Genomic DNA, 57,671 nt, shown 5'->3' with positions numbered 1-57,671 from the left:
TTTTTGTAGTGATTGTCTTCATGTATTATGTGGGACATATGATAATGTTACGCCGAAAAGCCTCACAAAAAGTTGGTTGGGCGACCTTTATTACGGTTTTGATGCCCTTTGTCTTTAATTTTAGTTGGTCACTACATGTCAAAAATGTGATCGGAACAGCGGCGAGTACTAAGCACCAAGTGAGTGCCGGCTCGGTTACAGAAATATTAAATGGGCAATTAACACCTGAGATGACACAAGTCATTGACGTTTTTATGGAGACTGCCTTGAATATTCAAACACCTTCTACGATGCAATTCGCATTATTATTATGTGGGTTCTTAATTTTTACGCTATTTTATGGAATCAAATTTAAGAAATGGCATGTAAATTTTGGTACTTGGGTATTTCTAACGGTGATGACTTTAGTGTATTATATAGGTAACTTAATCATGTTTTTAACCGCAATGCCTCATGATGAAGCTATTCGGGTGGCAGGATATGAACGCTACCTTTCGACCATGGTTATATTCGTCTTAGGTGTTTTAACCATCACGCTCGTTCGACAATTGGATCGTGCTTTTTATGAACAACGTCATGAATATCGTAATAACCATTCATTTAAAAATATGTTTAATAAAAAGATGTATCAAACGAGTGTGATGTTGATGACTTTCTTTTTCGTAGGAAACTGTGTTTCGGAAGTAAATGGGATGCATTATATAGAGAATAGTCAAGGTAATAATGCACCAACAATGTTACAAGCCGCTATTAAAGGGCAAACCTTTGATATGAATGGACGCTACCTCATCGTATCTTCTAATCAAGAATGGGTCGATAATTATTTATTAATGTATCTAGGGAGATACCAAATGTGGGCTGATGATGTTGTCCAACGTTATGATTTTGTCATGGATGATCAACAATTTATTGAATTATTAAATGGTTTTGATGGTGTAGTCCTATTGGATGATCATTTTACTTTCAATGCTATGATTGAAAAATTAACTGGAAAGAAATTGACACCTGGTTATTATCCAATTGATTCCTTAGGGCTACCTAAAGAATAACAGTGTAAAAATACAATATTTCTTTCTTAAACGGAGAGAGAATAAGAAGGGAATGCAGCATGAGCACATTACACTCACAATTTTATATGATTTATCAGCCAATCAAAGAAGTAAATTGTTCAAAAAAGGCTGAAGGGAAATCGTCAGAGCGTCATTATGAAGCACTTTTAAGATTAGTTGAAACGAATCGCTTTCCATTGAAAGATTTTCCGAGTTTAATTCAAGATGAAGAGAGCAATGCATGCTTCTTAGATTGGGTGGTTCCACAGTTTATTGAACAATTAGAGCAACATCCAGATCTCGTTTTATCTGTTAATTTTGATGTAGACCAATGGGCCTATCCATCGACTTTTGAAGCCGTAGAAAAACTACTTCCTTATAAAGAACAAATAATCATTGAGGTAACGGAACATCAGCCTCGTTTTAATCATAGTATTATGAAAATATATGGTGAGATATTAAAAGAAGTGAGTCAGCGCGGATTTAAAATTGCGGTTGATGATATTGGTCAAGGAATTAATACTTTTCCATTTTTCTTAAAGTATTTGCGATATTTTAGCCGAGTGAAAGTGGCAGTATATGATAAACGCTGGTTCTTAAAACCACGGTTTTATCTTTTGACCAATAAAGTGTTGAAATGGTTTGGACGACCCCAAATGGAAATTGTTGTCGAACGGGTTGAAACTGAAGAAATGTCACGTCGGTTGAAAGCCGTTGGCATTTTTTGCAACAAGGAAGACTGTTTGGTATGGGAGAGCGACATGTTAAAGCAGAAGAAGCTTTAACCTAGTAATACATGATGTGGCCAATAGGAAAGCATTAAAGAGTAACGGCACCAGGGAGTAGGCTGACGTAGCGAAAATCATTTGATTTTTTAATTCTGTTTTACTTCTAACTTTGCGGGGCAGGCAGACGAAGCGAAAATTATTTAATTTTCAACTTCTGGTCCACCTCCAAAGAATTGTTACTTACCGTTACTAATGCTGACTATTGGCGCTTTTTTCAGCTCAAAATAAAAAAGAGGTTAGATATGCCTGTGAAATTTTTTAAAAAATTTCTGTTAATTCCCTTTCACTAGGGAAAGGTGCATTCTACCATCTTTTATTTATGTTGGGGTTTACAAATTAAGAGTCAGATTTAAAATAGCCAAAAGCTCGATGCATAATCTCGGTAACTATTTCATCATCTTGGTTATAAACTTTGGCTTCCATTAAGCAAATCCCTTGTTGCGGTTTCGTATTAGAGCGTTTAATTTCTTTCATGGTGAAGACGCTATAAATCTCTTCGCCAGGATAGACAGGGCGCACCCATTTAACATCTGCTCCGGCTCCCATCATGGCACCAGGTGTTAATGGCAATGTTTCGACTAACATTTTCATGTTAACTGCAAGAGTATGCCAACCCGAAGCTACTAAGCGTTTGAAGATTGTATCTTTAGCGGCAACTGGATCGGTGTGGAAAGGTTGTGGATCGAATTGTTTAGCGAATTCAATGATGCGCTCTTCGCTCATTAAATAAGCTTCGCTTTGAAATTGAGCGCCTTCCTTAATATCGTCTAAATAGGTAACTAATTGAGTCATGTTAAATCGTCCTTTCATCTATTAATGGTTGGCGGTTAACCAATTTATTTTGTCTGTTAATTTCATCATAGCACTAAAGGATAAAATTTTGTAAAGAAATGGTTCCGTTTTCAATTGAGAAATATTTATAGTTACTATCTCTTTTACTAATAGCATCAGTAAAAATAGTATTTTATATAAAAGTAATTGACTGATAGGTAAACGTTCTATGAGTAATTATGAGGCGACCACATTATCATTTTATGAGAGACTTCATCATCATTTAAAGAGAAGCTTTGTAAATTTCAATTTTACTAGCCTATAAAGCTTGATCACTACATTGTGTTATCCAAAAGCACTCTAAACTAAGACTGCATCAAAATTAAAGGCACATCAAAAATGCTACTTTAGCATAATATAAAAAGGCACACTAGAAAAATTATCTTCTGTGTGCCTTTAAGCTATAGGATTAATTATTGTTCGGTAGGGTTAGTAATCGAACCGGTCATTTCAATAAGGGTGAAAGGATCTGCATGAGAGACGGTGTAAACGACATTTCCTACTTGCCATGTAGCGACATTATCTTCATAAGTTAATGAGTCATTCATTCTTAATTTAATTTGACCGACTACTTCAGGAGCTGGCAAAGCAATTTCTTCTAAATATTCAACGATTTGTTTCGCTAAATCAGGAGAAGAAACACCTTCTTGATTGGGTGCTTGGATTGCTAAACTCCAGTTGCCTTCTTGCCAATTTAAATAAGTTGATCCCATACCTGCTGTTAGATAACCGGTTATGCCATAACCTAAGTCTATTTTTTCACCTTGATTATCAATCACTTGATTAACCGCTTTTTGAGCGGCTGCTTCATCTTCGTAAACGGCACGTTGAAAAGCAGCAATCGGCGTTTTATTATTGAGTTCTTGATTGTTGACCTCATATGGCTCATTTTCTGCATAATAAAAGATATTAAAGTTCTCGGTATCCGAAACTTTTGTGGTAGCGGCAGAAAAATAGACAGGGGATTCTGCGGTTAATACTTTTGTTGGCAGGGCTTCGTTTTCAAAATAACCTTGTAATTCTTCGACGACTTTCATTGCGTGTTCTTGGGGCGATGTTTCTTGCGCAGTTACTACTGATTGACTAAAAATTCCATTTGACAGCGGCAAAACGGGCGAAAATAAAACAATGCTAAGTGCTAAATACTTTTTAAAATTTCGCATTTTCATCATCTCCTTACTTTAAGCATATTAAAAATGACAAATAATTCAAATCATAACACTCAATTTAAGGAAATTTTTATAAAATAATAGGTGAGCAATTAAGACTAATTTTATTTGAAAGCAAATATTACTGAATAAGCGTAAAAAGCTACGGATTATTATCCAAGTCTTAATCCTAGATGGACATTAGACGGTTTTAGTTTACACCCCTAACGAACCGTGAACCCACTTTTTAAGGCTCGATGACACTCACAAGATTTTATCTTTCAAACTACACTAAATCATTCTCCATGTGTATTTCGCAAGTTAAAACTGAGCCACTTTCATCTTTGAATTAGCTTTTATCCGAGGTTGGGCAAAAACTTTTTAAATTTTGTTTAGGCATATCTATTTAATTCAAAGCGCAGTGGTTGAGTGGCCTCAACGTGTGTCTTAACGAGGTGAGGTATCACTTTGATAAATTCAATCAAGTGATTGCTATTAAATTAAAAGCGCAGTGGTTGAGTGGTCTCAAACTGCGTCTTAATGAGGTTAAAGATAAATTTGGTAAACTCAATCAAGTTATTGTTATTAAATTAAAAGCGCAGTGGTTGAGTGGTCTCAATCTGCGTCTTAATGACTTGCTTGAGACCTACTCAACTGTGCGGGGGTGGACAGACGAAGCGAAAATCATTTGATTTTCTACTTTTGGTCCACTCCCAACTGTGCGGGGGTGGACAGACGAAGCGAAAATCATTCGATTTTCTACTTTTGGTTCACTCCCAACTGTGCGGGGGTGGACGACGAAGCGAAAACTATTCAATTTCTACTTCTGGTTCACTCCCAATTGTGCGGGGGTGGACAGACGAAGCGAAAATCATTCCATTTTCTACTTCTGGTCTAACCCCCACTTACTCGCTTAGCGGTCATCTACAATGTATCAGCCTTTAACTTCATACTTAGGCTATAAAAAAAGAAGACCAAGCTTTTGGCTTGATCTTCGCTGCTTAGGATTTATTAAGCAAATTAGAATTGGTTGTGGATTACACGTTGTAAGATATCATTGATTTGATCTTGAGTTGCTTTGTTTAAGTATAAAGCATAACCTGATACACGTAATACAGCGTGTGGGTTTTCTTCAGGGTGTTGTAAGATATCAATTAATTTCTCACGGTTTAATACGTTAACGTTTAAGTGGTGTCCACCTTTCTTGAAGTAACCATCTAACATAGTTGCTAAGTTAGATTTACGGTCAGCATCGTCACGTCCTAATGCTTTTGGATGGATTGCAAATGTATATGAGCTTCCGTCACGAGCATCTTCGAATGGAATTTTAGCAACTGATGATAAAGCAGCTAAAGCTCCTGATTTAACAGAGTTATATTGTGGGTTAGCACCTGGCGCAATTGGTGTCCATGGTTCACGGTAACCAACTACTTCAGGGTTAGAACCTGTAAATACATTACCTAATGCTTTACCATACACGATGTTAGAAGTGATGGTTAAGATTGAAGTGGTAATTTCAGCATTACGGTAAGTAGGTAATTTACGTAAACGTTCCATAAAGTCATGTAAGAATCCAGTTACTAATGAGTCAACACGGTCGTCATTGTTACCGAATGTAGGGAATTGTTCACCTTCAACAACATAATCAACTGGGAATCCATCTTCGTCACGAACAATACGTACTTTAGAGTATTTAACAGCTGATAACATATCCCCAACTAATGCTAAACCAGCAATACCTGTTGCAAAGTAGCGGTGTGGATGTGAATCTAATAACGCCATTTGAGTTGATTCATAAGCATAACGGTCATGTTGACGGTGGATAATGTTTAATGCACGAACATAAACTTTAGTTGTCCAGTCCATAACTTTATCTAATTTTTCCATTAACTCGTCATATTCTAAGTAGTCACCTTTAATTGGTTCTAAACCTTTAATAACAGTCTTACGAGTTTTTTCGTCAACCCCACCTGATACAGCATATAATAAGGCTTTAGGTCCAGAGAAACGAGCTCCGAAGTATTGGTGTTCTTTACCCATAACTGAAGGGGACACACAACATGCGATAGCAGCATCTGTTGAATGCATTGTAGTTGCCATTACTTCATCGTTTTCATATTGGATAGCTGAAGTATCAATTGACACTTTCGCACAATATTCACGGTAAGCACGTGGTAATTTTTCGTTATAGAAGATCGTTAAGTTTGGTTCTGGTGATTCACCCATTGTATATAATGTGTGTAATGCACGGAATGATGTTTTGTTAACTAATGAACGGCCATCATTGTTCATACCAGCGATTGATAAAGTCACCCAAGTTGGCATACCTGAGAATACTTCGTTGAAGTCTGGTGTACGTGCGAAACGAATCATACGTAATTTCATTACGAAATGGTCAATTAATTCTTGAGCTTCTTGTTCAGTAATTAAGCCAGCTTGTAAGTCACGTTCGATATAAATATCGAAGAATGCGTCCATACGACCTAAAGAAGTAGCCGCACCGTTAGTTTGTTTTGCACCAGCTAAGAATGCTAAGTAAGTCCATTGGATGGCTTCTTGAGCTGTTTTTGCAGGTTGACGTAAGTCAAATCCGTACATATCACCTAATTGAGCAATTTCTTCTAAAGCACGATATTGTTTAGAGATTTCTTCACGTGTTTGCATTTCTTCTTCAGTATACATTTCACGTTCCATTGCATTCCAGTCATTGAATTTTTCTTTTTTCAAGAAATCAGTACCGTATAATGCAACACGACGGTAGTCACCGATGATACGTCCACGTCCATAAGCATCTGGAAGCCCTGTGATGATTTTGTTTGAACGAGCTGCACGAATGTCAGCATCATAAACGTCGAATACACCTTGGTTATGTGTTTGGATCCATTCTGTAAATTGCATTTCAACTTCTGGATCTAATGAATAGCCATAAGCTTCTAATGCTTGTTTCGCCATACGAACGCCACCGAATGGGTTTAAACCTTGTTTTAATGGTTTATCCGTTTGTAAACCAACGATTTTTTCTAAGTCTTTGTCGATGTATGAAGCAGGGTATGCTAATACAGTTGAAACAATTTTTTCTTCCATATCGACTACACCATGTTCAACTTCATAAGCTAATAAGTCTTCGAAAATCTTATTTAATTTTTGAGTTGCTTCTGTTGCTTCAGCTAAGAAAGAGTCGTCGCCAGTATATTCTGTGTAGTTATCTAAAATAAATTGACCAACGTCAGTATTCTCGCGCCAAGCAGTCCCTTTAAAACCTTCCCACGCTTTTGTCATTGTTTCTGTCATTTTTTGTTTCCTCCTGTTTTTGAAAATTGATTCACAATGTTTTTACACTTACATTGTATCGGAAAATAACACAGTCCGTCAAGGATAAAACCGTCTTTAAACACTGATAATACAATAATTCTGTTTCAAAACGATAGAACAGTTACTATAAAAAGTTTTTATCTGTACCACTTTGATAGGGGTTTACTAATAATTTTCATTTATAAGTTTGTGAAGTTGGTTTTCTTTTTCACAATATATAAACAGTTTTCCTTTATTAATATCATTCTTTTATGAAAATAATTTATACTAAATTTGAGTATTCTTTGATAATTTCATAGCGTCGTCGGTCTATCGTCTGGTTTTCATAACTGATACAGCGTACTTTTAGTTTTTTCGTGTAAAAAAAGAAAATAATTGTAATGGCAGAAATGGGTGACACCGCTTAAAAAAAGAAAATGCTAGTCTTTAACATTAAAGATGTGTAATAAAGGACAATTTGTTATAATGGAGAAGAGAAAATCAAGAAGGAGATTATTATGGCCCAACGAAAAATTGTCTTAATAGACGGAAGTAGTTTAGCATTTCGTGCATTCTATTCGATTTTAGATTTGGAACGCTTTAAAAATCGTTCAGGATTGCATACTAATGCTTTATATAGTTTTAATCGCATGTTAGATAATGTGTTACAACAATTTGAACCGACCCATGTATTAGTAGCGTTTGATAAAAGTGAGCGGACGTTCCGTACTGAAAAATATGCAGAATATAAAGGTGGGCGTCAAAAGACACCAAGTGAATTTAAAGAGCAAATGCCCTATTTTAGAGTCTTACTTGATGCTTATGGCATTAAACATTATGATGTCTTAGGTTATGAAGCAGATGATATTATTGGGACTTTATCCAATCAAGCAGATGAGGACGATCAAGTCGTGGTGATTTCAGGCGATAAAGACTTAATCCAATTAGCCAGTGAGAATACGACGGTTTATGTTACACGACGTGGGGTGAGTGATCTAGAACCGTATACCCCTGCCGTAATTCGTGAAAAATATGATATTACCCCTGAACAAATTATCGATATGAAAGGCTTAATGGGCGATTCATCCGATAATTACCCTGGTATTACCCGCATTGGTGAAAAGACGGCGCTGAAATTATTACATCAATTTGGTACCGTTGAAGCGATGTATGAACGTTTAGATGAGTTAAAACCGTCTAAAATGAAAGAAAATATTATTAACGATGAAGCAAATGCCCGGATGAGTAAAGACTTGGCTCGTATTTTATTAGAAGCCCCGATTGACATTTCAGTAGACGATATTACGATGAATGAGAAAAATATTGACGCTTTAACAGAGTTTTATCGTCAAATGGAATTTAATAGTTTCCTATCAGCTTTAGGCAGTGAAGAAGTAGTCAACGATGCGTCAGAAGTGATGGAATCGGATTATGAAGTGGTTTATTTAGAAGCGATTAAAGAAGAGCATTTACCTGATCGAACAGCGATTCACTTTGAAACAATTGAAGAAAACTATCATTTTGCAGATGTGGTCAAAGTGACTTGGTCAGATTTAGTATCTCATCAAGTCTTTGTCACAGAAGCAAAAACGGCTTTTGACTCACCTTTATTTAAAGAGTGGTTAGCCAAGGAATTAACCGAAAAAATTTCCTATGATACAAAAAAAGATATGGTGATTGCAGCTCGTTTTGGTGCTTCTTTACAACATGTGACCTTTGATGTCTCCATTGCGACTTATTTAGCGGAACAAAGCCAAGACCAACGTATCGAAGCTATTCAAAGCTTTTTAGCTTTACCGGTAACGGTGCAATCGGATGAAAGTATTTATGGCAAAGGCGCTAAATTAGCAGTCCCAGAAGACGTGGAAATTGTTAACCAACATGTAGCTAATAAAGTCGAAGCATATGAACAAGTGAAAGCCCCGCTTTTAGCAAAACTAGAGGCAGTAGCGGCTACCGAACTTTTCTTGACCATGGAACTGCCATTGGCTGTGGTCTTAGCTAAAATGGAAATTGAAGGGGTTAAAGTCGATGCGGCGGCCTTAGACGAGATGAATACATTAATATTAGAACGCCTTGCGGATATGGAAAAAGAAATCCATGAGCTAGCGGGACATGAATTTAACATCAATTCGCCAAAACAATTAGGCGAAATCTTATTTGATGAATTAGGCTTACCCGTGATTAAAAAGACTAAGACCGGTTACAGTACGGCAGCAGATGTGTTAGAAAAATTAAAATACCAGCATCCGATTGTCGAGAAGATTTTGGATTATCGCCAAATTGCAAAATTACAAGGCACTTATTTAGCGGGCTTACCACGCTTTATTAAAGAAGATGGTAAAATCCATACGCGTTTTGTTCAAACACTGACCCAAACCGGGCGTTTAAGTAGTACTGATCCTAACTTACAAAACATTCCGATACGCTTAGAAGAAGGGCGTAAAATCCGCAAAGCCTTCGTACCAAGTCATGAAGGATGGCAATTATTTGGAGCGGATTATTCACAAATTGAGTTACGCGTGTTAGCCCATATTTCAGAAGATGAGCACATGCGTCAAGCCTTTATCGATGATGAAGACATCCACTCAGCAACCGCCCGTCGTGTCTTTGGTTTACCAGAAGACGAACCGATTACTAGCAATCACCGTCGCCAAGCGAAAGCTGTCAACTTTGGAATTGTCTATGGTATTAGTGATTATGGTTTATCACAAAACTTAAACATCACACGTAAAGAAGCGAAAACATTTATCGACACCTACTTTGATAAATATCCTGGGGTAGCCGAATATATGAAAGAGATCGTTAAGCAAGCCAAAGAAGATGGCTATGTAACGACCTTGTTTAATCGTCGTCGTTATTTACCGGATATTCATTCTTCCAACTTTAATATCCGTTCATTTGCTGAAAGAACCGCGATGAACTCACCGATTCAAGGTTCGGCTGCTGATATAATAAAAATCGCCATGATTCGCCTAGATGAAGCAATTACGAAAGAAAACTTACAAGCCAAATTATTATTACAAGTGCACGATGAGTTAATTTTAGAAGCGCCAGCAGAAGAAATGGCACGACTAGCGGAGTTAGTGCCAGCAGTAATGGAAGGTGCGGTTGAATTAGCAGTGCCATTAAAAGTGGAAGCCAATCAAGGCGAAAACTGGTATGAATTAAAATAAAAGAGATGAAGGACAAGACTGATTATAGGTCTTGTCTTTCGTGGTTTATAGAAGAAAATGAGTCTCAAAATATTAATACAATCGACATGATGAATCAGTCTACTTGTATTTAAATTGGCTGCATCAATGGCGAAGTATATCTGGAAAATGTAAAGGATTTTGGCAGCCGTTAAGAAGTAGAAAAACGGATGATAGTTGCTTCGTTTGTTAATTATGACCAGTGGAGACGATTCACCGATGGCACTGAAAAAAGCAAAAGTCCCCAAGCGCTGTTTTTAAAGTTATTGTTAGCCTCAGCCTAAAAATGACCTACTATGTTTTGAAATCAGGGAACGTAGCAGGTTAAAGTAGATTCATTGTAAAAATTAGTCAACAATAATACAAGAGTATCAGCTATTATTATTAGTTATCGAAAATAGGCCCTCGTTCGTGTAGGTAGAAGTTAATATGAGTGGGAGTTTCTATCAGGTGAAGTAATTGAGAAAATTTCGCTATGTGTGCGAAGCATCATTTGTGCAAGGGTAAGAAGTGAATGCTACCAAATATTAAAATCAAATACACCGTAACACTATGGAAATGCAGCTGAAACATTGATAACAGTAGTAAGCTTTGATAAAATCAACTTAATATATGAAGGTACCGCTTTACCTAAATAAATACTTATATGAGCGGTTTTACTAAAGGAGTTTTAAGATGCCAGAATTACCAGAAGTCGAGAGTGTTCGTCAAGGGCTAATCCGCTTGGTGCAAGGAAGAGTCATCCAAGACATTGTGATTGAGTGGGAGCGAATTATCGTCACCGAACAACCTTTATCAGACTGGATTGAACAATTAAAAGGTCAACAAACCAATACGGTTGAAAGAAGAGCGAAGTTTTTAATTTTTCGCTTTGATGATTGGGCGCTGATTTCCCATTTGCGCATGGAAGGCAAATACCATTTTTACCCAGCTGATGAAGTGCCGGCTACTAAAGATAAGCATACTCATGTTCGTTTTCTTTATACTGATGGTAGCCAATTACATTATCACGATGTAAGAAAATTTGGACGCATGGAATTAGTCACACCTGAAGCCGTAAAAGATTATTTCTTAGCACGTAAATTAGGGCCAGAACCTAATGCGGAACAATTCCACTTGTCGACTTTTAAAAGACAATTAAGCCAATTGAAAAAGCCAATTAAACCATTACTATTGGATCAAAGAGTCGTGGCGGGGTTGGGTAATATTTATGCCGATGAAGTGCTCTTTGAAGCAAAAATTCATCCCACTAGACCAGCCAACAGCTTAACAGATCAAGAAGTGGCACAATTATATGATGCGATTTTAAACATTATGGCGGCAGCCATCAAAGCCGGTGGTTCAAGCGTGAGAACGTACTTAAACTCTTTAGGAGAAGCCGGTACCTATCAAGAACAATTAAAAGTCTATGGACGACCTGAAGAACCATGTCCACGCTGTGGTCAATTAATCAGTAAAATTCAATTTGCCGGTAGAGGGACACATTTTTGTAGCCATTGTCAGCCAGTAGCATGCGTTGAAGAGGCTTAGAATATATTCAGAGTCTTAACGAGAATATTCAATTAAAGGAGGGGTATTGAAGTGAGAAAAATTGGGATTACTGGTGGTATTGCGACCGGAAAATCAACCGTTTCAGATTACCTACGACAAAAAGGTTACACGGTAGTTGATGCGGACGAAGCGGCACGGGCCGTAGTCGCACCAATGAGCCTTGGGATTGATAAAGTGATTGACGCTTTCGGCCACCAAATGGTCAAAAGTGACGGTCAACTAGACCGGGAATTATTAGGCAGTGTTATTTTTAAGGATGAGGCAAAACGCGACCAACTCAATCACTTGTTACATCCTTTGATTATAGATTGGATGGACCAACAAATCGCCAAAGCAGAAGCGGAGATTGTCTTTGTTGATGTGCCATTGTTGTATGAAGTAGGTTATGATCAAAAAGTCGATCAAGTTTGGTTAGTTTATGTCAATCGTATGACCCAATTGCAACGCCTAATGGATCGCAATCACTTAACAGAGCAAGAAGCCAAACAACGGATTGACAGCCAATGGTCCTTAGAATCTAAAAAGGAAAAAGCCGACGTCGTCATTAATAATGAAGGTGATTTAGACGCTTTATACCGTCAAATAGATCAATTATTAGAAGAATTATAATCAGGTGATGGGTCAAAACATGATAGTAACGTGATGGCGAAACAGCGACTTTTATTCTGCGCTTATCACACCGTCTCAACTGAGGATAGTTAAGACTATTGTAATAGCCCCGCCACTAAAGTTTATTAAGACTACTGGCTTAATATCGCAATTGAGGTTTATTATTACTATTACCACAGTGTTGCACTTAAGGTTTAAGAGGATTACTATCATACCGTCGCAACATAGATTAAATACAACTAGCACAACATCGAAACTACAGGCTATAGGTATCAATAAGCTAAAATACGAACTCAATTTTATGAGTTTAGTTATACGAAAATTACAGGTTTAACAGCACAAAATTCAAACAAAGTGCAGTGCTTGTCATGACAAAAAGGAGAAAAAAGGCTTATTGAATTAGGGATTTTGTAAAAACTAATTAGAGAGTCTTTAGGTGGCAAGATAAAAGGGCTATGAGCACTTAAACTCATAGCCCTTTTGCTTTATCAAATTACTTTAACCCAGATTTATAAATCAACTCTTCTATTATTACTCTATAATCGAAAACAAGTGGTTCAATGTCCTTTTTTGTGGTGTTGTACCATATTTTATGTGCGGAATAATTACCTAAATTTTTAAATTTATACATATTGTTTTTTGTGTTAACCGACAATGATAGTTCAGAATTATTTTCAGCATTTTTTATGATTTTATCTAAAGTTAAGTGGCGACCGTTTTTATTTTTTATTTCAGATTCTATACCATTACTTTGGTACACCATTATTAATAAGCCTTCTAATAGTCTTCTCATCATAACAGCTGCACAATCATATAAGTTATGTTCATAGCTTGCATTTATTTGTTTGCAAATAGATTGAAAATTTTGTTGCAAACCATTAAATATAGCTAATGGCAAAATTGTTTCATTTTGTTCTATGGTAATATCATCTTCTACATCCCAACCATAAATATCATTAATCCATTTCTCCATATTAGATGACCATTCAGACCAATTACGTGAACTGTTGATAAGAGAAATAACTTCTGTTTTTAAATCTGAGTATATCTGTTCATCTGTCCACTTGGATGATTTCAAAGCCCTTATATAATTATTTAAAATAGAATTTGCAGATTGATAATTCCAATAGTTAAAGCTTGCTTTACCTTTATTATTAATTTTTTTATTTCTTGTTCAATAGGATTTAATGATTTGTTGTAAGCAATTCCTCCAAGCTTATCTATAAAATTAGCCACAGACTCTTGAGTCAAGTATCCTTCGTCATCATACCTAAAATATTGTGAGGCTCCAATATCAATGGATTCTACAAGAAGGTCATAAGGATAATTATTTACTAATTGAGATATGGTTGATTTACCTTTTTCATTTAATCTGAATGGTGAAATTTTTTCATTAATTATAGTTTCAATTTTCCTTTTTCCCATAACTATTCCTTAACTTGAAATCTAGAAACTAAGTTATTAAAAGATGAATTTTCTCTTACTTCTTTTGATGGTATAAAAATATATCTCCATTCTTTTTTATCATTAGCTTTTGCCCAACTGCTTGCTACATCACAAAATTGAACTGCTTTTTTACTTTTAGCTATAACATCGGCATCATTAATTTTATCTTCTCCCTTAACTTCAACAATGTAGAGATAATCTTCAGTTTCTACAACAAAATCAGGAACATAATGCCTTCCTCTATTATAAGTTATGTTAAATTCTTTTTGAGCAGGTCTAAGCCAGTTAACAACTGTATCATCTCTTTCTAGACCTCTTGCCAAAAGGAGTTCTGGTTTACTATCAAATTTAGCACTTGAAAATACTCCCTTTTTAATACCATCAAATAATATAGCCTTTATATTGCCTTCAAAATTGTCATATAGGTTGAGTTTATTTTTCCAGGTATAAGTTTGCTCAAGATTATAATCTCTTACATCCATAACTGAATATTTTATAAAGCCATTCTCACAGTAAAAATGTTCATCTAGCATCATCTGATTATAAATTTTATTAGCAATATCTTTTTTATTCATCATAACAATATTTTTCATTAAGCTATTATCATATTTCTCCTCATAATAGGCTATTACTTGAGAAATTAGCTTAAACAGAAGATTAGAACATTTTTCATAATCTATTTCAGGCTTTTCTCTTAATAATTCAAGAATAACCTTTTGTGGATTATATGCATCAAAATTTATTTCATCTGTGCCAATCTTCTTAATATCTGAAAAATCTTCTAGATTTTGAAGTATGAGATCATTTTTAATAGGAACATGATTAAAGTCTTTTAAATCTAAATCAAAATCAACAAATCCATACTCAACTACACCTTCATCAGTTATTTTTAACCTTGGAATAGGAATGAATTTTTTCTTCGTTTCTTTATGAACTTTCTCAACCGTCTCATTTAAAAAATCGTAAAATGGATTTTCATTTTGTTTATATACGTCAGCTAAGTTTTTGTCATCATTTATCTTTTCTCTGACTTTATTGACAACTTTTTCTTTCTGCTCCTCGGAAATATCCGTTTTATTATTTTTGTTAATTTCTCTTACTACTTCTTGTTTTATTAAATCAGTTGCAGTATCAATTAAATTATCCGTTTTTTCTCCTTTTTCTATCCCAAACGAATAAGCATCTTCTTTTACTTTATCTTGCTCTAAATCAATATCAATCTGAGCTGTTGAAATATTGTCTTCTATTTCTTCGACTTTAATTATATTTCCAGCTTTAAAAATAGAGTCTCCCTTTTTTGCTTCTTCAAGAATATCATTAAATTTATCATGAGCAGTGAGATATACACCGTCTATTATTTCATTTCCAGTTCTTTCTCCAAAGGGGAGTCTTAGTCCTCGCCCTATCATCTGCTCCCTTAAAACCTTGGAAGCAGCAGTTCTAAGTGGGACTATTGTATATAGATTGTTAACATCCCATCCTTCTTTTAACATGTTTACGTGTATGACGATTTCTATAGGATTATCATACTTTTCTACATCCAATAAAAGTTTTGTATTAGCCTCACTCTCGCTACCTGTTTGTTTAGAATGAACTGTGATAGTCTTATCTTTGTAGTAGCCATTTGAAAGTTCATCGGATTTAATGAACTTTTCCACCCAGTTGGCATGCTCAGTATTTTTGCATACGATCATAACGAAAGGCTTAACTTTTTTAATAGGCTTATTTTCAGTGTTATTATTTAGATAATAAGCTTCAAGTTCTCTTTTTGCTCTTTCATGAAGTTTAATTCCATCTACAATCATGAGCTTATCAAGCTCTTCATCTCCAAAATTATAAAAATTTACATCTGTTCTTGTGCCAGCAAAAGGTGTTCTAGTATAACCGTCCTCAATTGCCTTAGATAATGGATATTCATAAACTACATTCTTGAATGGAACTTGCTTTGAACCACTAGTAACCATAGGTGTCGCAGTAAGTTCTAATCCCAATAATGGATTTAATTCATTAATTGCTTGCATACCTTTTTCAGCACGATAGTGGTGTGATTCGTCCATTATGAGTACTAAATCTGATAAATTTGATAAATAATCATAAAATGAATTTCCTATCATCTCATTAATTTTTTTCATATTAGCACTTTCTTTATTAAACTTATCAATATTAAAAACAAAAATTCGTATGTCTGATTCAAATAAAGAAATCGGCTTTGTCATATATTCATCATCTGTTATGACTTCAGGTGGTTTATGAAAACAGCCCAGTCCCTTAAATACATATTTTTGATTAGATGGATCAGACAAGTCTTTTTTTAACTTATCGTAGACTGTAGTTCCTGGTGCAACAACAAAGAAATTTTTGATATTATGATTTGTATATAGGTAAGCAATAAACGCTCCCATAAGTCTGGTTTTACCAACTCCAGTTGCTAATGCAAAAGTAAGTGACATAAAATCACGTTCAAAATCTGAGCATATAGGAAACATTGCGTGAACACCACCAAGAGCAGCTTTTAAGTTCATATCTTTCTTTATATTTAATGATGTCATAATCTCTTCTAATATTTTTAGAGATTTCTCTTGTGGTTTTCTTAAAGACATGACTCCGCTTATATAGTCAGTCGTATATTGAGGATATAAATTATTCATCATCTTCCTCCTCATCTTCAAGAAATTGATCATAACTTGGTGGGCTTATGATATTTAAATTATAGTTATCCCTACCAAATTCACATTTTGAAAGAAGCATTTGAGGAATTTTTTTAATTGTGATATTGGCATAATTGCCTTCCAGCTCGCTATCAAAAGACTTACAAGCAACAATTAAATATTCATCATCTTCCATACTTGTTCTTATTGATTCAATATATGATTCATTCAAATGCCTTGTGGTAACAAATAAATAAGATTTCTCATTTGCCCTTGCTTGTTTCCAAAAGTACTCATCATCTGGCTTGTATTCAAAACCTTCGTGCAAGGCGACAGCAGCAGCGAGCATATCTGGATTATATTCTTTGTTTATAACATATTCTCCAAAAGAATCCTTATTTATTAGACTTTCAGCAAGTTCGTAAAATCTATATGCACCACCACCTTGCCATTTAAGTTCACTTTTTATCTTTTGGGTTCTTGTCTTCTTTTTAAGTTCTTTTAATACATCTTTAGGAATTAAATCAGTTTCTTTACCTATTTTATTGAGTATTTTATTAAAAGTTTTTACATCCTCAATATCAAAATCTAAATCTTTTAGATCATCTTCTTTTAAATCATAATAGTCCTTTGAAACTGAAATACCACCATTATCTTCTCCAGAAATGACCTTATCAAGTCTAACTTTGCAATGAGTATAAGCGTGATTTCCCATCTCTATTCCTATATATTTCCTATTCATCTTGTGAGCTACAGCCGCTGTAGTACCAGAGCCTAGAAATGAATCAAGAACTAAATCTCCTTCATTTGTAGCTAGAGTTAATACTCTTTCGATTAAGCGTTCAGGTTTTGGTGTTCCAAAAACAGATATAGGATCTATTTGTTTAACTTCTTTCTTTGCTTCTTGATTATCTCCTACCTCATCTCTAAACCATAAAGTTAATGGAACAAACCCTTGTTGAACATCGGTTAGAAATCTTTTATATCTTGGTACATTATCACCATTTTCACCAAACCAAATTCTATTATCTTTTATAAGGGAATCCATTTTATCTTTAGAAAATCTCCAAGAAGTTCCTGCTGGTGGCATAACTTTTCTACCTGATGGAGTTATTATTGGGTAAATATCTTTTTCATTTGGTGTCTTAACATGACAAGGACCTGAAGCCCATACACCTCTAGGGTCATTATCTGGATTAGTATATCCCTTTTTGCTTTCTTCAGATCTCGGTAATAGATTGGGTTTCCAAACCTCTTTATTCTTCGCATACACCAAAATGAAGTCGTGATTATCCGAAAACCATTTTGCATCATTTGATCTTGTATGTTTCTTTTGCCATATACATGTATTTACAAAATTATTTCTTCCGAATATTTCATCACAAAGAGTTTTTAAATAATGTCCTTCATCGTCATCAATACTTATCCATAAACTCCCATATTCATCATCAAGTAAATTTCTTAGTATCTCAATCCTTGGCTTCATAAGAGAAAGCCATGTTGAATGTTCTAGATTGTCATCATAGTGTTCAAAGGCACTACCAGTATTGTAGGGTGGATCGATATAGATGCATTTGACTTGTCCAGAGTATTTACTTTCAAGAGCCTTTAGGGCAAGTAAATTATCTCCATGAATCAGCATATTTTCTGTATTAGGGTCATTTTTAATATTTGACTTTTCTTTATCTTCTATAAGTACTCTTGGCTCAACTTTTATTTCTTTATCTTTGCCATACCAAGTAAGTTCTAACTTATTACTCATTATCTCCCTCCATTCTATATTCAAGTATCTCAGATATATCACACTTAAAATACCTACAAATTCTGCCAAGTATCTCCATACTCACATTCTCATCTCGTCCCATTTTTGCGATAGTTCGGGGTGTTGTTTTTATGGCTTTTTGTAGTTCTAATTTATTCATCTTTTCATCTATTAATTTTTTCCATAATTTATCATAAGAAAATCCCATATTTCACCTCTCAGCATATTTCACTTTATATAGTTTTTCTATAGTATTATACCACATATTTAAACTTAATATTTACAAATTTACTAAGACGGATTAATTTCCGTCTTTTTTTCTAATCAAAACCCATCATTTTGTCCTAGGGCTAGTAGAAGGAGAAATATATTTTTTAAATAGCCGGAAAAACTATCCTAAAACTTACTTATAGAGATAGAGGGGGAATTTTCATTAATCAAAAGCATTAAAAATGTCCTGAGTCTATTAGAGGAAGAAATAGTTACTCAAATGTATAGGAAATGTCCTGCTCTAAGTAAAAGGAGAAATATTTTTTCTAGTAGGTTAAAAATCCCATGGTTTTCATTGCCTGTGATTTAGGAGGAGAAAAACCTAACAACACCATCAATTTTGTCTTAGGGCTAGTGAAGGGAAATTTATATTACTCAAAAGCTTAAAAAATGTCCTAAGTCTATTAAGAGAAAAAATATTTTTCAAAATAACCGGAAAATCACCTCTCAACTTTACTTATAAAGATAGAGAGCAAAAAGATTACTCAAAACTCTTCTAACTGTCCTAAGGAATATGGAGAGATATTTCTTCTTCAAAAATATGAAAGGAGTAGATATGTGAATTTAGAAAATATACCAGAATATCTAAAAGAAAATGCAAAATGGTGTCTTTGGAAATATGAAATTAGAAATAACAAGAAAACAAAGATACCAATTAATCCGAATAGCGAAACTTATGCATCTACTAAAAACCCATTAACTTTTTCAAGCTTTGACAAGGTTTTGGAAAAATTAAGTTCTTATGACGGACTTGGAATAAGAGTCGATGGAAATCTTGTAGCTATTGATGTGGACCAATGTGTCCAAGATGGAGGTTTAGATGGTTTAGCAAAAGAAATAGTTAGCCACTTTCCTAAGTCATATATTGAATTTAGTCCAAGTGGTAAGGGTCTTAGAATATTTACTTTTCTACCAAACTCAATAACTTACAACAATGACATTTACAAGATGAAGACTAAAGAAGTCGAAGTCTATGTTGCTGGCTTTACGAATCGCTTTGTAACTGTGACAGGTCATGTCTATCAAGAAGGTGAGATTGTCGAAGAATCCAAAGGACTACTCTGGCTTTTAGAAAAATATCTGAAAAGAGAAAAACAAAGTAAATCTACTAAACAAAATTTTAAAAGCTATTTAACTGATGAGGATGTTATTGAAAAGGCATCTAATGCAAAGAATAACGAGAAATTTTTAAATCTATGGGCTGGAAATATTAAATCCTATCCCTCTTACAGTGAAGCAGACCTAGCTTTAACTTCAATCCTTGCATTTTATGCAGGTGGAAATACTGACCAGATAGATAGGCTCTTTAGACAATCAGAACTTTTTAGGGATAAGTGGGATGAAAAACGAGGAGGAAAAACCTACGGAGAAATAACCATTGAAAAAGCAATCTCCTCTTTAAAAGAAGTCTACAAACCTATTTTAAAAATAGATCCAAGCATCGAGTTTGACTTATCTATTGAAAAGTTAAAAGAAATGGGACTTCCTTTATCTTCAAAGTATTCATGGACAGATATAGGTGCAGGGAAAATATTCGCAGACTTTTATATGGATTCTCTTCGCTATGTACCAGAAAGAAAAGCCTGGTATTTCTACGAAGAAGGAATCTGGATAGCTGATACTGGAAGTTTAAAAGCTATGAAATTATGTATGAAACTTGCAAACCTACTTCATATCCTTGCCCTTGATATTGAGGACGAACATAAAAGAAAGGCTTATGTCAAATTCTCCAACAGGTGGCAAGCAAGGGGTTATAGGGTCAGCGTATTAAAAGATGCAGAAGTTCATCATCCATTAAATGTATCTGACTTCGATAAAGATCCCTACCTTCTAAACTGTACAAATGGGACTTTAAATCTAAGAACAATGGAATTTTACGCACATAGAAGTTCTGACTATTTAAGCAAAATGGCTGATGTTATCTATGATTCTAAGTCATTAAATGAGAGATGGAACATCTACATTGATGAAATTATGAGTGGAGATAAAGAAAAAGCTAAGTTCCTACAAAAAATATTAGGTTATGGACTTACAGGAGATACAAGGCATGAGTGCATGGCAATCCTCTATGGAATGACCACGAGAAATGGCAAAGGAACTCTTTGTGAATCCATATTAAAGGTTCTTGGAACTTATGCTTGTGCATCAAGACCTGAAACACTAGCTCTAAAAAACAAAGTAAATAGTTCTGGACCCAGTGAAGAAATAGCTAGACTTGCAGGAGTACGCTTTGTAAATATTCCAGAGCCAGGCAAGGGACTACCCTTAAATGTTGCACAAGTTAAAAGTCTTACTGGTAATGACACTATTAATGCAAGGTTTCTCCATGAGAATTCTTTTGATTTTAAACCTCAATTTAAAATCTACATCAATACTAACTACCTACCCATAGTAAATGATGTGACTGTATTTACCAGTGGAAGAATGCTCATCATTCCCTTTGACAGGCATTTTACTGAAGAGGAGCAGGACAAAACATTAAAGACAGAATTTGCAAAAGAAGTAGTAAAGTCTGCAATTCTTAACTGGCTTATTGAAGGCTACAAACTTTTACAAAGAGAAGGATTAACTATTCCTGATTCAGTAAAAGATGCAACTCTTAAATACCAAAAGGAATCAGATAAGATAGCTATCTTTATGGAAGATTGCTTAGAAGAAGGTAAGGACTATGAAGTCAGAACTGCTGAAGTTTACGAAAGGTATAGGTCTTGGTCTTTAGAAAATGGCTACTACCTTGAAAGCATAAAGACCTTTAAACAATCTTTGGAATCTAAAGCTACCATCAAAAGGAAAAGACCTAAAGATGGAAAACACAAGACCACAGTCCTAATAGGCTATAGGTTAATTTCGGAATTTCTATAAAGTCTGTGGCAATGTGGCAGATGAAAAATTTAATTTAGAAATCTTATATCTATATAGATAATACTTTTTTACCTGCCACACCTGCCCTCATTTAAGGAGGTGGTGCTTATGATTGTGTGTAATTAGAAGTTTAAGCAAAGTTAGAAAATTAGGAGGAATATAAATGATTACAAAAGAAGATTTAGAAAGAAAGTTCACTTTAAAAAATAAGATTGTGGTGACTTCCCCAAAGGGAATATCTACAGAATTAAAAAGAGAAAAAGATAATAGGTATGTCATTAAGAAAGATGATAGCGAAATTAAGCTGAATGACTTAAAAGACTTAACTGAATATTGTAAGGATATGTGCCTTTACAGAAACAATGAAAAAGTCACTGAGGACTTATTGGAGAATGTCTTTAAGCTACGAGATACGATCATTCTTCATAAGACAGACAAGACACCTGTAAAAGTTGTTAAAGAAAAAATATATAACTACACACTGGACAATCAAGACACAGTTATTCCATTTAAAGGAACAGAAAGCATCATAGACTTTTTAAAGCAAAATAATTTTAGTCTATAAATAAAGGTGGCAATGTGGCAGGTAAATATATAGGACTTAAAACTTCTATTCTCTATGGAAAGTTTAGTTTTCACCTGCCACACTGCCCCAGATATTTTGAAAGGAGTAGAAATGATTATTGGAGATATTTTTGAAAAAGATAATCTTACAGCTGTGGACTTAAAGGACACTAAGTATGAAATCCTAAATGTAATTAATAAAGATAAGGATAAAATCATCCTTGCTAAAGGAGACAAGTCTTATCTTGTAATTGATGGAAGATTTAAGAATATGTTTTTCCCTTCTTTAGAAGAAGCAGAAGAATATATTGAGAGTAAAAAATAATTTGTGACCCAGGGGGCATCTAAATCTCTAGGAGACTTTTTCCTATCAACGGTGCCACCCTCTTACGCACAAAAAGTTAGGTTCAAAGGGGGTATTAAAAAATATTTTAATGCCCTGAATATTATAAATATAAAGGAGAAATTTATGTTAATTAAAGAAAAATCAAAAAGAAACAAAATATTGTCTGCTAATTCCTATAAAACCAATCTATGGAATTATTTAAGAAACGAGGATAAATCATCTTATTCAGATATTAAGGCTCTTGGTCTTATCCAAGATGGCTCACCTTTTATGGATACAGAAAGCACAGAATACTTTAGAGATAAACTTACAGAAAAGAGCGTATTTAGAAAAGAAGCTACAGTTTTAAAAAATGATGTAGATTCATCTTCTATTGTAACTTTCCCAAGCAAATCTATGGCAACTTGGACAAAAACAGGAGAACATGACCTATTTACAGCTGTCTTAGAAATGAAAGATGTGGATGTTAATTTAGAATACAATACATTATCTAACTTAATTACAATCCACGAAGATTTTCTAAATAATCCTCAAACTAAGATTGAAAAAATAATCCTAGATACCTTTGCTCATAATTTTGCCAAGGCAGAAGATAAAGCTTTTATCACTGGATCTGGTAATGGAGAACCATTAGGATTTCTAGTAGACGAAGATATTAAAAGCCTATCAGCTACAAAAGAACTAAAGCTTGATGACTTGAAAAAACTATTCTTCTCTCTAGATAGCGAGTACAGGGAAAATGCAAAATGGATAATGAATGATAAAACTGCTCTTTATCTTCAAAGCTTAAAAGATAGCCAAGATAACTTCTTGTGGAACCAATATGATGGCACTTTCATGGGAAAAGAAATTCTAATTTCTAACTTTATGCCGGATATTGATGCAGGTTCAAAGCCTATCGCCTTTGGAGACTTTTCAAACTACTGGATTGTTGAAAGACAAAATCCAACAATAAAAAGATTGTCCGAGATGTTTATTCTTAAACAACATCAAGGCTTCATTATGAGAGAATATTTAGATGCCAAGCTAATGGATAAGGATTTAGTCCTTACTTTAGCCATTGAAGGATAATGCCTATGGTAGAAACTAAAAAGAATGAGATTAAAAAGTCGGAGAATATTGAAGTATCTGGCACAATCTTTACAGTTCATTCAATGGAAAGTGAAAATGCAAAAAAGAGTGTGGATCAAATCATCAGAAAGCTCATACTAAACAATGCAGATGCTTTGAATAGAGCCAATTTATCGGCTTAATTAACTTGATATAGTCTGAAAAGTACGGGAATATGTAATTGCCACTTGAAGGCTGTCTGAAAGGAGGAAAATATGGAACAATTAAATAGACAGTCTTCTTACTTTTCAGCTAATGAAAAGATTACAGCATTATACTGTAGGCTTTCAAGAGATGATGAACTTCAAGGCGAAAGTAACTCCATAAGAAATCAAAAGGACATATTAGAAAAATATGCTCTGGATATGGGATTTAAAAACCTAGAGTTCTTTGTAGATGATGGTTATTCAGGAACGAACTTTGATAGACCCTCTTGGAATAAACTAAATGGTTTAATTGAGGATGGAAAAGTTGAAAATATTATTGTAAAAGATATGAGTAGACTTGGCAGGGATTATCTAAAGGTAGGATTTTATACAGAAGTCTTATTCCCAGATAATGATATACGATTCATTGCCATTAATAATGGTGTGGATTCAAATAACCAAGTAGAAAATGACCTTACACCTTTTATTAATATCTTCAACGAGTTCTATGCTAAGGACACAAGCAAAAAAATAAAGGCTGTTTTTAAGGCTAAAGGTCAAAGTGGGAAACCACTGACAACTAATCCTCCTTATGGTTATTTAAAGGATAAGGAAGACAAAAATAAGTGGATAGTTGATGAAGTTGCAGCTGAAACTGTAAAGCTAATTTTTAATCTTTGTATTAAAGGATATGGTCCAAGTCAAATTGCAAGTGAACTAAAGAGTAGAAAAATCCCAACTCCTGCTGAACATTTTAAGTCTATAGGACTCAATTTCCCTGTTGACACTCCAGAAGAGGAATGTAATTGGAATCCTGCTACAATATCTACTATTTTAGATAGAGATGAATATCTAGGAAAGGTCATAAACTTTAGAACAAAGAGAAAATCATACAAGACTAAGAAAAGTGTAGACAATCCAAGGTCTGAATGGGCAATATTTGATAATGTTCATGAGCCGATTATTGATGAAGAAACCTTTGATATTGTAAAAAGGATAAGAAAAACAAGACGAGTTCGTAACAGCTTAGGAGAAATGCCTGCCCTATCTGGTATGCTCTACTGTGCAGACTGTGGAGCAAAATTGTATCAAGTGAGAGGTAAAGGCTGGTCTCATGATAAAGAATACTTCGTTTGTGCATCCTATAGAAAGCAAAAAGGCAAATGTACTTCACACCAGATAAAGAACATTCAAGTTGAAGAAATTCTTCTGAGGGAAATTAGGAAAGTTACAGCCTTTGCAAAAGACCATGAGGAAGAATTTGTAGATTTAGTTTTGAAGAAGAAAACCAGCGAGTTAAATCAGGTATTAAGAAGTCAGAAAAAGGAATTAGAAGATTCTAAAAATAGAATTGTAAAACTCGACTCTATCGTTCAAAACCTCTATGAAGATAACTTGGAAGGCAAAATATCTGACCAAAGATTTGAAAAAATGGCTAAAGCTTATGATGAAGAAGAAATTTCACTTCAAAAAAGAATAGCTGAACTTGAAGAAACTATTTCAAAATCGCAGGAAGAAGAACTTAATGTGGAATCATTCCTAAAACTTGTAAGAAAGTATACGGATATAAAGGAACTTGATCCAGAAATAATTAGAACTTTTGTAGATAAGATTTATGTAGAACAATCAGAAAAAGTTCCAGGTACAAATTTAAAGAAACAAACCATTTGGATTTATTGGAATTTTATAGGGAAAATTGACATATAAAAATCGGCACAAAGGTTAATACCTTCATGCCGATTAAATTTTAAGGAAATAAATCCCTAATTAATAGCCCCTAAGGTTAATACCTTCATGCCGATTAAATTTTAAGGAAATAAATCCCTAATTAATAGCCCCTAAGATGGACTTTTTATTTTTAATATTTGTTTTCGTGGTGTTATTCATCTTGTCAAGAAGAGATGAGCGCAGAAATAAACGCTATTATCAACAGATGAATCAATATCAAACATATAATCAATATGGACAACCGGTGAACCCCTATCAACAAGCACCGTACCCACCTTATGGTAAAGCGATTGGTAAATGGACTTATTTCTTAGTAGTTTTCTTTTTAGGTGGCTTGGGTGTTCATAAATTTATCGCTGGCAAATGGGTTCAAGGATTATTATATTTAGCCTTTTCATGGACTTTTGTGCCTAAGCTTATTTGCTTTTTTCCATTTGATTGGAGTGTTATTTAGACAACCAGACCAGTTTGGCAATATTTATATTTAATATTAGTAGAGCTAGAGGCGAACAGAAGGCAACAAGATATTTTCGCTAAATATTATATTTAATATTAGAAGTGTTAGAGGACGAATAGAAGCCAACAAGATATTTTTGCTCATTAATATTGGTAGCGTTAGATGACCTCTATCTAATGAATTTAGGTGCCTAAGAATCGATTCTTTTAACTCACAAAACGTTTACTACAGCATCACATTGTCATTAAATTAACTGAGTTTTTCAGAGTGTCAATGCCGGTGTAGATATGCTACAATAGGAGTAACTAACAGTGTTTAGAAAGGAGGAGCGCTTTTTATGCTATGTCCAAAATGTCAAAGTTCACAAACAAAAGTAATTGATTCACGTTCTGTCGATGATGATACTTCGATTCGCCGTCGTCGTGAGTGTTTAAATTGTGGGTACCGTTTTAATACTTATGAACGAGTAGAACGCACCCCTTTACTTGTAGTCAAACGGGACGGCACTCGTGAAGAATTTAGCCGTGAAAAATTATTAAGAGGGATTATTCGTTCCGCAGAAAAACGTCCGATAACGAGAGAACAAATGGAACGTTTAGCATCCGCTGTTGAAAATGATATTCGCAATTATACTGACACGGAGATTCCAAGCGAACAAATCGGTGAATATGTGATGCCTCGTCTTTTAGAATTAGATGAAGTCAGTTACATCCGATTTGCGAGTGTTTACCGTCAATTTCAATCACGCGAAATGTTTATGAAAGAATTGGAAAGCATGATGAAATCACGAAGTGAAGTGCAAGAGAGCGATGAGTGAATTAAAAAGTCCAGTCCAACCCTTTATCGTGAGACATAAAGGAGCCTTGTCTGCCATTCAAATGCAAAGCTTAGTGCAATTGTATCAACCGATTATCGGGATGGATGCCGTCAATTTTTATTTATTATTATTCCAGCAGCCGGTCAATGAACAAAAGATTTCAACACAAAAAGTTCATTCGAGTTTATTTCCTTATATTGCGGGCTCGTTAGGAAAAATCGATGATGCGCGCCTCCATTTAGAAGCGGTCGGCTTAATTGAGACCTATAAACAAACGGGCGAAGGGATTTTATATCCTACCTTGCTCTATGATATGCAATATCCATTATTGATTAAGGATTTTCTAGATAATCCTTTATTGAGTAATGCGTTAATCAATCAATTAGGCGATGTGGAATTTTTTGAAGTAGTGCGTCAGTGGGAAGTTGCCCCTATTGAAATGGCCGAATACGAAGAAGTGACGGTTTCTTTTGAAACAATCATGACGCCAACCCATAATGATTATCAAGCGCAAGCTTATGAAGCTAAAAATGGTTATAATCTGCAACACCATGATCAAAAGCCACCCTCTATCTCGGTGGTGGATGATTTTGACTATATGCAAGTAATGCGCAAATTAATTAGTGCGGGCATTGATCATCAAGTTTTAGGGCCGAGGGTTAAGCAAGAAACATTGGCGATTCATAAAGTCTACGGTTTTGATGAAGAACAGATTAGTCAGTTATTATTAGAAAGCTATGATGGTGAGTTACCGGCTATTCAATATCAAGAGTTAAAATTAGCTGCTCAACGGATGAGCGAAAAGAATAAACATCAAACAACCAATGTTCCACCCGCTTCGTCACAACCAGTAAAAGAGATTGTTGAAAAAACGACCATCCAAACATTAAAAGAGCAGTATCCTCATTTTGCAGAAGCTGATTTAGAAATCATGGCTCTGTGTGAAGAAGTATCTCCAGAGGTATTGTTAACACAAATTAAGCAATCAAAAAATGGTTTTGTCTCTAGTAATGAAATCCAGTATGTTCATAATATTGCGATGCGCTCGCAGTTACCAAAGAGTGTGCAAACATTCTTAGTCTACTATTTATTAATGATTGAGAATCGTGCTGATTTTCAAAAAGGTGAAAGTGAACGGATTGCTAACTTATGGCAACAAGAACAGCTAACCACAGTGGCGAAAGTAATGACCTTTGTTCATCAAAAAGCCAAAGATCGTATGATGAAGCAAAAACAATATGAAAACCGTCAAAATCACAATAAATCATATCCAAGCTATCAACGTCAGAAGAAGACGGAGCGTCAGCCTTATTGGGCACAACAGAATCAAGAAAGTCAAAAAAACCAATCGGATACTCAGCCGACCGATACTCCAGCGGTTGAACAACCATCGGAAGTTGATTTACGTAGTCAATTAGGTCAAATATTTGAGAGAGGACGGGATGAATAATGAAAACCATTCAAGAAATATTAAAAAACTTCTTAAACGAACCGCATTTTAATGAAACATATAAAAAAACAGTGAGTCATATTTTAAATCATCCTGCGGTACAAGAGTTTGTTCATTTACACGAAGAGTCCGTGTCTCAAGAAATGATTCATAATTCGCTTTCCAAACTGAATGAGTTTGTATTAGAATATGATGCTTTTCAAGCAGGTAAGCCAGGGAAAAATCCCGGTTATACCCCCATCTTATTTATCAATCAAAATTATATTGATATCGCTTATCAACCAACACCTGAGTTTTTACGGATGCAAGAAGAACGCAAAATGCGCTCATATATTGATAACCGTATGATGAGTCGGGATGTGCGTGATGCCAAGATTGATGATGTAAACTTGAATTCTGCTTCGAGAAAACAATTAATGTCTGAAGTGGTTTCGTTTGTGAAGCAATATAAAGAGAATCCTTTTCAGGCCCAAGGCTTATATATTGCCGGACCTTTCGGGATTGGAAAGACATTTATTTTAGGGGCATTAGGTAATGAATTAGCCCGTCTAGGCATTAAAGTGATGATGTTACATTATCCAACATTTGCGACCGAGATTAAAGAAGCGATTACCTCCAATCAGGTACAATCTATTATTGATGATGTCAAGAAACCCCAAATCTTAATGTTAGATGATATTGGGGCGGAAAGTAATTCAGCTTGGTTACGTGATGATGTGTTAAGTGTCATCTTAGAATACCGTATGAAAGAGAAATTACCGACCTTCTTTACGTCCAATTTCTCAATGGAGGAATTAGTCTATCATTTACAAGAAACCCGTGATGCAACGGAAAATATTAAAGCAGCACGTATTATGGAACGGGTGAAATTCTTATCACATGAAGTAAGATTAGATGGCGAGAATTTACGCCAAAAAGAAAGAGGGCATTAAGTCGATGAAATTTGATCCACAAGACCAACAAGATTTTTTAAGAATTATTAAAAGTCTATTGTTCACCAGTATATTCGTCCAAATAGTCATTTTAGGCGTATATGTCTTTGGTGAAAAACAATTAGCCTTAGCATTTCCTATGTTATTAGGTATTTTCGTTACCATCGTGGCATTGGTTTATAGCTATGGCTTAAGGGACTAAGTGAATATAAAATCGAAGAGCGTGGGCTAGAAGGAAACCAAATGGTGTTGGTAACTTTCTAACCCACGCTACTTTGTTGAGAATGATAGATGGACAAAATAAATAGAGCTTGTTAGCCTAACGCCATTTCGAGAGGATTATGATTATATGTTTTTGTAAATATCGCCTCGATTTTTAATATCGATAATGTGAATATTACCATTAAGAAAAGTATGGGGAAAACTATAATAATTTCGGTTGAATCTATCTATTTATCCGATAGCGCAGTGGTTGAGTGGCCTCGAACTGCGTCTTAATGAGTTAGGTATAAACATAAAAAATTCAATCAACTTATTGCTCGGTAATTAAAAGCGCAGTGGTTGAGTGGCCTCGACTATGTGGGAGTGGGCAGAAGAAGCGGAAAACATTCGATTCTTTACTTCTGGTCCACACCCAACTTTGCGTGGGTGAAAACCCAAGCGAAAATCAATTGATTTTCTACTGCTTGCCCACTGAATCACTCAAGTCGTTCTATGTTCTGAACATTAATTAATCAAAGAAAGCCAACTAAAGTCTCATTTACGTTATCTAACTACTTGACTATCTGAGAAATTTCCGTATGATTATACTTTGTATTCCCTATAAAACTCACAAGCAAATAGCTGTTTGAAAAGGTTTAATTAATAATTAATATAAGCTTTGTGCGTGAGTGGGTTCACAAAGAATTGAAAATTACATACTATAATTAAACTGTAAGATTAATTTCAGTTTAACTGCTATGAAAATATTATGAGATGCCCATTAAATACCTTAATAGAAGCAATTATGTGCTTTTAGCAAGGTCGTAATCCTGTTAAAAATCTGTTATAATAGGTGGGCAAAATAAAAAAGGATGTGTCGAGAGTGGAACGTTACAAACCGCTAGTGCTGGATGAATTCATTCCCCAACCACAAACAAAATTATATATTGAAAGTCCCGAGATTAAAGAGTTAGAAAAGTTAGCGTATGATGGGCCATTAGGTGCTTTATATACTAAAGAAAAAACCGCCTTTCATTTATGGGCGCCTACTGTAATGGCAGTAAATTTAATTGTTTATGAAGATAACTATTCACCAACTAAAAAAATTATTCCAATGGTGTTGAATGACGAGTTACATATTTGGCAAACAGAAGTTGAAGGCGATTGTCATGGTTTAACTTATCGTTATGAATTATTCTATACCGATGGGACGAGTCGTCGTTCAGTGGATCCTTATTCGCGTGCCGTTACTGTCAATGGAAAACGTTCGGTCGTCGTTGATTTACCACGTACCAACCCTGAAAATTGGGGAGAACGCATGGAGCCATTTTCTGCACCAACGGATGCGATTATTTACGAAGCCAATATTCGTGATTTTTCAATGGATGTCAACAGTGGCATTAAAAATAAAGGTAAATATCTCGGTGTTATTGAAGAAGGGACTAGAAACCCATTAGGTTCAAAAACAGGTCTCGATTATTTAAAAGAATTAGGGATTACCCATGTGGAGTTTTTACCGATGTTTGACTTTGCGACGGTTGATGAGACAGGTGAAGTGCCTACAGAATATAACTGGGGCTATGATCCGTTAAATTATAATGCGCCAGAAGGAACTTATTCAACGAATGCATATGATCCATTATTACGTATTACTGAAATGAAACAAATGATCCAAGGCCTACATGATGCGGGTATTCGTGTCATTATGGACGTGGTTTATAATCATGTTTACGAAGTAGATAATCATAGTTTAAATCGTACAGTACCAGGTTATTATTTCCGTACTACTCATGAAGGTTACTTGTCAAACGGTACTGGGGTAGGAAATGATACGGCCTCTGAACGTAAAATGATGCGTAAATATATCGTGGATAGTGTGACTTATTGGGCTAAAGAATTCCATTTAGATGGGTTCCGTTTTGACTTAATGGGCATTCATGATATTGAAACGATGAACGCAGTCCGTAAAGCTTTAGACGAAATTGATCCATCGATCATGGTCTTTGGTGAAGGTTGGGACTTAATGACTGAATTACCTTGGTATAAAAAAGCGAGTCACCATAATGCCATTGAAATGCCACGAGTAGGCCAATTCAACGATGGGATTCGTGAAGCTTTAAAAGGTAATGACTTTGATCCGCATACTAGAGGCTTTATTAATGGAGCATGGTATACTGAGAATAAATTAGCCGATAACTTTATGGCAGCTATTAGTACGGGACAATATTCTGAACCGGGACAAGTGATTCAATATGTAGAAGCGCATGATAATTATACCTTATATGACCGCTTAGTGACGGCTGACCCAAGTTTAGATAAAGATACGATTATTCGTCGACATGAATTAGCGACAACAGCAGTCTTATTAAGCCAAGGAGTACCATTTATCCACGCCGGACAAGAGTTTTTAAGAACTAAATTTGGTGTGCGTGATAGTTATAACAGTGCTGATCAAATCAATAAGATGGACTGGTTACGTCAAGAAAAATATGAACATACCGTCGTAATGGTGCGTGACTTAATTAAATTACGTAAAGCAGAGCCATTATTAAGACTGAAAACTTATGAAGAAATCAGCCGCGTGATGCGTATCTTACATGCATCATACCAACGTGTTGCTTTTGAATACCGCCAAGATAATGAACGCATGATTATTGTCTTGAATGCCCAATCAAATCCATTAAAATATGATTTAGAACAGGGCGATTATATTATGAAGTTGGTCGACGGAGAAGTCTTCCTAGATGATGACCATATGACAGGTGAAATCGACAGCTTCTTAATTGAGCCATATACAACCTTAGTGTTGAAACAGTATTTGGATTAGGAAGTAATAACGTTTATTGTAAATTAAAGATATTATTTATTACGCAGTGGTTGAGTGGCTTAAAACAGTGTCCTTTGGACTTGTTTCAAACCTAGTCAACCGTGCGGGGGTGAACAGTCGAAGCGAAAATCAATTGATTTTCGACTTCTTGTTCACTCCCTATTTTTTTACCAAAAAAGTTTATCATTTTCATTTAGCATCTAAGCTCGTTATAATGCTAGTAAAGTAAAACGAACCTGGAGGTGTCTACCATGAAAAAGCAAACTTTATTCAAAGCGTTCATACTTATCATCGCTTTATTTGCAGTAACTTTCGGAATAAGAACATTAATTAATCAATCTTCTGAAAGTGAGCCCCATACTTTGGCATCTACACTAGAACCTGATAGCGACAAAGTATTTGGTAAAGATAGTATGAACTTTGCGCTTTATGGCCAGTCTAAGGCCACAGATGACAAGTCAGTCAAATTATTAAATGACTTAGTGCTAGTCTTTTCTTATAATCCAACTAGTAAGAAATCCGTAGTCGTTGCACTGCCAACACAATTATATTTAGAACGCCAAAGTAAAGAACTAGCTAATAAATTGTATTTAGCTAATGGTGATTCAGACGATAAAGTCAGTGAGACCAATCAAGCGGTGCAAGCAGTGATTCAGTTACCGATTGATCGCTATATTGGCATTGATTTAGATAAGTTTGCTCAGTTTGTTGATGACGTAGACGGTTTAACGATTAATGAACAAACATTGTCTGGATCCGAGGTGAAAGCTTATTTACAAGAAAACTTGGAAGATGCGGATACAACTGCCCAATTCTTTGATTCAGAGTTTGATGCCTTAGTAGCCCAAGCGAATTCGCCAGAAAGCATTGCGAATCCTGAGAAACGCTATGAATTATTACATCAACTACTCTCCGTTAAAACGAGAGTTTGTCCTAAACATGGTGGTTGTACAAACGATGTCATATCTCCAACCGTTTAAAGACACTAAGGGATGGTTGACTGGCACCCCATCAATAAGCAGTCTGTAGACACTTACTGAATATTGTTTTATGTTTAATAATTTTGTATTGGCACAACTTTTTCAAACCGCGGGTTTTTCTCACTCGACAGATATCGGTGACCCAATTCTTTAATATTGATAGCTGCCACACGGTCATCATTTGATTGATACCCACAATTCCGACAAGTAAACAAGTGCTTATCTTGTTGTCTATTAGCTTTATCAATTGATTCGCATTTTGGACAACGTTGGGACGTAAATTGTGCGGATACTTTTAAAACTTGCGAACCACTTTCTAAAGCTTTGTACATTAACTTTTCTTCAAAATCGAAGAATCGCCAAGAATGGTGTTCATACCGTGCTTCTTGCTTACGGTGATGAGTCGTGTTAAAAGTAACGTTCGTAAGATCTTCCAACACAAACAAGGTATTGGCCCCGTATCGGTCAACGAGTGTCTTTGATAATTGATGGTTCACATCATTCATCCAGCGGTTCTCTCGTCTTTCAATTGTTTTAAGGCGTCTACGACTTGATTTGGTGTTCTTCGCTTGTAAGGACTGGCGCAATTTCTTAAAATGCCGTCTTTTCTTTATCAAGTTTTTACCCGAATAGAAGGTAGTATGAGCTGTATCATCCGCAATTGTTAGTATCTGTCTTAAACCACGGTCAATGCCTACAATCCGTTGAATATTAGCTTCATCTGGATTGTCTATCTCTTTACTTGCGGACACGTGTAAGAACCACTTACCCTTACGACAGAGTAATTCAGCTTGACCGAACTTGTAAGCATTCTGGCTAAATTGTTGAAGATAAGCGATATGTTGCTTATCACAAGACACTTTAATTCGTCCTTGATTGGTCGTCAGTGAATAGGTGTCGTCTTGATGATAAGCGTAGTTACGATTACGTACGAATACAGCGACTGGTCGCTTAAACCCTAGGGGTTTCGTTAAATGGTAAAGGTCTTTATATAGCGTATGATATTTACCTGTATGGATATCTTTATAACGCTTAGGTTTTTGTTTAAACTGTGTTTTTACGGTCTTATATCTCGCGATTACCGTACGCATCACGGACTGGGCCATTTGCGATTGCAGTCCAAAATCCTGACGTATCTGATGATACAAGGCGTTGTGCAAAGTCGTTTGACCTAATTCAAAGTCATGGTCAAAGATATATGTCGAAACAAAATTACAAGCGTTTAAAAACTGTTGTTGGGTTTCTTCGAATTTTTCAATATCACTAGCACTTGGGTATAATTGCACTTTAATCGTTTTCGTTAACTGCATCTTGTCACCTCTTTCCTCTTAAATACATTATACCATCTATTTAGTGAAAACATAGACGTTAACCTAGTAAAATCAACAGAAAGAGCTGTCTATTTCGCTAATTCCTCCTAGGTATTAATACCTAGGTTTCCTTAACTGACAGCTTGTAAATGAAGCAGAAAACTATTTATTAGATCGTCAAATTCTAGTGCCATTAATTCAAAATAATACATCTTTATTGATTTCTGATAAAATTGATAATATTGAAGTTAATCCTGATGGTTCTGGCATTGATTTTACAACCTTAACGTATCAATAAAATCAATTGAATCAATTTAGTTTAATTCCTTTCCTTATTTAATAGTCTTGTGTTGGAGTGGCAGTAAGATATAATTATCGGATCAATTATAGTGTCTTCAAAGTAGTATAAAGTCATTAAGTCTCATCTCTAATTAATACTAATGAATATGGGGTTTCACCATTAAAAGTTACCCGAACATCGACAAGTATATCCGAGAGGTTGAGTGGCCTCAAAAAGCATCTTAACGTAGCTGAGAACAAACTTGAAAAATTCAGTCAAGTTAGTGCTTGATTATTAAAAGCGCAGTAGTTGAGTGACATCAAACCACGTCTCACGGAGATTGAACAGACGAAGTGAAAAACATTCAATTTTCTACTTCTGGTTTATTCCCAACTGTGCGGGGGTGGACAGACGAAGTGAAAAACATTCAATTTTCTACTTCTGATTCACTCCCATTATACTAACGCAACTCTTAAGGGGTGGGCCTAGGAAGCTCTCATCATGTGATGGTCGTCTTCTAGCTCACTCCTTAGCTTATGTGTTTTGAAACTGAGAAACTAATCATTTAACAAGGTATAGAATTTCATGTATACTAACAATAGTTTAATTTTATTAAAAGAAAGAGGTGGCTAAATGAATTCGTATGGGAAATATTTGTTAAGACGTATTTTTTATATGTTATTGACCTTATTTATTATTATCACAACAACTTTTCTCTTATTACAATTCTTACCAGGGACGCCATTTGCTAATCAAGATTTATTGACTGCAAAACAATTAGAATTATTGAATGAAAAATATGGGTTGAATAAACCAATTTTTGATCAGTATTTGGCATATTTGGGTAATATATTAAAGGGAGACTTTGGTTATTCTTTCCAATTTAATAATTTACCTGTGACCCAGATTATCGCGGATCGGGCTGGTCCTTCGATTCAATTAGGCTTACAAGCGATGGTTTTAGGGACAGTTGTAGGAACGTTTCTAGGTGTTATCGCAGCGGTTAAACAGAATACTTGGATTGATACCTTTACATCTATTTTCGCGATTGCTGGACGAAGTGTGCCAAACTTTGTTTTCGCTGTTATTTTACAGTTTGTTTTTGCGGTTGTGTTAGAAGTGTTACCGATAGCGTTTTGGCGTGAAGGCTTTAAGTCAACGATTTTACCAACTTTAGCCTTATCTATTTCGCCAATGGCGGAAGCGGCAAGGTTTATCCGTACGGAAATGATTGAAGTTTTAAATAGTGATTATATTGAATTAGCTAAAGCGAAAGGTTTTTCTAAATTTTATATCATCTTAAAACATGCCTTGCGTAATGCTTTAATTCCTTTATTAACGATTTTAGGACCGGTGACTGCTGGCTTAATGACGGGTTCATTAGTAATTGAACAAATCTTTTCAATCCCTGGAATTGGCGAACAATTTACTAAATCTATTTTAGTCAATGATTATCCAACGATTATGGGGATTACGATTATGTATTCGACTATATTAATTGTGATGATTTTAATTGTCGATATTTTATACGGTATCATTGATCCAAGATTAAGAATGGGAGGGGGTAAATAATGACAAAGGCTTTATTAGATTCAAAATATAATGAAGAATTATTAGCGAAGCTATCGATAGATGAACAATTATTAACACCCGACCACCGTCAAACACGACAAGAAAGCGAAAAAATCCATGCGCCATCTCTGAACTTCTTACAAGATTCGTGGCGACGCTTGAAGAAAAATAAAGGGGCGATGGTTGCCTTATTTGTTGTATTATTCATTGTGCTCATCGCCATCCTGGCACCGTTGATTGCACCGGCTTCACCCTATGCTCAAAATCCAGCTCATGCCAACTTAGCACCTAAAATTCCCGGATTAGAGTGGACGACGTGGTTTGATGGTAAAGCGATGAGTCGTGGTAAGAAACTCATCGATACTTATGAGAAAGCCAATATCCCTGCCGGCACCTATTATTATTTAGGGACGGATTCTTTAGGCCGTGACTTATTGTCACGTATTTTATATGGGACACGGATCTCACTATTAGTGGCTTTTGTGGCGGCTTTAATTAACTTAGTATTTGGGATTATTTACGGATTAACCTCAGGTTGGTTAGGTGGCAAAGTCGATACCTTTATGCAACGCTTATTAGAAGTGTTATCAGGGGTACCAAATTTAGTCATTGTCGTCTTAATGTTATTAGTCTTAAAACCAGGCTTAATTTCAATTATTATTACGATTGCTTTAACATCCTGGATTACCATGTCACGGGTTGTCCGTGCCCAAACCTTACGTTTGAAACAAACTGAGTATGTTTTAGCGGCACAAGTATTAGGCCAACATCCAATTAAAATTATGTTAAAACATATTCTACCAAATATGATTGGGATTATTATCGTGCAAGTGATGTTTGCTTTACCGAGTGCGATTTTCTTTGAAGCTTTTTTAAGCTTTATCGGAATCGGTATTCCGGCACCCGATGCGTCATTAGGAACTTTAATTAGTGATGGGTATAAGACCTTCCGCTTCTTACCGCATTTAATGTGGTATCCTGCGGCGATGATTTCGGTCTTGATGTTATCCTTTAATTTATTAGCGGATGGGCTGCGGGATGCCTTTGACCCTAAAATGAAAGAGTAGGTGACGAACATGGATCAACCAATTTTAAGTGTTAAGAATTTACAAATTAGTTTTAAAACCTTTGCTGGTGAAGTACAGGCCATTCGTGGTGTGAGCTTCGATTTGCATAAAGGGGAAACATTAGCGATTGTTGGTGAATCAGGTTCTGGAAAGACGGTCACCACTCGTTCCATTATGGGGCTATTAAGTAAAAATGCCATCATCAAATCAGGAGAAGTCTTATTTAATGGTGATAATCTATTACAATATAAAGAACGTCAAATGCGAGACATTCGTGGAACGCAAATTGCAATGATCTTCCAAGACCCGATGACTTCATTAAATCCGACCTTAACTATTGGCCAACAGATTATGGAAATCTTAACCAAACAAAGAGGGATGTCTAAAAGTGAAGCGATCGAAGAAACGATTGATTTATTAACTTTATGTGGTATTCGTGACCCTGAAGCTAGATTGAAACAATACCCTCATCAATTTTCAGGAGGGCAACGTCAACGGATTGTGATTGCGATTGCTTTAGCGGGCGACCCTGAGATTTTAATTGCAGATGAACCGACGACTGCACTAGATGTGACGATTCAAGCGCAAATTATTGAGTTATTAGAAGAAATTCAACGACAAAAAGACATGTCCATTATTTTTATTACCCATGACTTAGGAGTGGTGGCTAATGTGGCAGACCGGGTGGCCGTGATGTACGCCGGTAAAATCGTCGAAATAGGGGGCGTGGACGATATTTATTATCACCCACAACATCCCTATACTTGGGGCTTATTAAGTGCGATGCCGACCCCAGATCAAAAAGGAGAGCTCTATGCGATTCCCGGCACGCCACCGGACTTATTGAATCCACCAAAAGGCGATGCCTTTGCTTTAAGAAATGAGTATGCATTAGCAATTGATTTTGAAGAAGAGCCTCCAATGTTTCAAGTATGTGATACGCATTATGCGGCTACTTGGTTATTACATCCTCAAGCACCCACAGTCACACCCCCTCAAAATATTTTAGATCGTTATGAACATTATCGCTGCGAATGTCAACAAGGAGGCAGACAGTCATGAAAAAAGAACCACTTGTCCAAGTGAAACATTTAAAACAATATTATGATGCGGGCACTCCTAATGAAGTCAGAGCAGTCGATGATGTCAGCTTTGATATTTATAAAGGCGAAACCTTTGGGTTAGTCGGCGAATCCGGTTCAGGTAAATCTACCATTGGTCGTGCCATCGTCAATTTATATCAACCGACTGCAGGTGAAATCTTATTTAATGGTCAAAGTAATCAAGAGCGTCGCTCATTAAAGCAAAGACGCTTATTCAATAAAGAAGTTCAAATGATTTTCCAAGATCCCTATGCCTCGTTAAATCCACGCATGAAAGTACGTGATATCATTGCTGAAGGGATTGATGTCCATGGCCTAGCCCATAATGAGAAAGAGCGCAATGATCGAGTGAATCAATTATTAGAAACAGTTGGACTTAATATTGACCATGCGACGCGTTATCCTCATGAATTCTCAGGGGGGCAACGTCAACGGATAGGGATTGCGAGAGCTTTAGCAGTCGAACCGCAATTTATCGTCTGTGATGAGCCAATATCAGCTTTAGATGTGTCCATTCAAGCGCAAATTATCAATCTTTTAGAGCAATTACAAGCTGAAAGAGGCTTGACCTATCTATTTATCGCCCATGACTTATCAATGGTTAAATACTTTAGTGACCGAATTGGCATGATGTATCGCGGTAAATTGGTTGAATTAGCCGATGCGGAGGAACTCTATGCCAATCCTCAACACGCTTATACGCAAAGTTTATTATCGGCGATTCCCTTACCGGATCCTGATTATGAACGTGAACGCCAACGGATTATCTTTGATGAAAGTAAAATCGATTTACAAAGTGAAATGATTGAAATTAAACCCAACCATTGGGTAAAACAATAAATAATAAAATAAACAGCATGAGGCTGGGCAGAGGAAGCGAAAATCAATCTATTTTCTATTTCTTATCCAATCAGTGCTGTTTTTTGTTGTCTAAATCGTGATAAAAGTTAATGGTTTTTGTTAATCATTTTAATAAAAAAGCAATGAAAAAGCAATGAAAAACGCTTTAACTAAAAGAAAAGACTAGATTCTATTGCATATCCTAGTTAAACACGATAAAATAGAATGGATAAAAACTATCTCAAGCAAGAGATTTTGGGAGGCCATTATGCAAGAAGAAATTAGTCTAAAAGATTTGTTTAACATTGTGAAAAAGCATGTGTTTACAATCTTAGCTTTAACATTAATTGGGGCAATTTTGTCCTTAGTATTTATGAACTTTTTTGTTGAACCAAAGTATCAATCAGAAGCACAACTATTGGTCAATCAAAAAAGTACTGAGCAACAAACGATTAACTATAATGAGATTCAGTCGAATATTCAGTTAATTAATACCTATCGTGATGTTATTCGCAGTCAACAATTATTAACACAAGTTAGTGAAAATATTGGTGGAGCTTATACTACAGAACAGTTATCAAACGCGGTATCGGTTACCCAACAAACTAACTCACAAATGTTTACTGTTAAAGTAGTGTTAGACGACCCTAGTGCAGCACAGAATGTATTGGCTAATATTACCGCGTTATTTGATCAAACATTACGTTCAATTTATGAAGCCGATATCTCAAATATTTATGTTTTACAACCGGCTTCATTTGATGCCAATCCTGTTTCACCGAGCGCAATTCGTTATTTGGCGATTGGAACTTTAATAGGTTTAGCTTTAAGTGTTCTTTATATATTAATTGCGGAAATGACGGATACAACAGTGAAAGATGTGGAGTTCTTACAACAATTAGGCTTAACTAATTTAGGGGAGATTAATATTATCTCAGACCGTGAGGCTAAAAATGCCCGCTTAAGTCAACGTGGAACTAGAAGAGTAAAGGAGTAATTGAATAATGTTTGGAAATAAACGTAGAAAAAAGAAAAAACTTACAAAAAGAACAATCATTCGGTGCCCCTTTAATTGCTTATAATAATCCAAAATCAATCCATGCGGAACAATTTAGAACCATTCGTACTAATATTGAATTTGTCAATATTGATAAGCCTGTTCAGTCGATGATTGTGACTTCAAGTATACCGGCAGAAGGTAAGTCGACCATCTCATCTAACTTAGCTTATGTGATGGGGGCAACCGAGAAAAAAGTATTAGTGGTTGATGCCGATATGCGCAAACCCACTGTCCATCGTACCTTTGCTTTAAACAACGAAAAAGGCTTATCAACCTTAATCTCGCAACCAGGGATGAAGTTTAATGAAGTAGTTCAATTTAGTCCCGAACTAAATCTTTATTTAATGCCGGCCGGTCCGATTCCACCAAATCCGGCTGAACTATTAACCTCTGCACGGATGAACAGTATTATGGAAGAATTAAAAGGCTATTTTGATTTAATTATTTATGATACACCTCCAATTAGTGCCGTAACCGATGCCCAAATTATGGCCACTAAAGTGGATGGGGTGGTTTTAGTGGTGCGTGAAGGTTATGTTACGAAGGACGAAATACGTAATTCAAAAGCGGCTTTAGATAATGTTAATGCCCGTATCTTTGGGTATGTCTTAAATGGTAAAGAATTATCGGATTCTGCTGGTTATTATGCATATTATGGTTACTCAGAAGAGGCCTAAACATGTTAGTAGATATTCATAGTCATCTTCTCCCCGGAGTAGATGATGGCGCCAAAGATATTGAAAATTCAATTGAATTAGCACAAGTTGCGGTGAGTGAAGGTGTCGAGCATTTAATCTTGACACCTCATCATTATAATAACCAATATGTTAATCATAAATTCGATGTCATAAAAGCCACTGAGGAGTTACAAAGAATCTATGATCGAGCAGGCATTAATCTGAAAGTCTATCCTTCCCAAGAAATCCGTATTCATCATGATTTATTAGATAATATCTTATATAAGGATGACTATTTATCATTGGATGCGCGTGGCAAATATTATTTAATTGAAATGCCCACTAAGAGTGTTCCTGAGTATGCCTTAGATTTACTCAAAGAGATGATCCAACAAGGTATGGTGCCCGTTATTGCGCATCCAGAACGTAATCATGCCTTTGCGAAAGATATTCGCTTATTATATCAATTTATTGAAGCCGGCTGCTTATCGCAAGTAACCAGTCATTCGTATATTGGCTTTTATGGAGAAAAGTTACGCAAAATCAGTCAAGAGATGATAGAACATAATTTAATCCATATTATCTCGTCAGATGCCCATCATTTAGAATATCGCCCATTCAATATGCAGAAAGCTTATGAGCAAGTAGAACTTGATTATGACCCACGATTAGTTGAATATTTCAAACATAATGCGGCTGCTGTTTTTAATGGTGATGATATTGTAACGATGCGCCCGAAAAAGAAAAAGCGCTTTGGCTTATTTTAAAAGATCAGAAATGAAGTGATTAGATGAACAAACGATTGATTAATCTATTTGTTGTATTAATTTGTATTGTTTCTTTAAACAATCAGACCGTATATGCGACCGAAACTCAAGAGCCGATGTCCGTGCTATTATTAGGCATCGACAGCGGCTCTTTAGGTCGTACTGAGGTAGGACGTAGTGATGTGATGATGGTCATGACTCTAAATCCCAATACTAACCATATTACCTTAACCAGTATCCCCCGCGATACCTATGTTGAAATAGTGGGTCAAGGCATAATGGATAAAATCAACCATGCCTATGCCTTTGGTGGGATTGAAATGTCACGTGCAACCGTTGAACAATTTTTAGACATTTCGATTGATCATCATATTGTAGCCAATATGGCGGGGTTGTCTGATATAATTAATCAAGTAGATGGCGTAGAAGTCATTCCACCGACCACCTTTAGTATTAGTGGTTATGATTTTATTGAAGGACAAGCGATTACCTTAGATGGTGAGATGGCCTTAGCTTATGTTCGAGAACGCTATACTTCCGGTGGCGATTACGGACGTCAAGAAAGACAAAGACAATTGGTAACAGCTGTCATTCATCAAATAAGCAACAGTAAGAATATTTTTAATTTAAAAAACATTTTCTATTCATTGAATGAGAATATTAAAACAGATTTTGATTTGATAACATTGATGGGATTGTATAAAGAGTTTAATGATTCTGTTGATAAGGTGACGACTTATCAAATCAGTGGTTATCCACAAATGATTGAGAATATTTATTATGAAGTACCAGATGCGGAAGTATTAGAAGATATAAAATACGCCATACAAAATGAGCTGAATGAGCAATAATGTTATATAATTTGGGAGATGAGAAAGTGGAAGAAAAACGCAATCATGATAATCTATTGATAACTATAGTGGGGAGACTATCAAGAAATCAACGATTAGCCATTTGGATGTTGGGAGACTTATTGGCCTTTATTTTAGGCACAATCGTTTCCATCATTATTTTATGGAACATTATTAAACCTAGCAATTTATTATTAATCTCTTATACTATCTTGAGCTTTTTGTTATTTGCCATTATTGGGCATCAAACGAAAATATTGGGTCAAATCAACCGTTATTTAAATATTAATGATTTATTGAGTATCTTTTTATTAACGTGTGTGGCTCAATTATTAACGAGTATTGTGATTGTTGTTAGTTTTCAATGGTTTTCCATCCGATTCACTTTATTATCGATGATTATTGCAGCGGTGCTTACTTTAGCCACCAGAGTCCTATGGCAACAATTATATTTAGGTCAGAATAAGACTGAAATAATGTCAAAACCTAAAACACGAAAGGTTATTGTCATGGGAGCAGGTGATGGTGGTTCCTACTTTCTGGATTCCTACAGAAGGAACCCAGGTAATATCGAAGTCTTGGCGGTATTAGATTCGGATAAATCGAAACATGGACAAGCTATCGGAGGCGTAACGGTATTAGGGAATTTAGATAAATTGCCTGAACTAAAAGCACAAGGGGCAGAAGAAGTGATCATTGCGATTCCTTCACTGAGTTCTAAAGCCTATGAAGAGATTTTAACCGAGTGTAATCGTCTAGGATTAAAAGTTTATAAGATGCCGAAAGTTGAAGATATTATTCAAGGGGTAATTCGACCTAATCAAAATTTACCTAAAGTGGAGATTACCGATTTATTAGGTCGTGAAGAAGTAAGATTAGATGAGACTTTATTACGGAAGGAATTAGAAAATAAAACAATTTTGGTAACCGGTGCCGGTGGTTCGATTGGATCGGAGATTGTCCGTCAAGTTTCAAGATTTAATCCTCGTAGAATCCTATTATTAGGTCATGGTGAAAACTCCATTTACTTAATTTATCATGAGATGTTAAAACAACAAAAGATGATTCAATATGTACCGGTGATTGCGGATATTCAAGATAAAGAACGATTATTACAGATTATGCGTGATGAACAACCAGATATCGTCTACCATGCAGCGGCCCATAAGCATGTTCCATTAATGGAGATGAATCCAATTGAATCTTATAAGAATAATATTTTAGGGACTTATAATGTAGCGACCGCAGTTCATGAGACTGGTGTGAAGAAGATGGTGATGATTTCAACCGATAAAGCGGTCAATCCACCGAATGTGATGGGGGCTTCAAAACGTGTTGCGGAATTAATTATTACTGGGATTGCTCAACAAAGCGATTCAATCTTCTGTGCGGTACGTTTTGGTAATGTATTAGGTAGTCGTGGAAGTGTGATTCCCGTGTTCACTAAACAAATTGCAGAAGGTGGACCGGTTACCGTTACCGACTTTAGAATGACACGTTACTTTATGACCATCCCAGAAGCAAGTAAATTAGTTATCCACGCCGGTGCCTTTGCCAAAAGTGGCGAAGTCTTTGTATTAGATATGGGTGAGCCAGTTAAAATAGTCGATCTTGCTAAGAAATTAATCTTATTAAGTGGCTATTCGGAAAGTGAAATTGAAATTGTTGAATCAGGCATCAGACCGGGTGAAAAACTATATGAAGAGATTTTACTGGATGGCGAAAAAGGCGATCGACAAATCGAAGGTAAAATCTTTGTCGGTAATGTAGCTAGAAGACCTTTATCTGAGATAGAAGCATTTATTAAGGAATTACAAAAAGATGATCCACAAAAGTTAAAAGAGACAATTGTCAACTTTGCGAATTCACATGAAGGAGAGAACTAAAATGAATGAAAGAATTTTTTTATCATCACCCCATATGAGTGACGAAGGTTACGAACAAAAATTTATTAAAGAAGCCTTCGATACTAATTGGATTGCTCCATTAGGAGCTAATGTGAATGGATTTGAAGAAGAATTAATTGAAATGACGAATGGGGGACATGCTTTAGCATTGTCATCTGGTACTGCTGCGATTCATTTAGCTGTAAAGAGTTTAAATATAAAGCGAGATGATATAGTATTTTGTCAATCATTAACATTCTCTGCTACAGTTAATCCAGTGTTATATGAAAATGCTACACCAGTATTTATTGATTCAGCACCTGGAACTTGGAATATGGATCCAGAAGCCTTAGAAGAAGCTTTTACCAAATATAAGCCAAAGGCAGTGATTGTCGTTCACTTATATGGACTTCCAGCTGAAATTAAGAAAATAAGAGCGATTTGTGATAAATATAATACTCCATTAATTGAAGATGCAGCTGAAAGTTTAGGTTCAACTGTGGATGGTCAATGGACAGGTACTTTTGGAGATTTAGGAATATTTTCTTTCAATGGTAATAAAATTATTACTACTTCGGGTGGTGGTATGCTAATTTCTCCAGATAAAGCGAAAATAGATAAAGCACGTTTTTGGTCTACTCAATCACGTGAACCATATAGACACTACGAACACAAAGAGATTGGTTACAATTATCGTCTAAGTAATGTTTTAGCTGGTATCGGGCGCGGTCAATTAAAAGTTTTAGCGGATCGCGTCGAGAAAAAACGAGAAATCTTCCATGCATATCAAGAAGGATTAAAAGATATTGATGAAATTTCATTTATTTCTGAACAAAAAGGAGAGCACGCTAACTATTGGTTGAGTGCAATGATAATTAATTCGGATACAATTACACCAAATATGGTAATTGATGCATTAGAAAGAGAAAATATTGAATCGAGACCTGTTTGGAAACCAATGCATATGCAACCAGTTTTTAAAGATTATGATTTCGTTGGTAAAGGTATCGCTGAGGAACTATTTAATAAAGGTATTTGTTTACCAAGTGATTCAAAGATGACTGAAGAACATGTAAAAAAAGTAATAAAAGTTATAAGAGATATCATGGAGGAGAAAATATAATGCAAAATGTCCTTATATTGAGTGCTGGAAGAAGAGTGGAGTTAATAAAACTATTAAAATCCACAATTAAAAAACATAAAATAAATTCGAAGGTTTTTGCTGCAGATGCACGTCTTGATGCACCAGCACTATATTTTGCCGATGATTTTTTTCAATTGCCTTTTATAAAAGACAAAGAATACATACCAGAAATCATTTCCCTATGTAATCGATTAGATGTAAAATTGATTATACCAACAATTGACACGGAATTAGAGATTTTATCTGAAAATATAAGGAAAATTGAAAGTGAAACAAAGGCGAAATTATTAGTCTCTGACATAAGTATAATAAAAATATGTAATGATAAGATCAAAACGCAAGACTTTTTAGAACGACATGGTTTTTTAATTCCCAAAATGTACTCTAAAGAAGAATTAAGTTATGCAGAATTTCCATTGTTTATCAAACCAAAGAATGGAAGTTCCAGTAAAAATATATTTAAAATAAATAATTTAGAAGAGTTAGATACCTATTTAAATATAGTGCCCGATCCTATTGTTCAAGAATTTATAGAAGGGGACGAATATACTGTAGACGTTTTTTTAGATTTCAGTGGTAATATAATTACAATTGTTCCAAGATTAAGGCTAGCTACAAGAAGTGGTGAAATTTCCAAAGGTAGAATCGTTAAAGATGTTGAAATTATCGATGAAGTAAAAAGATTAATGAACTGTCTAAAACCAATTGGACATATTACGGTACAATTAATGAAAACGAAAAAAGGAATAGAATTTATAGAAATTAATCCTAGATTCGGTGGAGGTGCTCCAATGAGTATTGAAGCTGGAGCAAATTCATTTGAAAACCTATTTAGATTACTAAATGGTGAAAAATTAGAATATAACGAGGACTATACAGACAAACTTCTATTTATGAGATTTGACTCATCAATAGCATTAAATCAGAAAATGGAGTTAGTAAGTTTTGATTAAAGTAGTTTTATTTGATTTAGATGATACGTTGATTTCTGAAGAACAATATATACTTAGTGGATACTATGAAGTTTCTAATTTACTATCTAAAAAATTTCTCATTGACCATAATGAAGTGTATAGAATAATGATAGATTACTATAATAAAGGTTCAAAAAAGGTTTTTAATGAAGTTCTTGAGTATTTTAACATAAAATATAATGAAAATATTATTAATGAATTGATAGATACTTATAGAAATCACTCCCCGAAAATTGAATTGTTAGAAGATAGTAAGGGAATTTTAAGTTATTTATTAAAATCTAGAAAAAAATAGGATTAATAACCGATGGCTATAAAGAAACTCAGACGAAAAAAATTGAAGTGTTAAATTTAGAAAAATATTTTGATAAAATTATTGTGACCGATGAATTAGGAAGAGCGTATTGGAAACCACATCCAAAATCTTTTGAAATAATGAAGGCACATTTTGGAGTTAATTATAACGAGATGGTTTATGTCGGTGATAACCCGCAAAAAGATTTTTTTATCAAAAAAAGTATCCCATTAAAACAATCAGAATAATAAGACATGACGGAATTTATTTAGACAGACCTTACTTAGATGATATTCAAGAAGATATTCGAATTAATTCATTAGAAGAGATTAAAAAATTACTTACATTGAAGGAGTGGCAATATTGAAAAAACTTGCAATAACAGGACCGTTCGCGGATGTGAATTTTGGTGATTACGGTATGTTAGTAAATAATTTATATGATTTCAATTATCAAGATTATATTATATACTCGTACGATGATACATTTTTAAATACTTTAAACAAAGACTATTTCAAAGAAATAAATATTCAAGTCATTGATGTTGTGTTGAATAATACGGAGCCTTTAACAGTATTTCCTTATACGCCTCTTCAAATCATTGAAAATGTAAAAAACAAAACTGAAATAATAGATTCTTTTTCAGATGTTGAAACTTTAATAGTAAATGGAGGTGGATATTTTAATAGTTTGTGGAGTATGCCACATAGGTTTGAAAGATTAATTAAAATTATTGCCCCAATTTTGATTGCAGATTTTCTAAATAAAAAAATAGTCTTTACTGGTAATAGTTATGGTCCTTTCGGAGATGATTTTGAGTTTTTTGCTACTTTTTTTAGTTCGTTAAAGAATAGTACGTACGGAGTTAGAGACCAATTATATTCACCAATGTGGTTTAATCAGCTAGGGGTAAAAAAGGAATTAACATTTATTCCAGATGATTTACTAGTTTTAAATGAAAAAATTAAAAATATGACAGCAAAAAATAAGTTGGATATTAATGCTAAATATATTGTGATAGAAACTTATTTAAGTTTAGACTACATTGAAAATAATATTGTTAGCTTTAATAATTTGGTATCAACTTTGTCAGAAAAACATAATACTAAAGTTGTATTTTTACCACTTCATTTACAACATGGTGGGAATGATCAAGGAAAGTTTCTAAAAAATAATATATCTGATTTAATATGGATGGATATTTCCAAAAAAGGGTATTTACCTTTAGAGGATGCAGTAGAAATAATAAAAAATGCAGAATTAGTTATTTCCTCAAGATATCATGCATTAGTATTTAGTACAATCTTAAAAACACCCATTATTAGTCATTTAAGGACAGTTATGGAGGATAAAAGATATTACTATAACAAGAATATTGGTTTGTTAAATCAAGTTTTCAAGGGTATGGTGGTTGATTTAGAAAAAATAGTATTTAACGACTATATTGATGCAATTGAATATGTTACAGAGAATTTTCAAGAGATTATTGATTATCAAAACTCACTATATAATAATCCGCTAGTAGATAGTAATTTTAACGAATTAAAAAAGATAAGAGAAGATTTTATAGAAAAACATATAAAAAATGGTGAAAAAAATGTATAAAAATTTTATAAAAAGGTTTATAGATATAGTATTAAGTTTGATTTCAATTGTTGTATTACTACCACTGTTTTTGATAATCTCAATTGTAATTAAGATTGATAGTAAAGGACCAGTGTTTTTTTCACAAACAAGAATTGGAAAAAAACAACAAATGTTTACAGTTCATAAATTCCGTTCAATGTTAACATATGAAGAGAGTTTTCTTCCTAATGGTAAAGAAATACCAAATAACGAAAGGGTTACTAGGGTAGGAAAATTCCTTAGAAATACCAGCTTAGATGAATTGCCACAATTATTTAATATTTTGAAAGGTGAGATGTCTCTAATTGGTCCAAGACCTACTTTAGAATACCAAGTAAAACGATATAACGACAGACAATTTAAAAGATTAGATGTGAGACCAGGTTTAACCGGTTTAGCACAGGTTAATGGTAGAAATCAATTAACCTGGGAGCAAAAAATAAACTTTGATATTGAATATGTGGAACATATCTCATTTCTATTGGATTTAAGAATCTTTTTAAAAACGTTTTCAGTACTTTTTAAAAAAGAAGTAAATGAATTTCAGTATCATGATAATTTAAGTCAACATGAAGGAAGCATAATAGAGGATGTAAATAAATAGATAATAACCAAAAAGGAAGGTGATATGGATTGAAAAGGGTTTTATATGTTGTAACTATTTTACCAACAGCTAAAGCATTTTTATTGCCACATATGAATATGTTAAAAGAAAAGGGCTATAAAGTTGATTTAGCCGGTAATAGTAATAGTATCCCTATTAGTAATGAAATCAATAAAGTTGTAGATAACGTATACGATGTGAAATTTTCTAGAAAACCAATCTCAAGAACTAATCTTATATCGCTATTTCAAATGCGAAAGATTATTAAAGAAAATAATTACGATATTGTACATGTACACACACCAGTAGCATCTTTTTTTACTCGTCTAGCTACAGTTTTCTTGAATTGTAGAGTATATTATACAGCACATGGTTTCCATTTTTTCAAAGGTTCACCAATAAAAAATTGGATGACATATTTTGTTGCTGAATATTTGTTATCTTATGTTACAGATATTACGTTTACAATGAATAGGGAAGATTATAAAGTAGCAACAAAATATTTTCAGAATAGAAATAATAAAGTTTACAATACAAATGGCGTAGGAGTTAATCTGAGTAAATTTGTACCAATTTCTAACGAATTAAAGAAAAAGAAAAGAAATGATATGTTTAATGAAAACAAGTTAAATGTAAAATTGGATGATATTATATTTACTTATGTTGGTGAACTTTCAAATAGAAAAAATCAAATGTATCTATTGGAATCGTTAAAAGATGGGATACCAAATAATATTAAATTTTTCTTGATTGGAGATGGAAAAAACAAAAATGAATTATCAAACAAAATTAATGATTATGGTTTAAATAATAATGTCTTTCTACTTGGAAGAAAAGAAAATATCCCTGATTGGTTTGGAATTTCTGATTTTGGATTTTCGATCTCTAAACAAGAAGGGCTTCCAGTAAATATTATGGAGGCTATGGCTGTTGGCCTTCCAATTTTAGCATCAAATGTAAGAGGAAATAATGATTTGGTGCAGGATAGAATTAATGGATATTTGTTTGATTTAAATTCACAAGCTAATTATTTAACTCAGTTAATTAGTGATATTATTAATGATGAAAATCTTTTGGAATATTCACAAAAATCGATAGAATTGATAGAAAAATATAAAATCGATAATATTTTACTTGAACTAGAAAAATATTATTAAAAACTACGTATGGAGGTCAATATGAAAATCGTACATTTCATAAATAGTTTAGGTTCCGGTGGTGCAGAAAAAGTAGTAGTAAATATTACCACAAATTTATCAAGTAAATATAATTTTGAGATAATTACAAAAAATAATGATAACATATATGAATCCGAATTAAAAAAGAAAAATATTTCGGTAATAGATTCCCCAGAACTAAGGGGAAATATTATTAAACATTGTATATTCTTATATAAATATTTCAAAATGAATTTTAAAGAAATATCATTAGTTCATATTCATGCTGGAACGATAAATTATTTTTTACCATTAATATTTGCTGCAATTTTTAAGGTGCCGGTTATAGTTCATAGTCATGGATCTAAATCTTCTTCTTTTTATGGTGCCATAATACACAAGATTTTAAGGATAATAGTTTTTAATTTATTTCGTACTTACAATATTGCATGCTCTAAAGAGGCTGGAAAATGGATGTTCTATAATAAGCATTATAATATAATATATAATGGAATTGATTTAAGAAAATATAAGCACATTCCTGAAAAAAACAGACTAACAAAATAATAATTGGTCATGTAGGTAAATTTTTAGCAGTAAAAAACCATTCTTTTTTAGTAAGATTTTTTAATTTTTTAGTCGAAAATAATTATAATGCTGAGTTACATTTTTATGGCGAAGGTCCAATGGAAAAAGAAGTAAAAGAAATGGCAATTTCATATAATATTTATGATAAAGTATTTTTCCACGGTTTAAAAAAAATATTAACGAAATTTATAATGAATTTGATTGTTTTATCTTTCCATCATTCCATGAAGGACTGCCACTTGTTTTAATCGAAGCACAAGCTGTAGGAATTCCATGCTTAATTTCAAATAAAATTGATACTTCAATCATTGTAAACGAAAATGTAATGAACTTTGACCTAAAAGAGAATTTTATAGAAGTTGAAAAAAAATTAATTTGTTTGATAAATTTTGGAAGGATTCAATCTAATTTGGAAAAATCAAAATTTGATATTAATATTATGTTAGATTCAATTGAGTGTTTATATAAGGAGATAATTGGGTGAAATTATGAAAAAAGTTTTAGTTATTTTATCTGCATATAAAGGCGAAAAATATATTGAAGAGCAAATTAATAGCATCCTAAGTCAAAAATATGTGGAGGTAGATTTATATATAAGAGATGATGGATCAAATTCTGAATATAATAATATTATATCGAAATTCAATAAATTATATCCAAAATCTGTTATATTTTTAGAAAAAGGAGAAAACTTAAAACCTGCAAAGAGTTTTATGACTGCTTTATCAAATTCATATAACGAAATTTATGAATACTTTTTATTTGCTGACCAGGATGATATTTGGTTACCAGATAAAATTTATGAGGGAATAAAATTTATAGAAGAAAATTCTAAAAAAAGTAATGCTAATATTTTATATTTTTCTTCATCAACATTGATTGATAATAACTTAAATTCTATTGGAGAAAATATTGTGACTAGAGTATTTTCATTTTCAGAATCCCTGATAAGAAACAATGTTCAAGGAGCGACAATTATAATGAATAATAATTTTGTTCATTATATTAATAATCATAAATTTGACGTTATGATGATGCATGATATGTGGATACATCAAGTTGCGCAGGCAATAGAAGCCGAAATATTTGTAGATGAAAGAAGTTTTTTACTGTATCGACAACATGAAAATAATGTTTTAGGGATGAACACTTCTATTTTCACAAAAATAAAATCTAAACTAGCGTTCATACTTCGAGGAAACAATAATCTCAGAAGAAGGATGGCCAAAAATTTACTAGATGAATACGGAAATGAAATCAGTCAAGAAAAATTGGATCTATTAGAGCTAATAGTAAGTGAAGAAGTTTTTTATAAAAAACTAATTAAATTATTAAAAATAGGAGAAATATGGCAAGGAACCATTTTTCAGAATTTTAGTTTTTTTCTAGATATTATTTTTAATAGATTTTGAGGAGATTGAAATGAAATTATACCCATTTAGAATAATACTAACGTTTATTTTAATGATAATTATTTACGTTTATTTTGCTGGAAATACTTATAATGCAGATTATAATTTTTATAAGCTAGTTTATAATTCAATCACTATCTATGGAAATGGTTCAAGCCTATATAATAGATTTGAACCAGGTTTCATGCTAATTTATAGATTACTAGCATTTTTTCATTTAGAATATCAGCAAGTTATTTCAATAATTTGCATATTTGGTTTAGCGTTGATGTTTTATACAGTGAAAAAATTTACTAACAATATATTACCATTTTTTGTCTTATATTCCATATATCCATTATTTCTAGACATTGTTCAGGTTAGAAATTTTTTATCAATGTGTATTCTATTTTTTGGCTTAAATTTTTACATAAGTGAAAAAAAATCAAAATACTTATGGAGTTTATTTTTTGTTATTATAGCGACAACCATACATTATTCTGAAATTTTTTATATTTTTATTCCATTTTTATTAATGATACCTGTGAATAAGTTAGAAAAAAACTTTCCAGTTATTTTAGGAATTGGATTTTTCTCATATCCTATTGTCTACTACATAATGAGTAAATTTTTAAACAACACAGTATATTATTCTTATATTATTCAGAATAATGTTACTATAGAAAATGCTTCTTTTATTTTATTTACTGTTTTTAGTCAAATTATTTTTTCAAAAATATTTTTTGAAAGAGTTACCTCTAGATACCCTATTGGAAGTAAACAAATTATTTTATCAGAGTTTTCGTATAAATTATCAATAATAATGGTACTTTTAATTCCTTTATTTTTAATGAATATTAATTTCACAAGATTATCTAGAAATACTCTTATTTATTCTTATTTATCATATTGTATAGGGTCAAAACCCTATATATACTCATTGAATAAAAAAAATATGTTTTCTACAATTCTGCTCTTTTCCTTGGTATTTTTATATTTTTATTTTAATATCTACTATTTAAATTTCGAGGGAGTTTATGATTCAATAATAAATAATAATTATTTTTTTAATTAATGAAACGAGGTATTAATATGAAGGGTATAATTCTAGCAGGTGGAAGTGGTACAAGACTTTATCCATTAACAAAAGCAGTTTCTAAGCAACTAATGCCTGTTTATGATAAACCAATGATTTATTATCCAATGTCTATTCTAATGTTAGCTGGGATAAAGGACATTCTAATTATTTCTACACCGACTGACACACCAAGATTTGAACAACTTTTTGGTGATGGATATGAATTAGGAATAAATATTAAATACAAAGTCCAAGAAAGTCCTGATGGATTAGCGCAAGCGTTTATTTTAGGTGAAGAGTTCATAGGCGATGATTCCGTTTGTTTAATATTAGGCGATAACATTTACTACGGTGGCGGACTATCAAAGATGTTACAAAGAGCAGCTCAAACTAAAAAAGGAGCTACGATTTTCGGTTATCATGTTAATGATCCCGAAAGATTTGGTGTCGTTGAGTTTGATGATAATATGAAGGTTGTTTCTATAGAAGAAAAGCCAAATGCTCCAAAATCAAACTATGCAGTTACTGGCCTATATTTCTACGATAATGAAGTAGTTGAAATCGCAAAAAAATTAAAACCTTCAGCTAGGGGAGAATTGGAAATTACTGACGTAAATAAAGCATATTTAGAAAAAGGAACATTAAATGTCGAATTATTAGGACGTGGGTTCGCCTGGCTTGATACAGGGACTCATGAGTCATTACTTGAGGCAGGTACATTTATAGAAACTATCGAAAAACGACAAAATTTAAAAGTAGCTTGTTTAGAAGAAATAGCTTTTAGAATGGGCTATATATCTAAAGAGCAATTAGTTAAGCTAGCACAACCATTGAAGAAGAATGAGTACGGTCAATATTTACTACGATTAGCAGGTGAAAAAGTTGATAATTAAAGAAACGAGTTTAGTTGATGCAAAAATTATTGAAACTACAATTTTTGGAGATCATAGAGGATTCTTTACAGAAAGCTTTTCAAAAAAAGATTTTGAAAAGTTAGGTTTAAACTATAATTTTATTCAAGATAACCATTCTTTATCAGTTGAACCAGGAGTTTTAAGAGGTCTTCATTTTCAAAAAGGAGATAATGCTCAAACTAAATTAATTAGAGTTGTTTCAGGGGTAGTTTGGGATGTAATCGTTGATATTAGAAAGAATAGTCCAACCTTTGGTAAGTGGGAAGGCTTTATTTTAAGTGAGTATAATCAAAGACAACTTTTAGTTCCAAGAGGATTTGCACATGGCTTTGTTACTTTGACTCCTAATGTAAATTTTCTTTATAAATGTGATAACTATTATAATGCAGATGCTGATGCTGGAATCGCTTTTGATGATCCTAAATTAGCGATATCTTGGCCTATTGATATTAATAAGGCTATTCTTTCTGAAAAAGATAAAAATCATCCAACATTAGAAGAATATTCATCTTTGAATGATTTTGAATATGGAAAAATATAGGAGGAAAGTTATGAAGAATATCATTGTAACAGGTGGAGCTGGATTTATCGGTTCGAATTTTGTTCATTATGTAATAAATACTCAACCGGACGTTTTTGTTACAGTCTTAGATAAATTAACTTATGCTGGGAATGAAGAAAATTTAATTGGTTTACCTGACGATAGATTTAGATTAGTTGTAGGAGATATTTCAGACTCAAATTTAGTGGATAAATTAGTAAGTGAAGCAGATGCCGTTGTACATTATGCTGCTGAGTCACACAATGACAATTCTTTAATTGATCCATCGCCTTTTATACAAACTAATTTAATTGGTACCTATGTTCTGTTAGAAGCATGTAGAAAATATAATGTAAGGTTTCATCATGTCTCAACAGATGAAGTCTATGGTGACTTACCTTTAAGAGAAGATTTACCTGGTAAAGGAGAAGGAAAAGGAGAAAAGTTCACTCATGAGACACCTTACAATCCTTCCAGTCCTTATTCTTCAACCAAAGCAGGTTCTGACTTATTAGTTAAAGCCTGGGTAAGATCATTTGGTTTAAAAGCAACACTATCTAATTGTTCCAATAATTATGGACCATATCAACATATAGAAAAATTTATTCCTAGACAAATAACAAACATTTTATCTGGAATAAAACCAAAACTTTATGGAGATGGGAAAAATGTACGTGATTGGATTCATACTAATGATCATTCTTCTGCTGTTTGGACAATTTTAACTAAAGGTAAAATTGGTGAAACATATTTAATTGGTTCTGACGGAGAAAAAAATAACAAAGAGGTCATCGAGTTAATTCTAAAATTAATGGGTAAATCGCCATCGGATTACGAACATGTTATTGATAGACCGGGACATGATTTAAGATATGCAATCGACTCTACACGATTAAAAGAAGAGTTAGGTTGGGAACCTGAGTTTACCAATTTTGAAGAAGGTTTGAAAGATACTATACAATGGTATAAGAATAACGAAAAATGGTGGAAGAAGGATAAAGAAGCTGTTGAATTAAAATATTCTAAAAGCGGCCAATAGATTATATAGTTTGGAGAGTAAATTATGATATTAGTAACGGGTGGTTATGGACAACTTGGAACAGAATTAAGATTATTATTAGACGAAAGAAAAATTCCATATTTAGCTACTGATTCTAATGAATTAGATATTACTGATAAAGAAGCAGTTGAAAAATTTTTAACTAAGCATAAGCCAAATTTTATTATGCATTGTGCAGCATATACGGCAGTAGACAAAGCGGAGGATGAAGGTAAAGAAGCCTGTTTCCAAGTGAACGTAGAGGGTACGCAAAACATTGCGAAAGCTGCTAGTAAAATTGGAGCAACGGTAATTTATATTAGCACAGATTATGTTTTTGATGGGAAATTTGTAGGTGAATTATCTGAGGAGCATTCTGTGAATCCTATCAGTGTATATGGAGAAACTAAGTATAAAGGTGAACAGGCAATTAGAGATAATTTAGATAATTTTTATATTGTAAGAACGTCATGGGTATTTGGCAAATACGGGCACAATTTTGTTTATACTATGTTAAAATTAGCAGAACAATGTGATAAATTATCTATAGTTAATGATCAAACAGGGAGACCAACCTGGACAAGAACATTAGCAGAATTCTTGTTGCATTTATATAGGAACACACCAGAATATGGAGTTTACCATTTATCGAATGATGGTGCGTGTACTTGGTATGATTTTGCTTGTGAGATTTTAAAAGATAAAGACCTTCAAATTGAACCAGTGACATCGGAGCAATTTATACAAAAAGCATCTAGACCTAAATATTCAGTAATGAGTCTTGAAAAAGCTAAGTCGACTGACTTCTTTATTCCAACATGGCAAGAAGCTTTGAAGAGAATGAAGGAGGAATTAGGTGAAAATGAATTTTAAAGAGTTACTTACAAATTTTTCTTTTGTAATAATATCTAATTTGACGAATTTATTGATTTCATCCTTAGCAATTTTAATCATCCCGAAGGTAATTGGGGTAAGAGAGTATGGATATTGGCAATTATATGCTTTTTATATTAGTTATGCTGGTTTCTTTCATCTTGGCTGGCCAGATGGTATATATTTGAGATATGGTGGGGTCGAATATGAAAATTTAGATAAAGATTATTTTTTTAAGCAAATTATACTTTATAATATATATCTGTTTATTGTAACTGGATTTGTGCTTCTTTTTGTGAATTTAAATAATTTTGATACAGATAAAAGTTTTATTTATTATATGGCAAGTTGTAATATTATTTTGCTTAATATAAGAGTATTTTTTGTTCTTCTATTACAAGCGACAAACGAAATAAAAAAAGTTCTCTAATTGTAATTATAGATCGAATTATTTATGTGATCTTAATGGTAATATTATTATCTTTTGGAACTAAAAATTATAAGTCAATGATCATTTCAGATATTATTGCAAAAATATCAGCAGTATTATATTCTTACTGGGTTTGCAGAGACTTTATTAAAGGTGATTTTAAGCTAAGTAAAACAAATTTATCAGAAGTTATTGTTAATATTTCTGTAGGAATAAATTTAATGCTGTCTAATATCGCGAGTATGTTAATAATTGGAGTAGTCCGATTTGGTATTGAGAAACAGTGGAGTATTGAGGTTTTTGGGAAAGTATCTTTGACATTAAGTATTTCAAATTTACTTATGCTTTTTGTTAATGCTGTAGGGGTTGTTATTTTTCCTGTATTAAAAAAAGCAAAAGAGGATTCTTTACCAATCTTATATTCAAACTTACGAAATGTATTGATGATGATACTATTGCTTATGCTTATTTTATACTACCCAATAATTTATATTTTAGCTCGTTGGCTACCAAATTATAGTGAAAGTTTATCGTTTATGGTTTTAGTTTTTCCAATGGCAATATTTGAAGGGAAAATGGCATTACTTGTAAACACTT

Annotated in this window: 52 protein-coding genes and 2 pseudogenes (2 of these 54 running past the window's edge); 44 read left to right on the top strand and 10 right to left on the bottom strand. The window is 33.8% G+C overall.

The features are described from left to right. Window positions 1-1,049: the 3' portion of a hypothetical protein gene (locus tag LB888_RS02415; RefSeq protein ID WP_318753477.1), read on the top strand. 787 nt of this gene lie to the left of the window's left edge; only the last 1,049 of its 1,836 coding nucleotides appear in the window; the start codon falls outside the window, past its left edge; the stop codon is at window positions 1,047-1,049. A 59-nt stretch (window positions 1,050-1,108) separates the two neighbouring features. Further along, window positions 1,109-1,834 carry an EAL domain-containing protein gene (locus LB888_RS02410; protein WP_318753476.1) on the top strand — a complete coding sequence of 242 codons (726 nt, stop codon included), beginning with the start codon at window positions 1,109-1,111 and terminating at the stop codon, window positions 1,832-1,834. A 339-nt stretch (window positions 1,835-2,173) separates the two neighbouring features. Here LB888_RS02410 and LB888_RS02405 read toward each other — a convergent pair whose 3' ends face one another. Both LB888_RS02405 and LB888_RS02400 read right to left on the bottom strand, forming a co-directional pair. After that, window positions 2,174-2,629, bottom strand: coding sequence for a MaoC/PaaZ C-terminal domain-containing protein (locus LB888_RS02405; protein WP_318753475.1), 456 nt, complete (start codon window positions 2,627-2,629; stop codon window positions 2,174-2,176). 452 nt (window positions 2,630-3,081) lie between these two features. Continuing rightward, window positions 3,082-3,831, bottom strand: a complete 750-nt coding sequence (locus LB888_RS02400; protein WP_318753474.1) for a hypothetical protein — start codon at window positions 3,829-3,831, stop codon at window positions 3,082-3,084. 410 nt (window positions 3,832-4,241) lie between these two features. Here LB888_RS02400 and LB888_RS02395 point away from each other — a divergent pair, with 410 nt between their 5' ends. Beyond that, window positions 4,242-4,508 carry a hypothetical protein gene (locus LB888_RS02395; protein ID WP_318753473.1) on the top strand — a complete coding sequence of 89 codons (267 nt, stop codon included), beginning with the start codon at window positions 4,242-4,244 and terminating at the stop codon, window positions 4,506-4,508. Here the strand turns inward: LB888_RS02395 and LB888_RS02390 are convergent. After that, on the bottom strand, window positions 4,463-4,633 hold the full coding sequence (locus LB888_RS02390) for a hypothetical protein (protein WP_318753472.1): 171 nt from the start codon (window positions 4,631-4,633) through the stop codon (window positions 4,463-4,465). The genes LB888_RS02395 and LB888_RS02390 overlap by 46 nt on opposite strands. 203 nt (window positions 4,634-4,836) lie before the next feature. Beyond that, window positions 4,837-7,107 carry a formate C-acetyltransferase gene (pflB, locus tag LB888_RS02385; protein WP_318753471.1) on the bottom strand — a complete coding sequence of 757 codons (2,271 nt, stop codon included), beginning with the start codon at window positions 7,105-7,107 and terminating at the stop codon, window positions 4,837-4,839. Between the two features lie 518 nt (window positions 7,108-7,625). Between pflB and polA the strand changes: the two genes are divergently transcribed. The 3 genes from polA to coaE all read left to right on the top strand — a co-directional run bounded on the left by polA (window position 7,626) and on the right by coaE (window position 12,461). After that, window positions 7,626-10,283, top strand: coding sequence for a DNA polymerase I (polA, locus tag LB888_RS02380; RefSeq protein WP_318753470.1), 2,658 nt, complete (start codon window positions 7,626-7,628; stop codon window positions 10,281-10,283). Window positions 10,284-10,976: 693 nt separating this feature from the next. Beyond that, window positions 10,977-11,831, top strand: coding sequence for a DNA-formamidopyrimidine glycosylase (gene mutM / locus LB888_RS02375; protein WP_318753469.1), 855 nt, complete (start codon window positions 10,977-10,979; stop codon window positions 11,829-11,831). A 51-nt stretch (window positions 11,832-11,882) separates the two neighbouring features. Next, a complete protein-coding gene (coaE, locus tag LB888_RS02370) occupies window positions 11,883-12,461 on the top strand; it encodes a dephospho-CoA kinase (protein WP_318753468.1) in 579 nt (192 codons plus the stop codon). A 493-nt stretch (window positions 12,462-12,954) separates the two neighbouring features. Here coaE and LB888_RS02365 read toward each other — a convergent pair whose 3' ends face one another. The 5 genes from LB888_RS02365 to LB888_RS02345 all read right to left on the bottom strand — a co-directional run bounded on the left by LB888_RS02365 (window position 12,955) and on the right by LB888_RS02345 (window position 18,525). Beyond that, window positions 12,955-13,434, bottom strand: a complete 480-nt coding sequence (locus LB888_RS02365) for a DUF4145 domain-containing protein (RefSeq protein WP_318753467.1) — start codon at window positions 13,432-13,434, stop codon at window positions 12,955-12,957. A gap of 122 nt (window positions 13,435-13,556) precedes the next feature. Then, window positions 13,557-13,886, bottom strand: coding sequence for a hypothetical protein (locus tag LB888_RS02360; RefSeq protein ID WP_318753466.1), 330 nt, complete (start codon window positions 13,884-13,886; stop codon window positions 13,557-13,559). A gap of 2 nt (window positions 13,887-13,888) precedes the next feature. Further along, window positions 13,889-16,555, bottom strand: coding sequence for a DEAD/DEAH box helicase (locus tag LB888_RS02355; RefSeq protein ID WP_318753465.1), 2,667 nt, complete (start codon window positions 16,553-16,555; stop codon window positions 13,889-13,891). After that, window positions 16,548-18,317, bottom strand: a complete 1,770-nt coding sequence (locus tag LB888_RS02350; RefSeq protein ID WP_318753464.1) for a site-specific DNA-methyltransferase — start codon at window positions 18,315-18,317, stop codon at window positions 16,548-16,550. Before LB888_RS02350 ends, LB888_RS02355 begins: the two co-directional genes overlap by 8 nt. After that, on the bottom strand, window positions 18,310-18,525 hold the full coding sequence (locus tag LB888_RS02345; RefSeq protein WP_318753462.1) for a helix-turn-helix transcriptional regulator: 216 nt from the start codon (window positions 18,523-18,525) through the stop codon (window positions 18,310-18,312). Before LB888_RS02345 ends, LB888_RS02350 begins: the two co-directional genes overlap by 8 nt. 620 nt (window positions 18,526-19,145) lie before the next feature. On the opposite strand from LB888_RS02345, the gene LB888_RS02340 reads away from it, so the two are divergent. From LB888_RS02340 to LB888_RS02280, 13 genes are all read left to right on the top strand, one after another. Beyond that, a complete protein-coding gene (locus LB888_RS02340) occupies window positions 19,146-21,449 on the top strand; it encodes a phage/plasmid primase, P4 family (RefSeq protein ID WP_318753461.1) in 2,304 nt (767 codons plus the stop codon). A gap of 163 nt (window positions 21,450-21,612) precedes the next feature. Further along, on the top strand, window positions 21,613-22,014 hold the full coding sequence (locus tag LB888_RS02335) for a hypothetical protein (RefSeq protein ID WP_318753460.1): 402 nt from the start codon (window positions 21,613-21,615) through the stop codon (window positions 22,012-22,014). Between the two features lie 111 nt (window positions 22,015-22,125). After that, window positions 22,126-22,338, top strand: a complete 213-nt coding sequence (locus LB888_RS02330) for a hypothetical protein (RefSeq protein WP_318753459.1) — start codon at window positions 22,126-22,128, stop codon at window positions 22,336-22,338. A gap of 144 nt (window positions 22,339-22,482) precedes the next feature. Continuing rightward, a complete protein-coding gene (locus LB888_RS02325; RefSeq protein ID WP_318753458.1) occupies window positions 22,483-23,430 on the top strand; it encodes a phage major capsid protein in 948 nt (315 codons plus the stop codon). 5 nt (window positions 23,431-23,435) lie between these two features. Then, a complete protein-coding gene (locus LB888_RS02320; RefSeq protein WP_318753457.1) occupies window positions 23,436-23,612 on the top strand; it encodes a hypothetical protein in 177 nt (58 codons plus the stop codon). Between the two features lie 72 nt (window positions 23,613-23,684). Beyond that, window positions 23,685-25,322: a recombinase family protein gene (locus LB888_RS02315; protein ID WP_318753456.1), complete on the top strand. Its 1,638-nt coding sequence runs from the start codon at window positions 23,685-23,687 to the stop codon at window positions 25,320-25,322. A gap of 181 nt (window positions 25,323-25,503) precedes the next feature. Continuing rightward, window positions 25,504-25,797 carry a TM2 domain-containing protein gene (locus LB888_RS02310; RefSeq protein ID WP_318753455.1) on the top strand — a complete coding sequence of 98 codons (294 nt, stop codon included), beginning with the start codon at window positions 25,504-25,506 and terminating at the stop codon, window positions 25,795-25,797. A 340-nt stretch (window positions 25,798-26,137) separates the two neighbouring features. Continuing rightward, entirely contained in the window at window positions 26,138-26,617 is a 480-nt protein-coding gene (gene nrdR / locus LB888_RS02305; protein WP_276645834.1) for a transcriptional regulator NrdR, read from the top strand. Next, entirely contained in the window at window positions 26,610-28,067 is a 1,458-nt protein-coding gene (locus LB888_RS02300) for a DnaD domain protein (protein ID WP_318753453.1), read from the top strand. The genes nrdR and LB888_RS02300 overlap by 8 nt, the downstream gene beginning before the upstream one ends. Then, a complete protein-coding gene (gene dnaI, locus LB888_RS02295) occupies window positions 28,067-28,999 on the top strand; it encodes a primosomal protein DnaI (RefSeq protein WP_318753452.1) in 933 nt (310 codons plus the stop codon). Before LB888_RS02300 ends, dnaI begins: the two co-directional genes overlap by 1 nt. 4 nt (window positions 29,000-29,003) lie before the next feature. Further along, window positions 29,004-29,201 (top strand): hypothetical protein, encoded by a 198-nt coding sequence (locus LB888_RS02290; protein ID WP_318753451.1) that lies wholly within the window; start codon window positions 29,004-29,006, stop codon window positions 29,199-29,201. Between the two features lie 882 nt (window positions 29,202-30,083). Beyond that, a complete protein-coding gene (gene pulA / locus LB888_RS02285) occupies window positions 30,084-32,027 on the top strand; it encodes a type I pullulanase (protein ID WP_318753450.1) in 1,944 nt (647 codons plus the stop codon). A gap of 251 nt (window positions 32,028-32,278) precedes the next feature. Further along, window positions 32,279-33,007 carry an LCP family protein gene (locus LB888_RS02280; protein ID WP_318753449.1) on the top strand — a complete coding sequence of 243 codons (729 nt, stop codon included), beginning with the start codon at window positions 32,279-32,281 and terminating at the stop codon, window positions 33,005-33,007. A 74-nt stretch (window positions 33,008-33,081) separates the two neighbouring features. On the opposite strand, the gene LB888_RS02275 is transcribed toward LB888_RS02280, so the two are convergent. Continuing rightward, window positions 33,082-34,317, bottom strand: coding sequence for a transposase (locus tag LB888_RS02275; protein WP_318753448.1), 1,236 nt, complete (start codon window positions 34,315-34,317; stop codon window positions 33,082-33,084). A gap of 913 nt (window positions 34,318-35,230) precedes the next feature. On the opposite strand from LB888_RS02275, the gene opp3b reads away from it, so the two are divergent. From opp3b to LB888_RS02145, 25 genes and pseudogenes are all read left to right on the top strand, one after another. Further along, the gene (opp3b, locus tag LB888_RS02270) at window positions 35,231-36,169 is read left to right on the top strand and encodes an oligopeptide ABC transporter permease (RefSeq protein WP_066126299.1); all 939 of its coding nucleotides are present in this window, start codon (window positions 35,231-35,233) and stop codon (window positions 36,167-36,169) included. After that, window positions 36,169-37,236: an ABC transporter permease gene (locus LB888_RS02265; protein WP_318753447.1), complete on the top strand. Its 1,068-nt coding sequence runs from the start codon at window positions 36,169-36,171 to the stop codon at window positions 37,234-37,236. The genes opp3b and LB888_RS02265 overlap by 1 nt, the downstream gene beginning before the upstream one ends. A gap of 9 nt (window positions 37,237-37,245) precedes the next feature. Continuing rightward, window positions 37,246-38,298: an ABC transporter ATP-binding protein gene (locus LB888_RS02260; protein WP_318753446.1), complete on the top strand. Its 1,053-nt coding sequence runs from the start codon at window positions 37,246-37,248 to the stop codon at window positions 38,296-38,298. Continuing rightward, a complete protein-coding gene (locus LB888_RS02255; RefSeq protein WP_318753445.1) occupies window positions 38,295-39,179 on the top strand; it encodes an ABC transporter ATP-binding protein in 885 nt (294 codons plus the stop codon). The genes LB888_RS02260 and LB888_RS02255 overlap by 4 nt, the downstream gene beginning before the upstream one ends. Before the next feature lie 268 nt (window positions 39,180-39,447). Continuing rightward, window positions 39,448-40,176: a YveK family protein gene (locus LB888_RS02250; protein WP_318753444.1), complete on the top strand. Its 729-nt coding sequence runs from the start codon at window positions 39,448-39,450 to the stop codon at window positions 40,174-40,176. An 11-nt stretch (window positions 40,177-40,187) separates the two neighbouring features. After that, window positions 40,188-40,916, top strand: a complete 729-nt coding sequence (locus LB888_RS02245; RefSeq protein WP_318753443.1) for a CpsD/CapB family tyrosine-protein kinase — start codon at window positions 40,188-40,190, stop codon at window positions 40,914-40,916. 2 nt (window positions 40,917-40,918) lie between these two features. Next, window positions 40,919-41,683, top strand: a complete 765-nt coding sequence (locus LB888_RS02240) for a tyrosine-protein phosphatase (RefSeq protein ID WP_318753442.1) — start codon at window positions 40,919-40,921, stop codon at window positions 41,681-41,683. A 23-nt stretch (window positions 41,684-41,706) separates the two neighbouring features. After that, on the top strand, window positions 41,707-42,534 hold the full coding sequence (locus LB888_RS02235; RefSeq protein ID WP_318753441.1) for an LCP family protein: 828 nt from the start codon (window positions 41,707-41,709) through the stop codon (window positions 42,532-42,534). A gap of 107 nt (window positions 42,535-42,641) precedes the next feature. After that, complete coding sequence (locus tag LB888_RS02230) at window positions 42,642-44,420, top strand: polysaccharide biosynthesis protein (protein ID WP_412928321.1); 1,779 nt, start codon at window positions 42,642-42,644, stop codon at window positions 44,418-44,420. Window position 44,421: 1 nt separating this feature from the next. Then, window positions 44,422-45,543 carry a DegT/DnrJ/EryC1/StrS family aminotransferase gene (locus tag LB888_RS02225; protein ID WP_318753439.1) on the top strand — a complete coding sequence of 374 codons (1,122 nt, stop codon included), beginning with the start codon at window positions 44,422-44,424 and terminating at the stop codon, window positions 45,541-45,543. Beyond that, window positions 45,543-46,517: an ATP-grasp domain-containing protein gene (locus LB888_RS02220; protein ID WP_318753438.1), complete on the top strand. Its 975-nt coding sequence runs from the start codon at window positions 45,543-45,545 to the stop codon at window positions 46,515-46,517. Before LB888_RS02225 ends, LB888_RS02220 begins: the two co-directional genes overlap by 1 nt. Beyond that, window positions 46,510-46,833 carry an HAD hydrolase-like protein gene (locus LB888_RS02215; protein ID WP_318753437.1) on the top strand — a complete coding sequence of 108 codons (324 nt, stop codon included), beginning with the start codon at window positions 46,510-46,512 and terminating at the stop codon, window positions 46,831-46,833. Before LB888_RS02220 ends, LB888_RS02215 begins: the two co-directional genes overlap by 8 nt. Window positions 46,834-46,880: 47 nt before the next feature. Beyond that, window positions 46,881-47,081 carry an HAD-IA family hydrolase gene (locus tag LB888_RS02210; RefSeq protein ID WP_318753436.1) on the top strand — a complete coding sequence of 67 codons (201 nt, stop codon included), beginning with the start codon at window positions 46,881-46,883 and terminating at the stop codon, window positions 47,079-47,081. Window positions 47,082-47,196: 115 nt separating this feature from the next. Beyond that, complete coding sequence (locus LB888_RS02205) at window positions 47,197-48,438, top strand: polysaccharide pyruvyl transferase family protein (RefSeq protein ID WP_318753435.1); 1,242 nt, start codon at window positions 47,197-47,199, stop codon at window positions 48,436-48,438. Beyond that, a complete protein-coding gene (locus LB888_RS02200; protein ID WP_318753434.1) occupies window positions 48,431-49,063 on the top strand; it encodes a sugar transferase in 633 nt (210 codons plus the stop codon). The genes LB888_RS02205 and LB888_RS02200 overlap by 8 nt, the downstream gene beginning before the upstream one ends. Before the next feature lie 29 nt (window positions 49,064-49,092). Continuing rightward, window positions 49,093-50,220, top strand: coding sequence for a glycosyltransferase family 4 protein (locus LB888_RS02195; protein WP_318753433.1), 1,128 nt, complete (start codon window positions 49,093-49,095; stop codon window positions 50,218-50,220). Between the two features lie 21 nt (window positions 50,221-50,241). After that, window positions 50,242-50,787 (top strand): glycosyltransferase, encoded by a 546-nt coding sequence (locus LB888_RS02190; protein ID WP_318753432.1) that lies wholly within the window; start codon window positions 50,242-50,244, stop codon window positions 50,785-50,787. Then, a pseudogene (locus tag LB888_RS12135) lies at window positions 50,784-51,292 on the top strand (glycosyltransferase). Before LB888_RS02190 ends, LB888_RS12135 begins: the two are co-directional and overlap by 4 nt. A gap of 4 nt (window positions 51,293-51,296) precedes the next feature. Then, window positions 51,297-52,220 (top strand): glycosyltransferase, encoded by a 924-nt coding sequence (locus LB888_RS02180; protein ID WP_318753431.1) that lies wholly within the window; start codon window positions 51,297-51,299, stop codon window positions 52,218-52,220. Between the two features lie 10 nt (window positions 52,221-52,230). Further along, entirely contained in the window at window positions 52,231-53,274 is a 1,044-nt protein-coding gene (locus LB888_RS02175) for an EpsG family protein (RefSeq protein ID WP_318753430.1), read from the top strand. Window positions 53,275-53,291: 17 nt separating this feature from the next. Further along, entirely contained in the window at window positions 53,292-54,170 is an 879-nt protein-coding gene (gene rfbA / locus LB888_RS02170; protein WP_318753429.1) for a glucose-1-phosphate thymidylyltransferase RfbA, read from the top strand. Beyond that, on the top strand, window positions 54,160-54,732 hold the full coding sequence (gene rfbC, locus LB888_RS02165) for a dTDP-4-dehydrorhamnose 3,5-epimerase (protein ID WP_318753428.1): 573 nt from the start codon (window positions 54,160-54,162) through the stop codon (window positions 54,730-54,732). The genes rfbA and rfbC overlap by 11 nt, the downstream gene beginning before the upstream one ends. Window positions 54,733-54,742: 10 nt before the next feature. Continuing rightward, window positions 54,743-55,771 (top strand): dTDP-glucose 4,6-dehydratase, encoded by a 1,029-nt coding sequence (gene rfbB / locus LB888_RS02160; RefSeq protein WP_318753427.1) that lies wholly within the window; start codon window positions 54,743-54,745, stop codon window positions 55,769-55,771. 24 nt (window positions 55,772-55,795) lie between these two features. Beyond that, complete coding sequence (gene rfbD / locus LB888_RS02155; protein ID WP_318753426.1) at window positions 55,796-56,644, top strand: dTDP-4-dehydrorhamnose reductase; 849 nt, start codon at window positions 55,796-55,798, stop codon at window positions 56,642-56,644. Continuing rightward, window positions 56,628-57,671: pseudogene (locus LB888_RS02145) on the top strand (lipopolysaccharide biosynthesis protein); it runs 374 nt beyond the window's last position. Before rfbD ends, LB888_RS02145 begins: the two are co-directional and overlap by 17 nt.

Source organism: Globicatella sp. PHS-GS-PNBC-21-1553, assembly GCF_033564055.1.
Classification (GTDB): domain Bacteria; phylum Bacillota; class Bacilli; order Lactobacillales; family Aerococcaceae; genus Globicatella; species Globicatella sulfidifaciens.
This window is presented reverse-complemented; position numbering and strand designations above follow the sequence as displayed.

Bases quoted from the DNA above. Each gene is read 5' to 3' on its own strand.
- LB888_RS02190 (WP_318753432.1), top strand. From the start codon at position 50,242: ATGAAAATCGTACATTTCATAAATAGTTTAGGTTCCGGTGGTGCAGAA.
- LB888_RS02400 (WP_318753474.1), bottom strand. From the start codon at position 3,831: ATGCGAAATTTTAAAAAGTATTTAGCACTTAGCATTGTTTTATTTTCG.
- LB888_RS02275 (WP_318753448.1), bottom strand. From the start codon at position 34,317: ATGCAGTTAACGAAAACGATTAAAGTGCAATTATACCCAAGTGCTAGT.
- LB888_RS02405 (WP_318753475.1), bottom strand. From the start codon at position 2,629: ATGACTCAATTAGTTACCTATTTAGACGATATTAAGGAAGGCGCTCAA.
- LB888_RS02250 (WP_318753444.1), top strand. From the start codon at position 39,448: ATGCAAGAAGAAATTAGTCTAAAAGATTTGTTTAACATTGTGAAAAAG.
- LB888_RS02350 (WP_318753464.1), bottom strand. From the start codon at position 18,317: ATGAGTAATAAGTTAGAACTTACTTGGTATGGCAAAGATAAAGAAATA.
- polA (WP_318753470.1), top strand. From the start codon at position 7,626: ATGGCCCAACGAAAAATTGTCTTAATAGACGGAAGTAGTTTAGCATTT.
- LB888_RS02175 (WP_318753430.1), top strand. From the start codon at position 52,231: ATGAAATTATACCCATTTAGAATAATACTAACGTTTATTTTAATGATA.
- LB888_RS02235 (WP_318753441.1), top strand. From the start codon at position 41,707: ATGAACAAACGATTGATTAATCTATTTGTTGTATTAATTTGTATTGTT.
- pflB (WP_318753471.1), bottom strand. From the start codon at position 7,107: ATGACAGAAACAATGACAAAAGCGTGGGAAGGTTTTAAAGGGACTGCT.
- LB888_RS02360 (WP_318753466.1), bottom strand. From the start codon at position 13,886: ATGGGAAAAAGGAAAATTGAAACTATAATTAATGAAAAAATTTCACCA.
- LB888_RS02355 (WP_318753465.1), bottom strand. From the start codon at position 16,555: ATGAATAATTTATATCCTCAATATACGACTGACTATATAAGCGGAGTC.
- mutM (WP_318753469.1), top strand. From the start codon at position 10,977: ATGCCAGAATTACCAGAAGTCGAGAGTGTTCGTCAAGGGCTAATCCGC.
- LB888_RS02280 (WP_318753449.1), top strand. From the start codon at position 32,279: ATGAAAAAGCAAACTTTATTCAAAGCGTTCATACTTATCATCGCTTTA.
- LB888_RS02225 (WP_318753439.1), top strand. From the start codon at position 44,422: ATGAATGAAAGAATTTTTTTATCATCACCCCATATGAGTGACGAAGGT.
- LB888_RS02410 (WP_318753476.1), top strand. From the start codon at position 1,109: ATGAGCACATTACACTCACAATTTTATATGATTTATCAGCCAATCAAA.
- LB888_RS02365 (WP_318753467.1), bottom strand. From the start codon at position 13,434: ATGGAGAAATGGATTAATGATATTTATGGTTGGGATGTAGAAGATGAT.
- LB888_RS02230 (WP_412928321.1), top strand. From the start codon at position 42,642: ATGTTGGGAGACTTATTGGCCTTTATTTTAGGCACAATCGTTTCCATC.
- dnaI (WP_318753452.1), top strand. From the start codon at position 28,067: ATGAAAACCATTCAAGAAATATTAAAAAACTTCTTAAACGAACCGCAT.
- opp3b (WP_066126299.1), top strand. From the start codon at position 35,231: ATGAATTCGTATGGGAAATATTTGTTAAGACGTATTTTTTATATGTTA.
- nrdR (WP_276645834.1), top strand. From the start codon at position 26,138: ATGCTATGTCCAAAATGTCAAAGTTCACAAACAAAAGTAATTGATTCA.
- LB888_RS02345 (WP_318753462.1), bottom strand. From the start codon at position 18,525: ATGGGATTTTCTTATGATAAATTATGGAAAAAATTAATAGATGAAAAG.
- LB888_RS02290 (WP_318753451.1), top strand. From the start codon at position 29,004: ATGAAATTTGATCCACAAGACCAACAAGATTTTTTAAGAATTATTAAA.
- LB888_RS02260 (WP_318753446.1), top strand. From the start codon at position 37,246: ATGGATCAACCAATTTTAAGTGTTAAGAATTTACAAATTAGTTTTAAA.
- LB888_RS02240 (WP_318753442.1), top strand. From the start codon at position 40,919: ATGTTAGTAGATATTCATAGTCATCTTCTCCCCGGAGTAGATGATGGC.
- LB888_RS02265 (WP_318753447.1), top strand. From the start codon at position 36,169: ATGACAAAGGCTTTATTAGATTCAAAATATAATGAAGAATTATTAGCG.
- LB888_RS02325 (WP_318753458.1), top strand. From the start codon at position 22,483: ATGTTAATTAAAGAAAAATCAAAAAGAAACAAAATATTGTCTGCTAAT.
- LB888_RS02320 (WP_318753457.1), top strand. From the start codon at position 23,436: ATGGTAGAAACTAAAAAGAATGAGATTAAAAAGTCGGAGAATATTGAA.
- rfbA (WP_318753429.1), top strand. From the start codon at position 53,292: ATGAAGGGTATAATTCTAGCAGGTGGAAGTGGTACAAGACTTTATCCA.
- LB888_RS02200 (WP_318753434.1), top strand. From the start codon at position 48,431: ATGTATAAAAATTTTATAAAAAGGTTTATAGATATAGTATTAAGTTTG.
- LB888_RS02255 (WP_318753445.1), top strand. From the start codon at position 38,295: ATGAAAAAAGAACCACTTGTCCAAGTGAAACATTTAAAACAATATTAT.
- LB888_RS02335 (WP_318753460.1), top strand. From the start codon at position 21,613: ATGATTACAAAAGAAGATTTAGAAAGAAAGTTCACTTTAAAAAATAAG.
- LB888_RS02180 (WP_318753431.1), top strand. From the start codon at position 51,297: ATGAAAAAAGTTTTAGTTATTTTATCTGCATATAAAGGCGAAAAATAT.
- LB888_RS02220 (WP_318753438.1), top strand. From the start codon at position 45,543: ATGCAAAATGTCCTTATATTGAGTGCTGGAAGAAGAGTGGAGTTAATA.
- LB888_RS02315 (WP_318753456.1), top strand. From the start codon at position 23,685: ATGGAACAATTAAATAGACAGTCTTCTTACTTTTCAGCTAATGAAAAG.
- rfbD (WP_318753426.1), top strand. From the start codon at position 55,796: ATGATATTAGTAACGGGTGGTTATGGACAACTTGGAACAGAATTAAGA.
- LB888_RS02300 (WP_318753453.1), top strand. From the start codon at position 26,610: ATGAGTGAATTAAAAAGTCCAGTCCAACCCTTTATCGTGAGACATAAA.
- rfbB (WP_318753427.1), top strand. From the start codon at position 54,743: ATGAAGAATATCATTGTAACAGGTGGAGCTGGATTTATCGGTTCGAAT.
- LB888_RS02330 (WP_318753459.1), top strand. From the start codon at position 22,126: ATGATTATTGGAGATATTTTTGAAAAAGATAATCTTACAGCTGTGGAC.